This is a genomic window from Collimonas sp. NPDC087041 (assembly GCF_044745265.1).
Lineage (GTDB): Bacteria > Pseudomonadota > Gammaproteobacteria > Burkholderiales > Burkholderiaceae_D > Collimonas.
In genome coordinates, this window is record NZ_JBIUZX010000005.1 from 169,323 (window position 1) to 226,993 (window position 57,671).

Here is a 57,671-nt window from a genome sequence, read left to right on the forward strand (position 1 = left end):
AGGCCAGCCGCAAATCGGTAACTTCGTCTTCATCGACAAACAGGTCGCTGTTACGCGTCACGCGGAACTGGTAGCAGCCGCCGATCGACAAACCCGGAAACAGTTCGCCGACAAAGCGCTGCATGAAACTGCTCAGCAAGACAAAACCGTAAGCGTGCTTCGACAGATGCTCAGGCATCCGCACCAGCCGCGGCAACACGCGCGGCGCCTGGACAATCGCCAGCTCGGTCTCGCGGCCAAAGGCATCCTTGCCGCTCAGCTTGACCGCGAAATTCAAGCTCTTGTTAAGCACGCGCGGAAACGGATGTGCCGGATCCAGGCCGATCGGCGTCAGCACCGGCAACAGCTCTGTCTTGAAAAATTCATGCGCCCAGGCGGTCTGCTGATCGTCCCATTCCGACTCTTGATAGAAGGCGATGCCTTCGGTATTCAAGGCCGGCAAGAGCACCTCGTTGAACAGGGCATACTGCCGCGCCACCAGTTTCTGGGCGCGGTCGCTGATGGTGCTGTAGGCATGCTGCAGCGACATCCCATCCGGCGTCACGCCATCCACCGCAACCCGGATCTGCTCTTGCAGGCCGGACATGCGAATCTCTGAAAACTCATCCAGGTTGCTGCTGGTGATACAGACAAACCGCAGCCGCTCGAGCAACGGTACCGTAGGGTCTTCGGCTTGCGCCAGGACGCGTTCATTGAAGGCGAGTACGCCGAGTTCGCGATTGAGCAATGGAAAGGTCATGATCCGGTCGGGAAAGTGAGGAAAATTACAATGAACAAGCTTTGGCGCTTACCAATATGTCATTATTCATTGTAGAGACGCAATGTGACGCGAGAGTGACAAGCTGCAGGAAGGGGAAATTTCAAATCGGGAGTACCGTCACTGCAACACGCCACCGCATTGGTCGGGCGGCGTGTGCAGACGGCGAAGACGCTAGAGCAAACCGTTATGAACCGGCGCCAGCATGTCATGCACGCCATGCGTCATCATCACCAGGAACGCCAGCAACGCCAGGTAATAAAACGCGTAGGTCGCCTTTATCGACGGCTCGATGCCGTAATAGCGCTGGTTTTCGGGGCTGGAAGCGTCGTAATTCCAGGCCTTCTTGAGTTGCGGCAGCGCCAGGATCACGACTATGATCAGCAGCGGGGTCGGACGATACACAAACAAGGCGATCAGCACCGGAACACCGGCAAACCATATGCGCGGAGAAAGCACGGCGGTGATGCGGCCACCATCAAAGGGCGAGATCGGAATCATGTTGAACAGATTCAGGAAGAATCCCGCATACGACAAAGCCAGCAGCAGATTGCTGTCATACCAGCGCGCGACAAAATAGCAGGCCAGCGCCCCCGCCGTTCCAACCAGCGGGCCAGCCAGGCCGACATAGGCTTCCGTTTCCGCATCGTGCGGCATCTCTTTCATCTGGATCCAGGCGCCGACGAACGGGATGAAGGTCGGCGCGCCGACCGCCAGGCCGCGTCGCTGGGCCGCCAGATAATGCCCGGCTTCATGTACGAACAACAGCAGCACAAAACCGACCGCAAAGGGCCAGCCATAGAACATGGCATAGACCGCTATCGACAGCAGCATGGTGCCGGACGTCGTCAGTATCTTGCCGAGCTTCAGGCCGCCCAGTAGAAGGAATAGCAGTTTGGTCATAAAACGCTACTTTACGTATGATTGGCCGGATCTTTGACGTCCGCCGGACGATCGGCTTTCAGGTCAGGCGCGGAATGCGTAAACTGCGGCGGCGCAAACGGCGACTCGTCAGTTTGATCCATCGTCGCCACGGGCGCTGCCGGCTTCGGTTCACGCTTGAAGAAACGCTTGATTGCAGCGCCGAACGCCACCACTGCCAGCAAACCGATCTTGAAGAATTTCGCCGCGAATGCAGCAATCACCGCAATCAGGCCGATTTTCTTGGCGGCGACACCAACCACCAAGGCGGCCAGGCCGTATTCGGCGACATGGTCGGTTGAAGCGCTGAAATCGGCATAGCGCTTGCCGTCGTGATAGTCGATGGCAGCCAGCAGGTTGTCGGCAATCGGCTTGTCCGCCGCCAGCGCCGACAGGTCGGTGATCATCGTCAGGGTGAGGTAGCCATCGCGGCCCAATGCCAGGGTGCGATAATTCACGCCGGTCTGCGCGCTGTTGGCAGCCTCGCCCTTGCCCCGCACGATCACCGACCAGACCAGATGGTGCGTTGTCGAATCATAGGTTGGCGCTTCGGCCCATCCACCAACCTCGATCTCTGGAATACCGCGCTCCTTGCGCGCCGCATTCGCCTGCTCTGTGCCATCGCGCAAGCTTTTCAGCATATCGTCGGCCTTCCAGTCGCGGGCATCGTCGTCACGTACATAGCCGTCCTTCTGGAAAGCGACGACGACGAGCCAATTTGCCTTCTCGGCAGTCGGCACAATCACGCCAACCAGCGATTTATCATCCACCACATCGCCAACCGCGCGCAAGTAACGCGCCGCGGCGGCAGCCGGCACGAAGCCGTTACCCTGCGGTAGCGAGAAAGTAGCCTGATCCTTGAATTCGATTTTCGCAGGGCCCTGCACCATGGCTTTGTTGGCCTCATCGGCCGCAGCTTTGATTTCGGCCTGGGTTTGCGCAGTTTGCGCGGCGCACGTCGCAGCAATAAAAGTCGCGGCCAGCGCGAACAAAAATTTTCTCAGAATTTTCATGGCTTGATTGGTAATTGGCATTGTGGTTTTAGGATTTTTTGCTTACCTGCAGTCCTGCTTTATTTATCCGCACTCCCAAATAACGACGGATAGTCTGGTATTTCGCAAAACTGCAGCCGCTTTAATACCATGAATATCGCCGTTTGTTGCCACCACGCACTTAATAAATAGGTAAATTTACAATTTTTATCGATTTCGATGCACGCTACGCTGCCCTAAAAGCAAAACGGCTCGCAGAACCAAAGTTCTGCGAGCCGTTTTCAAGATACCGGCTTAAAACGCCAATAAATCAGACTACCGTCGCCAAGCCCAGCGTCAGCAACAAGGCCACCACCGAAATGATGGTTTCGCACACAGTCCAGGTCTTGAAGGTTTCTGCCACGGTCATGTTGAAGTACTCCTTGACCAGCCAGAAACCGCCGTCATTAACGTGCGACAGGATCAGCGAACCGGCGCCGGTAGCCAGCACCATCAGTTCCGGCCGGACTGCAACGCCGCCAGCCGTGACGATCGGGGCGACAATGCCGCAGGCTGTCGTCATCGCGACGGTAGCGGAGCCGGTAGCAACCCGGATCAGCGCGGCGACGAACCAGCCCAGCAGCAATGGCGACAAATGCGCATTGTTGGCCAGTTCGACGATAGCCTTGGAGACGCCGCCGTCGATCAGGATGCGGCCGAAACCGGCGCCGGCGCCCACGATCAGGGTGATGCCGGCGATCGGCGCCAAACACTCGGTAGTGAATTTCAGGATCGATTCACGATCAAAGCCGCGCGCCTTGCCGAAGGTATAAAAGCTGACCAGCGTTGCAATCAACAGCGCGATCACCGAATTGCCCATCAGGCGCAGGAAATCGTTGGCGAAGGTTTTCGGAGTAAAGAACAAGTCAGCCCAGCTACCGATCAGCATCAGCGCCACCGGCAGCAGGATAGTGAAGATGGTGATGCCGAAACCTGGCAGTTCACGCTTCTTGTTTTCTTCGACGAATTGTGCAATGAGTGGATTGTCAGGATTAGGTACAACGAAGCGGCTAATCAACTTGGCAAACAACGGACCGGCGATGATGGCGGTTGGTATGCCGACGATCAATGCGTACATGATGGTGCGGCCGATGTCGGCGTTGTAGGCGGTCACCGCGAACAGCGCTGCCGGATGCGGTGGAATCAGGCCGTGCACCACGGACAGGCCAGCAACCATTGGGATACCGACCATGATCATGTTGGTGCCGGTACGCTTGGCGACGTTGAAAGCGATCGGGATCAGCAACACGAAACCGACTTCGAAGAACACAGGTAAACCGACGATCAGCGCCACCACCATCATGGCCCAATGTACCCGCTTGGGGCCGAATGCACCGATCAGCGTGTTGGCGATGCGCTCGGCGCCGCCAGATTCGGCCATCATCTTGCCGAACATCGTGCCCAGACCGACCACCAGCGCAATATGCCCCAGCGCACCACCAACTCCGGTCTCATACGATTTGACGATATTGGCCATCGGCATGCCGACCACCAGACCCAAGATCACCGATACCACGATCAACACGATGAACGGATTCATCTTGAATTTGGCGATCAGCACCACCAGCGCGATCACCGCGATCACTGCATAGAGCAGCAACATGTTTCCCTGAACCATCTCCATCAAACCCTCCTTTAATCCGGTTTATTTTCTGACGCCGCAAAAACCGCTGCCGGCCCGAACTTCCCGCTTCTCCTATCGTCGCACGCAAAATAACTTGTCGTGAAACGGTTGAGAAACGAGGAAAATCGATCCGGCACTATCCACATCAATTCAAAAGGGCGTCATTCTGCAACTATTTTCGATTAGTTGTCATGCATTTCCGCCGATACCACACTTATTTTTTATAAGCGATGCAGTCCACTTCAACCTTGCAATCGACCACCATGCTCGATTGCACGCAAGCGCGGGCCGGTGGATTGGCGCCGAAGTATTCCTTGAAAACACGATTGAACGACTGGAAATCGCGCGTGTCGTCGAGCCAGACGCCGCAACGCACCACGTGTTCCGGACCATAACCGGCTTCCTTCAAGATCGCCAGCACATTCTGGATGGTCTGATGCGATTGCGCGACGATGCCGCCATCGATCACCTCACCGTTCACCATCGCCACCTGGCCGGACACATACAGCCAGCCGTCGGCTTCCACCGCACGTGCGAACGGCAAATGCTGGCCACCGGTTCCGGAACCACCTTCAACACCATATCGTTTGATTGTCATCACTACCCCCAATAAAAAAACACAACAAAAATTTAAACTGTCCTATTTAAGCGACCACTGCGGGCGCCGCTGCCTGCCTTGCCAGGAAACGCCCGGCACGCAATGCGGTGGCGGCCTTTTCAACACCGCCCAGATAGGACAAGGCGCCGTTCACCCATACCGCCTCGATACCCTCAGCCGGCTGCATCGGATCGGAAAAAGTCGCCGCATCGCGCACAGTGTCAGGATCAAATAACACCAAATCAGCCCAATAGCCCTCGCGCACCAGCCCCCGCCCCGTCAGTCCGAAGCGTTCGGCAGACAAACCCGTCATCTTGCGGATCGCCACCGTCAGCGGGAAAAGTTTTTGTTCGCGGCTGTAATAGCCGAGCACGCGCGGAAAGGCGCCCCACAGGCGCGGATGCGGCAACGGATCGTTGGGCAAACCGTCGGAGCCGACCACGCTGGCCGGATGGCTCAGGATGCGATTGACGTCGTCATCCTGCATGCAGTGATAGACGGCGCCGGCCGGTTGCAGGCGGCGCGCCGCTTCCATCAGGTCGACCTGCCATTCGGCAGCGATCTCAGCCAGCAGCTTGCCACCCATCGCCGGATGCGGTTCCGACCAGGTCACCATGATGTCGATAGTGTCGGTCACCTGCTTCAGGTCGAGCGTCGACGAGCTGGCGGTATAGGGATAGCAGTCGCAGCCGACCGGCTGATAGCGTTGCGCCTGCTCCAGGGCTTCCAGCACTTCGGCGCTACGGCCCCAGTTTTCGACGCCGGCGCACTTCAGGTGCGAAATCACGACTGGCACGCGGGCATGCTTGCCGATGCGGAAGGCCTCGTCCATTGCTTCCAGGATGTCGGCAAATTCGCTGCGCAAATGGGTCGCGTAGATGCCGCCGGCGTTGGCCAGCGGCTCCGCCAAGGCCAGCACTTCGGCAGTCGGCGCGTTGATTGCATTGCCATAGGCCAGGCCGGTGCTAAGGCCTAGCGCGCCATGCGCCAACGCTTCGCTCAACTGGGCGCACATGGCGGCGATTTCGGATTCGGTAGCGGCACGGTCGAGGCGATCCATCTGGTTGCTGCGCAAGGCCGTGTGGCCGACCAGCGCCGCCACATTGATCGATGGCTGGGCACGGTTGACGGCTTCGACGTAACTGGCGAAAGTCGGATAGCTGAACGCGCCGGCTTCGCCCAGCAAGTTCATCGGATCCGGCGGTTCCGCCTTGAGGCTGACCGGCGCCGCGCTGATGCCGCAATTACCAACCACCACGGTGGTCACGCCTTGCGACAACTTGGGCAGCATGCTGGGCGTGCGGATGACGTTGGTGTCGTCATGGGTGTGGACGTCGATGAAACCGGGGCTAAGCACCTTGCCAGCGCCGTCTATCACCTGCAGCGCATGCCAGCTGCGCAAGGAGCCATCGGTGGCGATGCGCGCGATGCGCCCTCCATCGACTGCGACATCGGCGGCAAACGGCGCACTGCCACTGCCGTCAATCACCGACGCATTGATGATCAACGTGTCGCAACGGTGTACTTCCGTGTTGTTCGAATCCATATTGGTTTCACTACTCATCTCAATCTCCCAACGGCTCGCGATTACTGCCACCGCGATGCGCATCCAGCGTGAATTTCAGGCGCCGCAGCAACTCCTGGCTATGATCCTTCTGTAGCAGCGCCAACTCTGCCATCAGCACATCCAGCGCCATCATCATGGCGTAGCGCGACGACGACGGCTTGAAAATAAAATCGGTTTCCAGCGACTTCAGCGGCAACAGCACATCGGCCATCGCCGCCAGCGGCGAGCCAAGCGCAGTGATCGCCACCAACCGCACGCCGTATTCCTTGGCGACCGCGCAGTTGGCATTAAGCTCAGGCACGTTGCCAGTGGTCGACAGGACCAGCACCACGTCGTTCTTGTCGAGTGTCGCGGCTACCATTCTTTGCAACATGGCATCGTGATAGGTCGCTACCGGACGCCCCAAACGCACCAAGCGATAACGTGCCTCATCGGACAGCATAGTCGAGCCGCCGCCCATACCAAAGGCGTAAATCATGCGCGCCTGCAGCAAGGCTTGCGCCGCTTGCTGCAACGCCTCCTGGCTCAGCAAAGCGCGGTTCACTTCCAGCACTTTGTGGATATCGGCATAAATGGTGTCGACGATCTGCGGCAACTGGTTTTCGGCAACCGGACTGTCGGCGCGCAAGAAACGCTGACCAATGGCCGCCGCCTGCGCCAGATTCATCTTCAGTTCGCGCACGTCGCGGCAACCGATGGCTTTGGCGAAACGCGTAACGCTGGCTTCGCTGACGCCGGCCTGCTTGGCCAGCGTCTGGATGCTGGCGCTGGCGGCGAACGGCAAGTCGCCCAGGATCGCCTGCGCCACCTTTTGCTCAGCCAGGCGCAATTGCCCGCTGCGTTCGGCGATGCGCGACACGATATCGAATGAATGAGACATGTGCTCCAATGTCAGTCCAAGGTGCTTGGCGGGCGATCGAGTCGTATCAACGTACCTTGCTCAATTTCCCCGCAGAAACAAACTATATTTGATGCAATTGCTGCCCCAAAGAACCTTGCATAAGAATCATCAAGGTCTTGGAAAATTTCGCCATGATACTTTGTAACATGCTTTTAATATAGTAAATTCAAGGATATGATTACGTCAAACGAATTCTGACAGAGGGCCTTCAACATGAATGTTACAAACTATCACGCCGATCCAGCCAACCCGATCATCGATCCACTGAACAAGGGACTGGGCGCGTTTCAACAAGCCCTGCCCGCCGCCGAGGTCAAGGCCCTGAACTGGAATTTGCTGCGCGAAGACTTGAGCTTGCCGACCGCAGTGCTGTACGAAGAGCGCATGGCGCACAACCTGCAATGGATGCAGCAGTTCGTCACCGAATACGGCGTCAAGCTGGCCCCGCACGGCAAAACCACGATGGCGCCGAAACTGTTCGCACGCCAGCTGGCCGGCGGCGCGTGGGGCATCACACTGGCTACCGCCCATCAAACCCGGGTCGCCTACCAGCACGGCGTGCGACGCGTGATCATGGCCAACCAGTTGGTCGGCAAACAAAACATGGCGATCATTTCCGATTTGATGGCCGACCTGTCCTTTGAATTTTGCTGCCTGGTTGACTCAGCCGATGGCGTCGATCAACTCGGCGCATTCTTCAAGGGCCGCCAACAGAAACTGAACGTGCTGCTGGAACTGGGCGCCGATGGCGGCCGCACCGGCGTGCGCAACGCCGAGCAGCAAACTGCCGTGCTGGATGCCATCGCGCGCTGGCCGGATCACATCGTGCTGGCCGGGGTCGAGCTCTATGAAGGCGTGCTGAAGGAAGAAGCCGATATCCGCAGCTTCCTGCAACATGCGGTGGCATGCACCAAACAACTGGCCAAGGATGGCCGCTTTGCCGAGCGCGCCGCGCGCCAGCCGGTGATCCTGACCGGCGCCGGCTCTGCCTGGTACGACGTGGTTGCCGACGAATTCGCCAAGACCGACATCGGCCTGCCGCTGGATGTGGTGTTGCGTCCCGGTTGCTACCTGACCCACGATGTCGGTATCTACCGCGCGGCGCAGGCACAGATCCAGACCCGCAATCCGATCGCCCGCAAGATGCGCACCGAATTGCTGCCGGCATTGCAACTGTGGGCTTATGTGCAATCGATTCCCGAAACCGGCAAAGCCATCATCGCCCTCGGCAAGCGCGACGCTGCATTTGACGCCGGCCTGCCACTGCCTGCCGCCCACTATCGTCCTGGCAGCACCGCGCCAACAGCGACGCCGGCACATTGGCAACTGACCGGCATGATGGACCAGCACGCTTACCTGCAAATCAACGCGGGCGACGACATCAAGGTCGGCGACATGATCGGCTTCGATATTTCGCATCCTTGCCTGACCTTCGACAAATGGCGCCAGATTGCCGTGCTCAATCCACAGCACGAAGTGATCGACGTGATCCAGACATTCTTTTAATTTCGGCGGCGACAGAGCAATGACGATAGATATCCTGGCCTATGGCGAAGCAATGGTGGAGTTCAACCAGCGCGCCGACGATGCACGCATGTATTTGCAGGGTTTCGGCGGCGACACCTCCAACTTTTGTATCGCGGCGGCGCGCCAAGGCGCACGAACCGGCTATATCAGCGCGCTTGGCAACGATCATTTCGGGCAGCAGCTGCGCAATCTGTGGCAGGCTGAACAAGTCGACGCCACGCATGTGCTCCACGATCAGCAAGCGGCCAGCGGCGTCTATTTCGTTTCGCACGACAAGGACGGCCATCACTTCGACTACCTGCGCGCAGGTTCCGCCGCCAGCCGTTACACCAGTGCGCAACTGCCGTTGCAGGCCATCGCCGACGCCAAGCTGTTGCATCTGTCCGGCATCAGCCTGGCGATCAGTGCATCGGCTTGCGATGCCGGCCTGGCCGCAATGGCACATGCACGCAAACATGGCGTGCGTACTTCGCTCGACACCAACCTGCGACTGAAATTATGGCCACTGGAACGTGCCCGAGAAAAAATGCGTGAAGCGTTCGCGCTGTGCGATATCTGCTTGCCAAGCTGGGACGATGTCAGCATCCTCACCGGACTCGACGACCGCGATGCGATTGTCGATGCACTGCAGGCGTACGGCGTCGGCTTGATCGCTTTCAAGCTGGGCGCCGAAGGCTGCTACGTCGCCACTCGCGAAGAACGCCGCCTGGTGCCGGCCTACACAGTTGATGCGCTCGACGCCACCGGCGCCGGCGATTGCTTTGGCGGCGCCTTCATTGCGCGCCTGGTAGCTGGCGACGATCCATTCGCAGCCGCCCGCTATGCCAATGTATGTGCCGCCTTGTCGACTACCGGCTATGGTGCGGTAGCGCCGATTCCGCTGGCTGCGCAAGTGGAAAAGATAGTGGACTCGAAGTAGTTGCATCGCATGCAGCAGAACGTAGGGTGGGCAGATTTTCTGCCCACCCTGAGCTCATTCATTGATTAAGCGATCTTCCGCGTGGGCACAAGTGCCCACCCTACCAACGGCATTGGCGCCTACTTGATTATCTGGATACGACCAACTGCTCGGTTGCGGTTGCGCTGACATCACCGCGCTTGTGCAGCAGCTCGCTGACAATCTCGCCAAGCCGCTTTATCCCCTGTTCAATATGCGGTGAAAACGGCTGGCCGCAGCAAAGCCGCAGGAAGTGGTCGAAGCGATGCGAGTTGGAAAAAATCAAGCCGGGAGCGACCTTGATCCCTTCCTGCAACGCCGCCTCGAACAAGGCTTTCGACGACAACTGCTGCGGCAATTCCACCCACAATAGCGTGCCACCCTGCGGCATGCTGACCCGCGTACCGACCGGAAAATACGTAGCGATCGCTTCGGCGGTTCGTTCGCACTGCCCTCGCAGTGTTTCGCGCAAACGCCGCAAATGACGATCGTAGGCTGGCGAGCCCATGAAATCGGCGGCGGCAATCTGCGCCCACTCCTCGTTGGCGCGGGTATGCGCGAACTTGAGCATTTCAAGCCGCGCCTGCCAGCGGCCGCCAATCATCCAGCCCAGCCGCATGCCCGGCGCCAGCACCTTGTTGAGCGAGGCACAGTAAATCACATTGCCGCTGCGGTCCCAGGCTTTTAATGCAGTTGCCGATGTCGTATCGGCAACCAGGTCGCCATACGAATCGTCTTCGATCACAGCCATTCCATGCTGCTCGCACAGCTCGGCCAAACGCGCCTTGTGTGCATCCGGCATGATGCTGCCGAGAGGATTCTGCAAATGCGGCACCACCACCACCGCCTTGATATCGGGATATGTCTCAATCGCCAGTTGCAACGCCTCTATCGAGATGCCGGTGCGCGGACTGGTGGGAATTTCGAGAGCGCGCATGCCCAGGCTTTCCAGCACTTGCAGCAGACCGTAATAAGTCGGCGACTCAACCGCGATCATGTCGCCTGCCTGCGCCACGGCACGCAACGCCAGGTTGATCGCCTCAATGCAGCCGTGGGTGACAATGATTTCTTCCGGCACGACCTTGATGCCGATACCCAGGCTGCGCTTGGCAAGCACTTGCCGAAAAGCCTGGTTGCCGTTATGCGACATCATGCTGGTCAGCACGGTCGGATGGCGCCGCAAGGCACGGATGGAAGCATTTTTCAACGCTTCTACCGCATACAGTTCCGGCGCGCAGGTGGCGCTGCTGAAATCGAACGTGACCGGATGCTTGCGCCCTTGCGCAATGACTTCCGATACCCGCTCGTGAATGCCGACATATTGAGCCGGCATCAGTGCCGTCGGCTCCAAAAGACTTGACTCATCGTTCAACGGCAACACCTGCCGCCGCGCCTGACGCACAAAATAACCAGAGCGCGGACGCGCCTCCAGCCAGCCGCCCTGCTCCAGATGGCGCAAGGCTTGCAATGCGGTCGACAGGCTGACCTGGTGCTGCCGCATCAGGTCGCGCACCGATGGCATGCGGTTGCCCGGCGCCAGCGCCTTGGATTGGATCGCCGCCAGATAATGTTCAGCCAGGCGCCGGTACAGTAGCGACGATGCGGGAGATGGAGACATCGAGAAAGGTGTTCGGTCCATGAAGATAGTGATTGCTTGAATAGTGGAGCATCTCGGCAAAACAGAACAGATACAGAAACAGCCTAATCGGACGATAACAGATAAGGCCCGCATCTATCTGTTGCGCAACAGATAGCGCTCCGCTGTGCCTGTTCCGGCGCGTCCACGACGGCTACGCTGGAGACCTGTTCTTCATCAAGGAAATGGCCATGCAAACCACCGCCAGCGACGACCGCTACACCACATCCCGCATCCGGCTCGGTCGCGATCAAGCCACCATGTTCTATGCCACGCGCGGTACCGTGATTGTTGCGGAACAAGGCAATATCCTGATCGGCGAAAGCGCCAATCAATGGCTCGGCCTGACGACTGCCGTACAGTCGCTGATTGGCGCCGGGGAATGCCACGCGCTGCAGCGCGACGGCTGGCTGCGCTTACAGGCCGTCGGCCAGGAAAGCGCTGATGGCTTGGTGATTGCCGAGATGCCATCGACTGCTATTCCCATCTGGCTGCGTTGCTGGCATTGGTTAAACGCAACGCCACCATTAAAAGAATGACAAACAACGGCAAAGCACTTGTTGCAAGGCCGCGATCTGGCTTATTCTGTAGCCATGAGCATCACGCGTGAAGATCTGGAACAGGACCGCCTGCGGACGATCCTTGACAACACCCCGATAGCCCCCTCTCTGCTGTCCGAAGCAGCGCTGGAGGCGTCCTGGCGGGCTGCACTGGCATCGCTGCCGGATCCCGGCGGCGACGTCTGGCTGTTCGGCTACGGCTCGCTGATCTGGAATCCGATGGTGGAACATACCGAGCGAATACCCGCGATGCTGTACGGCTATCATCGCGGCTTCTACCTGTATTCGCGCATCAACCGCGGCACCTACGATAATCCAGGTTTAGTGTTAGGCCTGGATCGCGGCGGCTGCTGTAGCGGCATCGCATTCCGAATTCCAGCAGTCAGCATCGAAACCGAATTAAAAATGCTATGGCGCCGCGAAATGCTGACCGGCGCCTACCTGCCGCGCTGGCTGCCGATGCAACTAAAAGGCCAGAACAACCAGCGCATCAAAGCCCTGGCTTTCGTCATGAACCGCCAACACGAAGCCTACGCCGGCCGCCTACCCGACCTGACAGTCATCTCCCACCTACGCGACGCCTGCGGCCTATACGGCCCAGCGAGAGACTACCTGCGCCACACCCTGGAAGGCCTCCTAAAAGAAGGCTTCCAAGACCCCTACCTGGCGCGCCTGTGGGCGCAGCTGGAGTCGAGTGAGAACCTGATTAGCGGCAAAAAATAGCAAGGCTGCGGAGGCTTTTGACGTTGACGTTGACGTTGACGTTGACGTTGACGTTGACGTTGACGTTGCCTTTGACTTTTCGCATGCTGACGTTGCCAAATGGGACGGGTGACAGTCGGAAATAATGGGACACATGTTTGAGCGCAGCGAGTTTGTGTCCCATCCGACTGGCGCACGCCTCATTTGGGGACCCGCCAACGGCGGGCAACGGCTGTGCGATCGCCTTTCTTTGCTTACTTTCTTTGGCGAAGCAAAGAAAGTGAGTAGCTGCCGGGCTACCCCCGGCTAGTGTCCACGAAGTGGTAACCGTTTTAAGTAGCACCGGACGAACACGACTGATGCGCCACCGCACCTACTCCGTGGTCCGTTAAATGGGGTCAGAGTAATTTTCGCAAAAAGCCGCGAAAAAAAACTCCGACCCCATTTAACTGCGCGGGGGTTGGTTTTGACGTTGTTGTTGGTTTCGATGTTGCTTTTGAACTGGCTTTTGACGTTGCCGCTGCTTTTGACTTTTCGCATGCTGACGTTGCCAAATGAGACGGGTGACAGTCGGGAATTATGGGACACATGTTTGAGCGCAGCGAGTTTGTGTCCCATCCGACTGGCGCACGGCGCATTTGGGGACCCGCCAACGGCGGGCAACGGCTGTGCGACCGCCTTTTTGCTTACTTTTTGGCGGAGCAAAAAGTGAGCGGCTGCCGGGCCGCTCCCGGCAAGCTTCTGCGGAGTAGTAACCGCATTAGATAACGACGCGTGTTCATTGCCGATGCACCGTCGCACTCACTCCGTGGTCCGTTAAAAGGGGTCAGAGTAATTTTCGCAAAAGGCCGCGAAAAAAAACTCCGACCCCATTTAACTACGGCGGGTTGGTTTTGACGTTGCCGTTGATGTTCCTTTTGACTTTTCGCATGCTGACGTTGCCAAATGGGGCGGGTGACAGTCGGGAATTATGGGACACATGTTTGAGCGCAGCGAGTTTGTGTCCCATCCGACTGGCGCGCGGCTCATTTGGGAACCCGCCTACGGCGGGCAACGGCTGTGCGATCGCCTTTTTGCTTACTTTTTGGCGAAGCAAAAAGTGAGCGGCTGCCGGGCCGCTCCCGGCAAGCTTCTGCGGAGTAGTAACCGCATTAGATAACGACGCGTGTTCATTGCCGATGCACCGCCGCACTCACTCCGTGGTCCGTTAAAAGGGGTCAGAGTAATTTTCGCAAAAGGCCGCGAAAAAAAACTCCGACCCCATTTAACTGCTCGGGGTTGGTTTTGATGTTGCTGTTGGTTTTGATGTTGCTGTTGGTTTTGATGTTGCTGTTGGTTTTGATGTTGCTTTTGAATTGGCTTTTGCTTTTGCCGTTGCTTTTGACTTCTCGCATGCTGACGTTGCCAAATGGGACGGGCGACAGTCGGGAATTATGGGACACATGTTTGAGCGCAGCGAGTTTGTGTCCCATCCGACTGGCGCACGCCTCATTTGGGAACCCGCCAGCGGCGGGCAACGGCTGTGCGACCGCCTTTTTGCTTACTTTTTGGCGGAGCAAAAAGTGAGCGGCTGCCGGGCCGCTCCCGGCAAGCCTCCACGGAGTAGCAACCGTTTTAAGTAGCACCGAATGAACACAGCTGGTGCACCGCCGCACTCACTCCGTGGCCCGTTAAAAGGGGTCAGAGTAATTTTCGGCAAAACCCCCGCCGAAAAAAAACTCCGACCCCATTTAACTATGCCTCAAGTGGTATCAAATACCGACGGCCGGTTGCCTCGTATCAAACCCCATCACAACTGCGGATTCAGCTTCTCCGATTTCGAGTGCAATTTATTCAGTGCCGACAAATACGCCTTGGCCGAAGCCACCACGATATCCAGGTCCGCCCCAACGCCATTAACGATCCGCCCAGACTTCGACAAACGCATCGTCACCTCACCCTGCGACTGCGTCCCGGTAGTAATCGCATTCACCGAAAACAGCAACAACTCAGCACCACTCGCCACCTTGGTTTCAATCGCATTCACGATCGCATCCACCGGCCCATTCCCCTCGCCCTCGCAATTGGACTCCTTACCATCAATCGAAAACACCACCTTGGCACGAGGCTTCTCGCCGGTTTCCGAATGCTGCGACAACGAGACAAAACGATAATGTTCCTTATCGTGCGACTGCTGTTCGTCCGACACCAACGCAATGATGTCTTCATCAAAGATTTCCGACTTGCGATCCGCCAGTTCCTTGAAGCGGGCAAAAGCCGCGTTGACCTCGGTCTCGGAATCCAGCGCAATGCCAAGCTCCTCCAGGCGCTGCTTGAACGCATTGCGTCCCGACAGCTTGCCCAGCACGATCTTGTTGGCGCTCCAGCCGACATCCTCGGCGCGCATGATTTCATAGGTATCGCGCGCCTTCAGCACGCCGTCCTGATGAATACCGGATGCATGTGCGAAAGCGTTGGCGCCAACCACCGACTTGTTCGGCTGCACCGCAAAACCGGTGATCTGCGACACCAGCTTGGAAGCCGGCACGATCTGCGTGGTATCGATGCCGATATCGAGATTGAAGTAATCGCGCCGCGTACGCACCGCCATCACGATTTCTTCCAGCGCCGTATTGCCGGCACGTTCGCCCAAGCCATTGATGGTGCACTCGACCTGGCGCGCGCCGCCGATCATCACGCCAGCCAGCGAATTGGCAACCGCCATGCCAAGGTCGTTATGGCAATGCACCGACCAGATCGCCTTGTCGGAATTCGGAATCCGTTCGCGCAGCGTCTTCAACATGTGGCCATACAACTCCGGCACGCCATAACCGACGGTATCGGCAAAGTTGATGGTGGTCGCGCCTTCGGCAATCACCGCTTCCAAGACGCGGCACAGAAAATCCATGTCGGAACGGCTGCCGTCTTCCGGACTGAATTCAACGTCATCGGTAAACTTGCGGGCAAAGCGCACCGCCTGCTTGGCTTGCTCAAACACCTGGTCCGGCGTCATGCGCAGCTTCTTTTCCATGTGCAGCGGCGAGGTCGCCAGGAAAGTATGAATCCGCTTGCGCTCGGCCGGCTGCAATGCCTCGGCAGCACGCGCGATATCGCGATCGTTGGCGCGCGACAGCGAACAGACGGTGGAGTCCTTAACGATGCCGGCGATCGCCTTGATCGCTTCAAAGTCGCCCGGCGAAGCGGCGGCAAACCCGGCCTCGATCACGTCGACTTTCATCCGCTCCAATTGCTTGGCGATACGGATTTTTTCATCCTTGGTCATCGAAGCACCGGGCGATTGCTCGCCATCGCGCAAGGTGGTGTCGAATATGATCAGTTTTTCGGGTGAGTTGGCTGCCATGCTGTGCTCCTGATTGGTCTACTAAACCATCAATTTTAATGACTTTGCCCGATCCCGGTATAAAAATAACAAAATTCCGGGCGTAAAAAAACCGCCCGGCGAAAACCGGGCGGCTGGTGTCGTTATTACTGTTGCTGCAGGAAAATCAGCTCAGCGGCGGAATACGCAGCTTTTGGCCTGGATAAATCAGATCCACGCTCTTCAACATCGGCTTGTTAGCTTCAAAAATGGCGTTGTATTTATTCGGGTCGCCGTAGAACTGTTTGGAAATCTTCGACAGGTTGTCGCCGCTGACCACGTCATACCATTGCGACTCGTCTGCAGCTTCTGCGACGGTCAGGTTGTCGACCACATCCTTGACGTCCTTGACGTTACCGCAGCACAAAATGATTTTTTCGCGCGTCTGCTGATCCGGCGCTTCGCCGCCGGCAGTGACAGTTGATGAAACAGCAGCAAAGGCTATCGTCAGGCCGCTGGTATCAATTCCTTGAGTGCCGACGTAGGTTTTAATCGCATCTGCCGCTGCATTCTGCAACTCTTCGACATTCGGCGCTGCCGCGACTTCTTCCGGTTTATGTCCCAGCAGCTTTTCACCTGCGTCTTTGATAAAAGAAAGTAAACCCATTTTTTTCTCCAGTAGAAGTTGAAAAAGGATGATGCCACTTGCCTTGCTACCGTGCTGCTTGAAGCGTAAGGTTTAACAACATTTAACCTTACCAATATGTCACAAGCATGACTTCAGAGGTTTGAGAGGTCTTTTCTTAGTCTTTATCGTCGTGCTCAAGTTCCGTCTGTACGATGCTGACCGGCTTGCCCTTGAACCAGCGCCAGAAATAGACGCCGAATCCCGACAGGCCGTACAGCACGAACAAGCCGAACAACACCTTCGACGGATCGCTGAAGATCGCCACCAGCGCCAGCACCACCAGGAAGGCGGCGATGAACGGCATCGGCTTGCGCAGGTTGATATCCTTGAAACTGTAAAACGGCACGTTGCTGACCATGGTCAGGCCGGCATACAAGGTGATGGCCCAGGCGGCCCAGCTCAACGACGTGCCGCGGAAACCGAGATCATCCATCAGCCAGACAAAACCGGCCACCAGCGCTGCGGCAGCGGGACTTGGCAAGCCCTGGAAATAGCGCTTGTCGACCACCGTGATATTGGTATTGAAGCGCGCCAGGCGCAACGCACCGCCGGCGCAATAAACAAAAGCCGCCAACCAGCCAAGCTTGCCCATGCCGCGCAATGACCACTCGTACACTACCAACGCTGGTGCAGCGCCGAACGACACCATGTCCGACAAACTGTCATATTGCGCGCCGAACTCGCTCTGTGTATTGGTCAGGCGTGCAACACGCCCATCCAGACTGTCCAGCACCATTGCCACGAAAATGGCGATCGAAGCCTGGTCAAAACGCAGGTTCATCGCCATCACGATCGCATAAAAGCCACAAAACAGCGCCGCTGTCGTGAACGCATTCGGCAACAGATAGATGCCGCGCCGGCGTCGGACTTGCGCCATCGGCACTTCATCGTCTGCATACCCGCCGCGCTCGACATTTTTGTTCAGGCGCAGCGCCTTAGGGAACTGTGCGGCACTGCTTTTCGCTTTACGGCGCTTGAATGTGGCCATGTAAGTTCCGTTTCAATCAACTCAAAATGCAAACAACGCAAACAACGTATTCTTAGAATTCGGCCAGGATGGTTTCAGTAGCTGACACCTTGTCGCCGACAGCCACCTTCGGTGTCGCCGTCAGCGGCAGATAAACGTCAACGCGCGAGCCGAAGCGGATAAACCCATAGCGCTGGCCACGCGCCAGCACGTCTGCGACTTTGACGTAGCACAGGATGCGGCGAGCGATCAGGCCGGCAACCTGGACGCAGGTTACGGTCTGGCCGTTGGCGGCAGTGATGACCAAGGCGTTGCGTTCATTTTCAATCGATGCCTTGTCGAGATCGGCATTCACGAATTTGCCCGGGAAATACTGGACCTTCTCGATCTTGCCGTCGACCGGAGCGCGGTTCGAATGCACATTGAACACATTCATGAAAACGCTGATCTTCAGTGCTTCACGATTGGCATACGGATCCATGGTTTTCTCGACCACCACGATACGGCCATCGGCTGGCGACAGCACGGCGCCGGGCTGTTGTGGGATCACACGGGCAGGATCACGGAAAAATTGCAATACGAATAGCGCAATAATCCAGAATGGCAGCGACCAGGCCGGCGAAAACAGCGTGATCAGCAATGCGACCGCAAATGCGATGCCAAGGAACGGCCAGCCTTCGCGGGCAATAATAGGATGGGGATAATTATTCAACTGCACTCCGGATTATCTTGATAAATGTTGGAAATTTGAAAGCGTGGCTATTTTAGTTCTAGTCGAGCCGGAAAGAAATCTAAGCTTCTGCATTTCGGCAGCAATCGCCCGTCAAAAAGCGGCTGCTGGCCAAATTAAAGCCAATTGACGGCAAAACCCAAAGGTAAAGCCGGACTCGCTGCCCAACGCTGCATTATTTGCTGATTAGTCAATGACTGGATCGTCGATGAAACAGATCGTCTGCATGATACTAGAGGAAACTAACGTTCATCGAAAGAAACATTGCCCTGGCATTGTATAAAAAGGCCGGGCATTTCGCTCGATTTTATTGACGTGGGAAATAATGGCAAATTAATTTTCAATTAGACAATATACCAGTCATTTCCCAGCTGAGGGGCCGCGACGGATAAACGCCGCAGCCCTTTATCACTTCGTCACTTTTTCACTTCGTCACTTTTGCTGCTCTTCTTCTGCCGCCCGCCGGCTCTCCTCGGCTTGCTGCAACTGTTTCTCAACGCCCTTGGCCTTTTCGAGCGCGTCGGTTTGCGTCTTGAATATTTCCGGAGACGGCGCAGACGGCTTGCAGGCGCTCAATGCGAGCGTTGCCGCAAACACCGTGCAGAAGATGGCGCCGGGCTTCATTTGAAACGGACTTTACCCACCACGCGCATGTTCAACGTGGTTTCACCCGGCTCGAAGCTAGGCTCTTCCACCGGCGCCGCATCACTCATCGAAGCGGCGCGCATCATCATGGCCTTGGGCGCAGCGGCTTCCTGAGCGTAGTTGCCAGAGCCTTCAAAATCGACCGTATCGATGACCGCATCCGATACATTGCGGCCCATCGCATGCGCGATCGAGGTAATCCGCTCCGTCAGGTTCTGGTAAGTTGCAGCGATGCGCTGGTCATCCAGCTTCTTGCTGGTGGCGTCGCTCAAGCCGAAATACAGGCCGTTCAATCCCAGGACGCTTTGTACTGCTGCCACCGTCTTTGGCAGGTTGTTCAAATTGGTCGTGGTCGCATCGAGGTATTGCCCGACTCGCCAACCAGTCGGCTGGCGCGGCTTGTTGGCGTTGCCGCGCGGTTGCGGCTGATCTTCTGGATAAACCGGATAGGTGTAGTAGCCGCGTGTCTGCAGGATCGCCTGCGGATCCTGGCGCTTCAGGATATCGGTACCCTGTTTCATCTTCAGGTTGACGCGTGAAGCGGCAGCTGCCTTGTCCTTATCCTGCTCTTCGACATTGAAAGTAATCCGCACCTGGTCGTTGGCGTGCTTGACTTCGCCGTAGGCCGGCACGATGACCAGCGTGCCGCTGGACAGCGCTGGCGCGGGGGCCTGGGCATGGGCGGCGAAACCGGTGGCAGCCAGTAGGGACGACAACATCAATTTGCGTGATCGCGACATATCATTCTCCAGGAAAAAGTGAAGCAGGACCGGAAATCCGCCTCAAAGAGTGCACAACAATAAGGTTGCAATAAATTTGCAAAGCACTCTTCGAGTGCATTCCGTCGAATTAGTTCGATGGCAATATTGCCTGCAGTCAGCAGCTAATGCAAGACTGCCCGATGGCCCTGGGGAATGGCCACTTGAGCGCGGCTAGTTCATTTCTTGCGAGGATCGGCACGCAAGCTACGCTCCATGCGCTCTCGCATGCCCGCCATATCAGGCGGCTCCGTCCCGGCCGCTGCCGCGTCGTATTGATAGGGCTCCAGCTTCTCTCCGCAATGTTTGCAAAACAGCGAATCCGCTTCGTGCCCTTCTGTCAGGCAATTGGTGCAGGTGCGCGTGGTCGGTGTTCCTTTCATCATCGTCATCGCCAGCTCGACCCCGACAATCCCGGTGGGCAAGGCAATGATGCCGTAGCCCAGCAACATCGCACAGGAAGTAATCAGCTGCCCCAACGGAGTTTTCGGATGAATGTCGCCGTAACCGGTGGTCGTCAGGGTAACAATCGACCAGTACATGCCGACCGGAATACTGGTGAAGCCATTCTCCGGCCCTTCGATGACATACATGATGGTGCCCAGGATCACACTCATGATCAGCACCACGCCTAGGAACACCATGATCTTGTGGCGGCTGTTGCGCAATGCCTGAAGCAGCACCTGCGACTCATCGAAATAGCGCGGCAGCTTGAGTACGCGAAATACCCGCAGCATGCGCAACAGGCGCACATCAATCAGGAAATGGAACTCCGGCAGCAGGATCGCCAGGTAAGTCGGCAAGATAGACAGCAGATCGATAATGCCGAACAAACTCAGCGCATAGCGTAACGGCCGCTTGACGCACATCAGGCGCACCACATACTCGACAGTAAACAGTATCGTGAATAGCCACTCCAGTATGTTGAGCACCACGAAATCGCGCGAACGCACTGCGCCGACACTGTCGATGATCACGGTTGCCACGCTCAGCACGATGACCAGCAGCAAGGCAGTATCGAAACGCCGCCCGGCTTCGGTATCGGCTTCGAAAATAATCGTGTACAGACGCTCGCGCCAGCCGCGATCAGGCTTGCCGAACCTGCTTCCGATAGTGTTGGTTGCCATGTTGCCTATTAAATAAAAACGTTACGATTAATCATATGACAATCTAATCAATGTGAGGTTGCCGGTCAATCGCTTCCATTTTCACATTTAAAAAGAGCAATAAAAAAGGGACGGCATTGCCGTCCCTTTTTGTCATCAAAGTTAATCTAATCGATTTTGATTAGTTCTTCGATTGATCGACCATCTTGTTCTTTTTGATCCAAGGCATCATACCGCGCAGCTGCTCACCAACCTGCTCGATCTGGTGTTCTGCAGTGATACGACGACGGGAGATCAAGGTTGGTGCGCCGGCCTTGTTTTCCAGGATGAAGCTCTTCGCGTATTCGCCGGTCTGGATGTCTTTCAGGCACTGACGCATGGCGTTCTTGGTGTCTTCAGTAACGATCCGTGGGCCGGTGACGTACTCGCCGTATTCAGCGTTGTTGGAGATCGAGTAGTTCATGTTGGCGATGCCGCCTTCATAGATCAGGTCAACGATCAGCTTCAGTTCGTGCAAGCATTCGAAGTACGCCATTTCAGGGGCATAACCGGCTTCAACCAGGGTTTCGAAACCAGCCTTGATCAGTTCAACTGCGCCACCGCACAGAACGGCTTGTTCGCCGAACAGGTCGGTTTCGGTTTCTTCGCGGAAGTTGGTTTCGATGATGCCGGCACGGCCACCGCCGTTGGCGGTTGCGTACGACAAGGCGATGTCACGGGCGCTGCCGGACTTGTCTTGATAAACGGCGATCAGGTGCGGCACACCGCCACCTTGGGTGTAAGTCGCACGAACAGTGTGGCCTGGCGCCTTTGGCGCGATCATGATGACGTCGAGGTCGGCACGTGGCACGACTTGGCCGTAATGTACGTTGAAACCGTGGGCGAATGCCAGCGTTGCGCCTTGCTTGGCGTACGGTGCGACGTTTTCCGAGTAAACCTGGGCGATGTTTTCGTCCGGCAGCAAGATCATGATGACGTCGGCTGCCTTGACTGCGTCGTTGACTTCAGCAACGTTCAGACCGGCGTTCTTTGCCTTGTCCCACGATGCGCCGCCCTTGCGCAGGCCGACGGTAACTTTCACGCCGGAGTCGTTCAGGTTTTGAGCGTGGGCGTGGCCTTGTGAACCGTAACCGATGATGGCAACGTTCTTGCCTTTGATCAGGGAGAGGTCGCTGTCTTTGTCGTAGAAAACTTTCATTTTTAATCCTATGTATATATGTGATTCAGTGATGGGAATACGTTGAGCGACAACTCTTCTTGCGTCGTCTCAACGCGATGTTCTTTGCTTGCTTAAACCTTGAGAATGCGCTCGCCGCGACCGATGCCTGAACCGCCGGTACGGACGGTTTCCAGGATCGCTGCGCGATCGATCGAATCGATGAACGCGTCCAGCTTACCCTTGTTGCCTGTCAATTCCAGGGTATAGGACTTGTCTGTCACGTCGATGATGCGGCCACGGAAAATATCGGCGGTACGCTTCATTTCCTCGCGTTCCTTGCCGACCGCACGCACCTTGATCAACATCAGCTCGCGTTCGATGTGCGCGCCTTCGGTCAGATCGACCACCTTGACGACCTCGATCAGACGATTCAGATGCTTGGTGATCTGTTCGATCACGTCATCCGAACCACTTGTCACGATGGTCATGCGTGACAAGGTGGCGTCTTCGGTCGGTGCGACCGTCAATGTCTCAATGTTGTAACCACGGGCGGAAAACAGGCCGACCACGCGCGACAAGGCGCCTGGTTCATTTTCCAGCAATACAGAAACGATATGGCGCATGATTACAGATCCTCCGAACCGAGCAACATTTCAGTCAAGCCCTTGCCCGCCTTGACCATCGGCCAGACGTTTTCGGTTTGATCCGTAATGAAATTCATGAATACCAGACGATCCTTCATGCCAAATGCCTCTTTCAGTGCGCCGTCGACGTCGCCCGGCTTCTCGATCTTCATGCCGACATGGCCGAACGACTCAGCCAGCTTGGTGAAGTCCGGCAGCGAATCCATGTACGACTCGGAATAGCGCGAACCGTAATCGATCTGCTGCCATTGGCGGACCATGCCGAGGAAACGGTTGTTCAACAGGATGATCTTCGGTGTCAGGTGATACTGCTTGCAGGTAGCCAGTTCCTGGATGCACATCTGGATCGACGCTTCGCCGGTGATGCAAGCCACGGTCGAACCAGGGTTCGCCATCTGCACGCCCATCGCGTACGGTAAGCCGACACCCATGGTGCCCAGGCCACCGGAATTGATCCAGCGCCGCGGCTTGTCGAAACCGTAGTACTGCGCGGCCCACATTTGATGCTGGCCGACATCCGAGGTGATGAACGCGTCGCCGTCGGTAATCTGCCATACCTTCTGGATCACGGACTGCGGCTTGATCACTTCGCTCGAATCGGCAAACTTCAGGCAATCGCGGGAGCGCCATTCATTGATCTGCTTCCACCAGTTGGACAAGGCCGGCGCATTCTGCTTGGTTTCAGCTGCATCGAGTTGTGCCAGCAGTTCCTGCAGCACATCCTTGACGTTGCCGACAATCGGAATGTCTACCTTGACGCGCTTGGAAATCGACGATGGATCGATATCGATGTGGATGATCTTGCGGGTGGCCGACGTAAAGTGTTTTGGATTGCCGATCACGCGGTCATCGAAACGAGCGCCGATCGCAATCAGCACATCGCTGTTCTGCATCGCCATGTTGGCTTCGTAAGTGCCGTGCATGCCGGGCATGCCAACGTACTTGTCGCTCGACGACCGGTAGCCGCCAAGACCCATCAAGGTGTTGGTGCACGGATAGCCGAGGCGATCGACCAGCTTGTTCAGCTCAGGCGCAGCATTGGCCAGGATCACGCCGCCGCCGGCGTAAATCATCGGCCGCTCGGCAGTCAGCAGCAATTGCACTGCCTTGCGGATCTGGCCTGCGTGACCTTTGTCGACCGGCTTGTACGAGCGCATTTCGATTTCCTTCGGATACTCGAAAACGTGCCGGTGCATGGTGATGTCTTTTGGAATATCAACCAGCACAGGGCCGGGACGGCCGGTGCTGGCGATATAGAACGCCTTCTTCATGGTCGATGCCAAATCCTTGACATCCTTGACCAGGAAGTTGTGCTTGACGCACGGGCGTGTAATACCGACTGTGTCGCACTCCTGGAAAGCATCCTCGCCAATCGCGTAAGACGGCACCTGACCCGAAATCACCACCATCGGGATCGAGTCCATATAGGCCGTGGCCAGGCCGGTCACCGCATTGGTGACGCCAGGACCGGACGTGACGATAGCCACGCCAACCTTCTGCGAACTGCGGGAATAGGCATCGGCTGCGTGAATCGCAGCTTGCTCATGACGAACCAGGATGTGCTGGAATTTTTCTTGCTGGAAAATGGCGTCGTAGATGTACAACACAGCGCCACCGGGATAACCGAACACGTGTTCGACTCCCTCTTCCGCCAGGCAGCGCACGAGAATTTCCGCGCCGGTGACAGGCAAGTTTGTGTCTTTGCTCATTTACTAGATCCTTTCAAGGTCCATTGGAAATTGATCGGATGCTCTTTCCTGACGAAATGGCGGAGCGTACCAGTGCGACGGCGTCCCTTCTTTGTGCGATCACGTCATTCCGTTGCGTAGCCGTAGATACGATTCAAAATGGCGCTAAACGCTACTCGTTCGGCCGAAATTCCTGTTTACGCCGTAGCTTATTTCTCGCGCTTGTGGCACGGGTTAGAGCAAACAGCTTACAAATGTGAAGCATGCCTGTCCGTTGAGCAACATCTTGGGCTGTCAGCGAACAGACTGGGGTCCATTTCAGGGTTCTGAAGTGGATTGATACCATAATCCGTAGTTTCATTTCGGTCAAGCCAATTTACATGAAATCGACGTTAAATCATGCGTTTTGCTGCAGATTTGCACACAAACATCCCACAAACAACGTCTTTTTTGCTAGCATTCGGCCAGCCCGGAAATTAAAGTAAATTATCGTTACTTTAGGTTACGAACCACTTAACTGGCTTTCCCGGCAGGCCAACGGCAGCAGGCATCAGCCAGCCAATATCGGGGTCCGACCAACGCTTAACCGCTTCTGCGGGTAAGCTGTAGAATTTTGAACAAGCAGTAGGTAGCTCATGACCCAATCCGCCCCGAAGCATGGCCACAGATAAAGAACTTTCAGATTTCCTTGAAAACGTCGAGCGCCGCGCTTTCAAGCAGGCCGCTTACGCTGTCCGCAAGGACGAATCTGCCCTGGATATAGTCCAGGACGCCATGATCAAACTGGCAGAAAAATACGGCGACAAACCCGCGGCAGAACTGCCGATGCTGTTCCAGCGCATCCTGCAGAACACTATCCATGATTATTTCCGTCGAGAAAAAGTCCGAAATACCTGGGTCAGCCTGTTCTCCAGCATGGGACGCAACAATGCCAGCGATGAAGACTACGATGTGCTGGAAACCTTCGAATCAGAAGAGGATTCGCAAGCCACGGAGTCCAGCGCAAACAAGCTGGAACGTGAGCAAATTCTTAATATGATCGATCAGGAGATACAGAAGCTGCCGGCGCGTCAACGAGAAGCCTTCCTTATGCGTTATTGGGAGGACATGGATGTTGCCGAGACCGCGGCCGCAATGGGATGCTCGGAAGGCAGCGTGAAGACGCACTGCTCTCGTGCAACGCACACTCTGGCTCAGTCGCTGAAGGCCAAAGGAATCAGTTTATGAACAGCAAAGAAATCAACTACGCTTTCAAAGTGCGCCACGCACTCAATGAAAACCTCGACAATTTGCCCGCCCCGACCGTCGATCGCCTGGCTGCAGCGCGAAAGGCTGCCTTGGCACGCAAGAAAAAAGACGCGCCGACCCGGGTTCTCGCACGCCAAGGCGTGCTGGCAGGGCATGCCGGCAATTTTTTCAGCGATCCGCTGTCGTGGCTGGTGCGCTTTGGCGTTGCCGCGCCGATCGTAGCCGGCATGGTGTTGCTGTCCGGACTGTATCAATTTGAACAACAACATCGGATTGCTGCTGCCGCCGACATCGACGCCGCGGTACTCTCGGACGAGTTGCCGCCTTCGGCCTATCTGGATCGCGGCTTTAGCGCTTACCTCGCTCAGCAGCAAGACCAATGACGGCAACCTCCCCATCCAACCAGGGTGACCGGCGAGTACTCAGCAGCCGCACCAAACGCCTGATCGGCGCAGCCTTCGCCCTGCTCGTTACCGGTGCTGCGCTGGCAGTGCTCGGCCCGGTGATTCCGACTCACGCAGCAGGAAGGCCGGTCGCCGCCGAAATCGCATCGCCAGTCGTCGCCAATACGCCACCCAAGATGACCAAGGTGGTCGGCAACGCTACGCCGTCCTGGAAGGAATTGACGGCAGTCCAGCAACACATACTGGCGCCGCTGGCATCCGATTGGGACAAACTGAAGCCGACGACCCGCAAGAAGTGGCTGGAAATCAGCGGCCGCTACGCCAGCATGACGCCTGCCGAGCAGGAAAGATTGCAAGCCAGGATGCGCGGCTGGGTAACGCTGACGCCGGAGCAGCGCCGCATTGCGCGCGAGAACTATGCACGCGCCAACAAACTCGATACCGAACAGCGCGCACTACGCTGGCAGCAGTACCAGCAATTATCGGAAGAGCAAAAGAAAGAGCTGGCCGAACAGGCAACGCCACGCCACAAGCGCGTAACGACAATGCCGCCGGCGACGCTCAATAAAAACAAACCGGCGATGCCGGCCCAACTGGCGCCACCAGCATTGGCACCGGCACCAGCAGCTGCGCCTGCGGAACAAGCCACCGCCGCCACCGTGCCGCCATCGGCGCCGGCGCCAAGCCTTGCTCCGGCAGTTAAATAATTACCTTGGATCGCTCCGCGCCATCCACCGCCAACAAGGCAGCGACGATGCCGCAGACACCGTCGCTAAAACGCCGCTTCGGCAGCATCCTGTATGAGTCGATGCTGCTGTTCGGCATCTTGTTCATTTCAGGCTGGATCTTCTCCACATTGCTGCAACAACGCAACGCGCTCTACCTGCGCCACGCCCAGCAAGCATGGCTGTTCATCGTACTGACGCTGTATTTCGTCTGGTGCTGGAGCCACGGTGGGCAGACGCTGGCCATGAAAACCTGGCGTATCCAACTGGTCAACCAGGACGGCAGCCCGGTGAGGGCCGCGCGCGCCGCCATTCGTTTCCTGTTGAGCTGGTGCTGGTTCCTGCCCGGCCTGGCGCTGGCTTGGGCGCTCGATGCGCACACCTGGATGCTGATATTGATACCGACGGCGAACTTCATTCTCTGGGCCTCGGCCATTTACCTCGATCCGCAGAGGCAGTTCCTGCATGACCGCATCGCCGGCACCAAACTGGTCGATATGGCCGAAATCGCCAAGCCGGCAGGCAAGCGAAAGTGGTATCACTAAATTCAAAGACATCTCCAAAACACGCTTCTTGCGTGTTTTTTTATGGAGTATCTTTAGGTCTGCTGCTGTAATGCCTGCAATTCCTGCTCGGAAAACCCGGCGGCCCTCCTCGCTTCGAGGTTGAACGGGCCGCGCAATACTGGCGCCCGATGCTGCGCCGCCAACGCGGCGAATGTCTCCAGCGGCTCCAGTTGGCGCGCCCGGCATAACCAGCCGTACCAGCGATTGCCAATTGCCACGTGGCCAATCTCGTCGCGCAAGATGATGTCGATGATGGCCGCAGCCTCGTGGTCACCGGCTTGCGCCAGCTTGGCGCTGGTGCGCGGCGATGCATCCAGGCCGCGTGCCTCCATCATGCGCGGCACCAGCGCCATCCTGGCCAGGATGTCATGGCTGGTTTTCTCGGTCAGCTCCCATAAGCTGTCGTGCGCGGAAAAATCGCCGTATGCAAACCCCAGCGTCTGCAAATGACTGGCCAGCAAACTGAAGTGATAAGCTTCTTCCTTAGCCACCTGCAGCCAGTCGGCGTAGTAGTCCTCGGGCATTCCCGGAAAGCGCGAGATGGCATCCAGCGCCAGGTTGATTGCGTTGAACTCGATGTGCGCCAGCGCATGAATCATGGCGGCGCGCCCCTCGACAGAAGCCATCGAACGATGCTTGACCTCGCGCGGCGGCACCAGTTGCGGCCTGGCCGGGCGTCCCGGTATGGTCAAACCGGCAACCAGCAAGCGCTCGCTCTCCAAAGTCAGGCTGCGGTCACGCCAGGCAAGCGCGAGTGCCTCGACGCCGACCACCTTGGCCTGCACATCGGCCTCGCACAGCCAGCGCAAGGCGCCGGTACGCAGTTCCGTGGCATGCGGCGGCACTGGATTTGAGGAAACAAGGAAAGAATCGACGGAATTGTTCATGGCGACAGCGGTAAAATGATGGCAAGGTTGAAAAATCCAACAATGGACGCAAATACTGACATTCAATAACCGCGCCCACCTGCCTCGAAACCAGCATTCTACGGAAACTTATGGCCATCTACCAATTGGGTGAACACGCACCCGACATCGATCCATCTGCCTACATCGCCCCAACCGCCAATCTGATCGGCAAGGTGAAGGTCGAAGCCAATGCCAGCGTCTGGTTCGGCGTCACGATTCGCGGCGACAACGAATTGATTACCATCGGGCAAGGCAGCAATGTGCAGGAAAGCAGCACGCTGCACACCGATATGGGATTTCCTTTGACGCTGGGTAAAAATGTGACTGTTGGCCATCAGGCAATGTTGCATGGCTGCACAATCGGCGATGGCGCCCTGATCGGCATCCAGGCTGTCGTGCTGAATGGCGCAAAAATCGGCAAGAACTGCCTGGTTGGCGCCGGCGCGCTGGTTACCGAGGGCAAGGAATTCCCGGACAACTCGCTCATCATCGGCTCGCCGGCAAAGGTAGTTCGGACTCTCAGCGAGCAAGACATTGCGGGACTCGCCGGCAACGCCCAGCACTATATCGAGCGCGGAGCGGAATACAAGACCGGCTTAAAAATCATCAGCGAATAAATAAAGAAGTGGAAAAGAATATGGACGTAACGAAAATGACGGATATCGACAGCCAACATGGCGACTCCCTGCAGAAATTCATGGTGGAAAATGCTGCGGTGCGCGGCGAACTGGTAGAGCTGTCGACAACCTGGCAGCAGGTGCTGACCCATCATCACTATCCGCAGCCGGTGACGACGCTGCTGGGAGAGATGATGGCAGCCGCGGCCTTGATGTCCGCCAACCTCAAATTCAATGGCGTCATCGTCATGCAGATTCACGGCGACGGCCCGGTCCGCCTGCTGGTCGCCGAGTGCGATTCGCAGTTGCACATGCGCGCCACCGCCAAACTGGCGCCGGATGCCGTGATCGACGACGACGCCGACATGTCGCAGCTGGTCAACCTGAACGGCCAGGGACGTTTCGTTATTACGCTCGACCCGCAAGACAAGATGCCTGGCCAGAAACCTTATCAGGGCATCGTCCCGCTAGACGGCGACAGCATTGCCACTGTCATCGAGAACTACATGCTGCGCTCGGAACAGCTGGACACCAAACTGTGGCTGGCGGCTGACGATAAAGTGGCGCGCGGCCTGCTGCTGCAGAAATTGCCGAACCACGGCGGCATCGATGCACCGATCAACGACGACCTGGAAACATGGAACCGCTTCATGGCGCTGGGCGGCACCCTGCAACCGAAAGAGATGCTGACGACGGATATCCAGACCCTGATGCGGCGTCTGTTCTGGGAAGAAAATATCCGCGTGTTCGAGCCGCAACTACCTAGCTTCCAATGCAACTGCTCGCGTGAAAAAGTGGGCAACATGCTGAAAATGCTGGGCAAACCTGAAATCGAAGAAGCCCTGGCGGATTCGGGCAAGCTGGCAGTGGATTGCGACTTTTGCGGCCAGCACTATGAATTCGACAAAGTAGACTGCGCCCACCTGTTCGCCACGGAAGCACCGGTCGAGGCGCTACTGCCGACCGGCAGCAGCAAGCACTAAAACAAAACGGGGGCTGCACGATGATCGTGCAGCCCCCGTTTTACAGACAGCTCATGCAAGCAGCCTGTCAACTATCAGGTCAATCGGTCTGGTTCAAGGACGCGGTTTTTTTGCCCGCTCATCGGGCACAGCAACCGCCACCGTCTTTTCCACCGCAGTCAATTCCGCATTGGGCGGCGCCGGAGCATCCGCCGGATTGCCGTTCGGATCGAGGATCTGCACAAAAATCTCGTCTTGCTTGATCATCCCGAGTTCACTGCGAGCCCGTTCTTCAACGGCCCCCGTGCCTTCTTTCAAATCATGCACTTCCGAATCCAGCTTGGCATTACGGGCTTTTAATTCGTCGATCTTGTCATGCGCGGCATGCACCTGCTGATCCATATCCCAGACGCGCAGCCAGCCGCCCTTGCCTAGCCACAGTGGGTACTGGACCAGTATCAGCAGAGCGGTCAGGAAAATGGCAATCAGGCGCATCGGTATAAACAGTCTTCGTTAGTTCAAACTTCTCGCCTAGTCAGTTGGGGACAGAGTCGCACAGATCGTGTAATTCGGCGCACGGCGGCGCCTCATAAACTCTGTCCCGCAATCACTATTAATTACTTAAGATTGTAAAACGCATCACGACCAGGATAGCTGGCGATATCGCCCAGGTCTTCTTCGATACGCAGCAACTGGTTGTACTTGGCCATGCGGTCCGAACGCGACATCGAGCCGGTCTTGATCTGCAAGGCGTTCATGCCAACTGCGATATCTGCAATGGTCGAATCTTCAGTCTCGCCCGAACGGTGCGAGATCACTGCGGTGTAGCCGGCGCGCTTGGCCATTTCAATCGCAGCGAAAGTTTCAGTCAGGGTGCCGATCTGATTGATCTTGATCAGGATCGAATTGGCGATGTCCTTGTCGATGCCTTCTTTCAGGATCTTGGTGTTGGTGACGAACAGGTCGTCGCCTACCAGCTGGATCTTCTTGCCGAGGGTTTCGGTCAACAGCTTCCAGCCGTCCCAATCGTTTTCCGCCATGCCGTCTTCGATGCTGATGATCGGGTACTTGTCGCACCACGATGCCAGCAGGCCGGTGAATTGCGCACCGGTCAGAGTCATGTTTTCGCCAGCCAGAACATAGCTGCCGTCTTTGTAGAATTCGCTTGCAGCGCAATCCAGGCCGAGCGCGATTTGCGTGCCTGGCTCGTAGCCGGCAGCTTCGATTGCCTGGATGATCAGCTTCAGCGCTTCTTCGTGGCTGGACAGGTTAGGTGCAAAACCGCCTTCGTCGCCAACTGAAGTCGACAAACCCTTGTCGTGCAGGATTTTCTTCAGCGCGTGGAATACTTCAGCGCCGTAACGCACCGCTTCACGGAAGCTCGGTGCGCCGACCGGGATGATCATGAATTCCTGGATGTCCAGGTTGTTGTCGGCATGCTCGCCGCCGTTGATGACGTTCATCATCGGTACTGGCATTTGCATCGCGCCGCTACCGCCGAAATAACGATACAGCGGCAAACCGGCTTCTTCAGCTGCGGCCTTGGCCACTGCCATCGATACCGCCAGCATGGCGTTGGCGCCGAGGCGGCCCTTGTTTTCAGTGCCGTCGAGATCGATCAGGGTGCGATCCAGGAACGCTTGTTCGCTGGCATCGAGTCCCATGATGGCTTCGGAAATTTCAGTATTGATATGCTCGCAGGCTTTCAGGACGCCCTTGCCGCCGTAACGGCTCTTGTCGCCGTCGCGCAGTTCGATCGCTTCGCGCGAACCGGTGGAGGCGCCGGACGGTACCGCTGCGCGGCCCATGACGCCGGATTCCAGCAGGACGTCGCACTCTACAGTCGGATTACCGCGCGAATCAATAATTTCGCGGCCAATGATGTCAACGATTGCACTCATGTATTTCCCTATCAAATAAAAATATTCGCGATATTAAAACCATTTGCGGGGACAAGGTTCAAGCTTCACCACTTACTTGTATAGCGGCTGCTATATAGTCCCTCATCGTCCCCGCAAGCAATCAACCGAAATTGCTTTCGATAAAGCCATTCTTTTTGACGACCCGATCCAGGTCTATCATGGTCGACAACAATTCTTTCATACGTCCCAGCGGCACCGCATTCGGGCCGTCCGATTTGGCTTCGGCAGGATTCGGGTGGGTTTCCATGAACACGCCGGAAACACCTACTGCAATCGCCGCACGCGCCAGCACCGGCACGAATTCGCGCTGGCCGCCCGAAGTGCTGCCCTGGCCGCCCGGCAACTGTACCGAGTGGGTGGCGTCAAACACGACCGGGCAACCGGTTTCGCGCATGATCGCCAGCGAGCGCATGTCGGATACCAGGTTGTTGTAACCGAACGAAGCACCACGCTCGCAAGCCATGAAGTTATCTTCCGGCAGGCCGGCTTCGCGTGCTGCGGCACGGGCCTTGGCGATGACATTGATCATGTCGTGCGGCGCCAGGAACTGGCCTTTCTTGATATTCACGGGCTTGCCGGACTGCGCGCAAGCGTTGATGAAATCGGTCTGGCGGCACAGGAAAGCCGGCGTCTGCAAGACGTCGACCACTGCTGCCACCGGCTTGATTTCATCGATCTCATGGATATCAGTCAGCACCGGCACGCCGATTTGCGCTTTGACTTCGGCCAGGATCTCCAGCCCTTTTTCCATGCCGAGGCCACGGAACGACGAGCCGGACGAGCGGTTGGCCTTGTCGAACGACGATTTGTAAATGAAATTGATGCCCAGCGCGCTGGTGATCTCTTTCAATTGTCCGGCGGTATCGAGAGCCATCTGGCGCGACTCGATCACGCAAGGGCCGGCGATCAGGAAAAACGGCTGATCCAGACCGACGTCAAAGCCACAAAGTTTCATATCAATTCCTTATGCTGCGGTGTTGGCTTGCTTGTGCGCCAACGCAGCCTTGATGAACGAAATAAACAACGGATGACCATCGCGCGGAGTCGACTTGAATTCCGGGTGATACTGGACGCCGACATACCAAGGATGGGCGTTGTCGCCAGTGCGTGGCAATTCCATGATTTCACACAGATCTTCGGTCGGCGTACGGGCCGAGACCACCAGGCCGGCCGCTTCGATGCGGTCCAGGTAATGGTTGTTGGCTTCGTAGCGATGACGATGACGCTCGGTCACGGTCGGACCGTAGATTTCCGAGGCCAGGGTATCCGGCTTGACGTCGCAGGTCTGCGCGCCCAGGCGCATGGTGCCGCCGAGGTCGGAATTGACGTCCCGCAGTTCTACCTTGCCGTCATGATTCTGCCATTCGGTGATCAGCGCCACCACCGGTTGATCGGTTTGCGCATCGAACTCGGTCGAATTAGCGTGCGACAGGCCAGCCTTGTTACGGGCATATTCGAGCAGCGCGACTTGCATGCCGAGGCAGATGCCGAGGTATGGAATCTTGTTTTCGCGCGCGAAACGCGCCGCCGCGATCTTGCCTTCGACGCCGCGCTTGCCGAAGCCGCCCGGCACCAGAATTGCATCGTACTTGGCCAGTGCGCCAGTACCGTTGACTTCGATTTCTTCCGAATCCAGGTATTCGATGTTGACCCGGCTGCCGGTATGGATGCCGGCGTGACGCAAGGCTTCCGTCAGCGACTTGTACGATTCGGTCAGGTCGACATATTTGCCAACCATGCCGATGGTGACTTCGTAGGTTGGATTTTCCAGCGCATGCACCAGCTTGGTCCAGACCGACAGATCGGCCGGCTTCGGCGACAAGCCAAGCTTTTCGCAAACGATCGCGTCCAGGCCCTGGTCATGCAGCATTTGTGGAATCTTGTAGATGGTGTCGGCATCCCATACCGAGATCACGGCATCGCCCTGGACATTCGAGAACAGGGAAATCTTGGCGCGTTCGTCGTCAGGAATTGGACGGTCGGCACGGCACAGCAACGCATCCGGCGAAATACCGATTTCGCGCAGTTTTTGCACGCTATGCTGGGTCGGCTTGGTTTTCAGTTCGCCAGCGGAAACCAGGTAAGGCACCAATGTCAGATGGACAAAGGCAGCCGCGTTGCGGCCTGCGCGCAGGCTCAGCTGACGTGCGGCTTCCAGGAAAGGCAGGGATTCGATATCGCCGACAGTGCCGCCGATTTCCACCAGCGCCACGTCGAAACCTTCGGCGCCGCGGTAGATGTAATCCTGGATTTCATTGGTGATGTGAGGAATAACCTGCACCGTCTTGCCGAGATACTCGCCGCGGCGCTCCTTGCGGATAACCGATTCGTAGATCTGGCCAGTGGTGAAGTTATTGACCTTCTTCATCTTCGCCGTAATGAAGCGCTCATAGTGACCGAGATCGAGATCGGTCTCTGCGCCGTCATCGGTCACAAACACTTCGCCGTGCTGGAACGGGCTCATGGTGCCTGGATCGACGTTGATGTACGGATCGAGTTTAAGAAGGGTGACTTTAAGGCCGCGCGATTCCAAGATCGCTGCGAGAGAGGCTGCTGCAATCCCTTTGCCAAGGGATGAGACAACGCCGCCGGTAACAAATACAAACTTAGTCATTACAGAAGGTGCCGAACGGCACATGCGGGAAATTCGAATTATACATCAAACAGCCGCTGCGGCTGCCTCCGATGATCCGAAAAATAGTATCGATTGTTGGTTTGTCGCCGCAACCGGCAATCCGTCCGCCTGCGAAAAATTGCGCTTCATGTAATAATTCCCGGCTGCCACCCCGGCCCATCAACGCTTTCTCTATCGCCCTCCTGAACGTGCCTATCTCGCCATCGCTCCGATCATCTGTTGTACCAAAGCCTCAGTCCCTGACAACCCGGGACCTGGCTTCATGAGCCGCCTGTTCGGCGACCTCGAAGGCGATGACGGCCTGCCCGGAGCAGTCCGGCGGGTAGCGATTATTGTCATGATCCTTGGCACCAGCATGACCGTGCTGGACGGCTCCATCGTCAATGTTGCGCTGCCGATGATCGCGCGCAGCCTGAATGTCGATCCGGCCGCTGCGGTCTGGATCGCCAATGCCTATATTCTTGCCGGCGCCATGACCATGGTCGCTTTCGCCTCGATCGGCGAGGTGTTCGGGTTTCGCCGACTATATATGAGCGGCATCCTGGTATTCACCCTGGCGTCGCTGGGCTGCGCATTGTCGCCATCGCTGCCGGTTCTCAACGCCATGCGATTTTTACAAGGCCTTGGCGGCGCTGCCGCCATGAGCATCGGGCCGGCGCTGTATCGCTATATTTTCCCGACCCGCCTGTTGGGCACGGCGCTCGGCATCAACGCGCTGGTAGTGGCGTCATCCACGGCCGCCGGGCCGGCGATCGGCGGCCTGATGCTGTCGGTGCTCAGTTGGCCATGGCTGTTCGCCGTTAACGTGCCGATCGGCATCGTGACCTTGCTGCTGGCGCGGCGCGTGTTGCCGCGCAATCCTGGCCGCGGCGGTAAATTCGATGCTACCGGCGCCCTGCTGTCAGCAATTGCCCTGGGCACCTTCGTGATGGCGGTGGATGGCTTGTCACGCCACGATAGCTGGGTCCAGGAATTAATGTTAGGCGGCATCGCACTGATTTCGACCGCCTTATTTATTATTCGACAACGAAAATATTCGGCACCGCTGCTGCCGCTTGATATTTTTGCATCACAACGCTTTTCGATGGCGGTCGCGACCTCGCTCTGCTCATTCGTCGGCCAGGGGATCGCCTTTATTGCGTTGCCATTCCTGTTCCAGGGCGCTTACGGTTTCAGCCCTCTGCTGTCCGCCGCCCTGTTCACGCCGTGGCCGGTGGCGATTGCCCTGACCGCGCCGATTGCCGGCCGCCTGGCCGACCGCTACCCGGCGGCATTGCTGTCGACCTGCGGCCTGCTGGTGCTGACGCTTGGCCTGGTATTGCTGGCCTGCCTCGGCGACCACGCTTCGGTGCCGGATATCCTGTGGCGTGCCTTCATTTGCGGCCTCGGCTTCGGCTTCTTCCAAAGCCCGAACAATCGTGAAATGCTGAGCAACGCACCACGCTCCCGCAGCGGCACCGCCTCCGGCGTGCTAGCGATTGCCCGCACCTTCGGTCAATCCTTGGGCGCGGCGCTGGTTGCAGTGGTGCTTGCCGCCACCAGCGTTGCCCAGGCCAGCGCCAACACTGCCCAACTCGACGCCAGCGCAGTACATATGTCGCTTTGGCTTGCCGCCAGTGCAACCTTGCTGGCGACCATCATTAGCGCGCTGCGCATTCGCCATGGCCGTGTGCCCGACGCATCCGCATAAGGCAGTTTCGCAACACAGCCGGCGAAACTGACAGAATTGTCATATTAGCGACAGCATCCGGTCCCCCAGTACAACTTAAAGTATCTGCAAGTACTGTCCGATGCTGCGCGTAGCGCGAATGGCCATTCGCGCCGCTTGCCGTCCGGACATTTCCATTCGATGCTCCGAACGTCAGCCCAATCAGACTCATGAATTTTTCCTCTCCCCCAAGACATCTATCCAAGACAGCGGTCGTTGCTGCGATCGCATTTGCGCTGGCCGGATGTGCAGTCGGTCCCGATTATGTGCGTCCCTCGATGGACGTTCCTGCCAGCTATAAAGAGAGCGGTCCGTGGAAACAGGCGGAACCGAAGCAGATCGACAGCAACCATGACTGGTGGCAAGTGTATGGCGACAGCACGCTCAACACACTGGTGCAACAAGCCAACCAAGCCAACCAGAATATTGCCCAGGCGGAAGCCCAATATCGCCAGGCACGCGCAGCAGCCGATGCCGCGCGCTCCGGCTTCTGGCCGACGGCCGGCATCGATGCCGGAGTTGGCCGCTCGCTGACCAACAGCAATGGCATCCGGCTTGGCAACAACTACACGGCCGGTGTCCAAGGCAGCTGGGAACCGGATGTCTGGGGTAGCGTGCGACGTGCCGTGGAAGCCGGCGATGCCGGCACCCAGGCCAGCATCGCTAGCCTGGCCGCCGCCCGCCTCAGTATCCAGGCGACGCTGGCGCAAGACTATCTGCAATTGCGAATCACTGATTTGCTGATCGATCTGTATGCACGCACCACCACTGCCTATGCCCGTTCGCTGAAACTGACGCAGAGCCAGTACGCAGTCGGCGTCGCCCTGCGTTCCGATGTGGCGCTGGCGGAAAGTCAGTTGAAAACCGCAGAAGCGCAAGCCATCGACCTGCAGGCGCAACGCAGCCAACTGGAACATGCCATCGCCATCCTGATCGGCAAGGCGCCTTCACAATTCACGCTGACCGCATTGCCTGCCGATTCGGAAATGCTGGCAAAAATGCAGGCCAACCTGCCGCCTATCCCTGCCGGCCTGCCTTCCGACCTGCTGGAACGCCGGCCCGATATCTCCACCGCCGAACGTAATGTCGCCGTTGCCAACGCCAACATCGGCGTCGCCAAGGCTGCCTATTTCCCGGCACTGACGCTAAGCGCAAGCGGCGGCTTCAACGCCGGTAGCCTGGCGCAATGGTTCGATACCCCAAGCCGGGTCTGGTCGCTCGGCGCGGCGCTGGCCGAGACGATATTCGATGGTGGCCTGCGGCGCGCCCACACCGCGCAAGCGATTGCCGTCTACGACGGCGCGGTTGCGCAATACAAGCAAACCGTACTTGGCGGCTTCCAGGAAGTGGAAGACAACCTGGCTACGCTGAACGTGCTCGACCGCGAAACGGTGGCCCAGACTCAAGCCGTGAAGGCTTCGCAACTGGCGGAACAACTGGCGTTGAGCCAATACCGCGCCGGTACCGCAACCTACCTGACAGTGGTCACCGCGCAAACGCTTTCATTGAGTAATGAACGCACCTTGGTGCAATTGCTGGGTCGCCAGCTGATTGCCAGCGTGGCGCTGATCAAGGCTGTCGGCGGCGGCTGGGATGCCTCCCAGTTGAACACTGCCGACGTTGCCCAAGCAAAAAACAACAGTACTGCCAATTAATTCTGCGAGCCGATAACATGACCACCACACTCTCCAAACCACGTTCGACGCTGCTGATCAGCGCCGCGATACTGGTCCTGATCGGCGCTGCCGGCTGGGCCCTGACCAACCACAAGGCCGGTGCTGCGGCACCGCCGAGCACCGTTGGCAATGCCATCTCGGTGAGCACGGCAACCGTCAAGCAGGAAGACGTTCCGATGTATCTGTCCGGCGTCGGCACCGTCACCTCGAATGCCAGCGTCACGGTCAAGGCGCGTATCGACGGCCAGCTCGACAAGGTCGGCTTTGTCGAAGGACAGGATGTCAAAGCCGGACAACTGCTGGCGCAACTCGATCCGCGTACCTTGCAGGCGCAGCTGGAGCAAGCCATCGCGCAAAAGGCGAAAGACGCCGCGCAATTGGCCAACGCCAAGCTCGATCTGCAACGCTACACCACGCTGGTGCAGCAAGATGCAGCGACCCAACAAACGCTGGATGCACAACGGGCGCAAGTCACCCAATTGCAAGCTGCGGTGCAATCCGATGACGCCCAGATCAACTACGCCAAGGTGCAGCTCAGCTTCACCAGCATCTTGGCGCCGATCAGCGGCCGTGTCGGCGCACGCCTGGTCGATCCGGGCAATATCGTCCACGCGGCTGACACCAACGGCTTGGTGGTCATCAATCAGATCGATCCGATCGCCGTGGTGTTCACACTGCCGGAAGAAAGCTTCCAGAGCATCAACACCGCTTTGCACAGCAGCCAGAAGCCGCTCAGCGTGCACGCCTATGCGCGCAACAGCAGCACCATGCTGTCCCAGGGTAATCTGACTCTGCTCAACAACCAGATCGACACGACCTCCGGCACGGTGCAACTGAAAGGGATGTTCCAGAACTCATCGCATGTGCTGTGGCCGGGCCAATACGTCAATGTCAGGCTGGTGCTGGGTGATCGCAAGCAGGCGCTGACAGTGCCGGCGGCAGTGGTACAGCGCAGCCAGGACGGCACCTATGCCTACGTGGTCAACGCCGACAGTACCGTGCAGATCCAGCCGATCCAGGTCGCCAATATCCAGGACGGCATTGCCGTCATCGACAAGGGCTTGAATGCGGGACAACGAGTCGTGGTTGACGGCCAATACAAACTGAAACCAGGCATCAAAGTTGTAGAAGATGCGGCGGCGATCGGTACCGGCAACGCTTCCAGCGCAGCCGCTAAAGGAACAACCGCGGGGGCCAGCAAGTGAGCATTTCCGCCGCATTCATCAAACGCCCTATCGGCACCACGCTGCTCGCCATCGCGATTTTCCTGGTGGGCGCCGCAGTGTGGCCCTTGCTGCCGGTTGCACCGCTGCCGCAAGTGGATTTCCCTACCATCCAGGTCTCGGCCAACCTACCGGGCGGTAGCCCGGAAACCATGGCATCGAGCGTTGCGCAACCGTTGGAACGGCAGTTTTCACTGATTGCAGGTTTGTCGCAGATGACCTCAAGCAGCTCGCTCGGCTCTTCGCAAATTACGCTGCAGTTTGACCTCAACCGCAACATCGACGCCGCCGCGCTCGACGTGCAGGCGGCGATCACCGCCGCCAGCGGCCAGTTGCCGGCTAACCTGCCGAGCCCGCCGACCTTCCGCAAGGTCAATCCGGCCGACTCCCCTATCATGGTGATGTCGGTACAGTCGGACGCCTTGCCGCTGATCCAGGTGAATGACTTCGCCGACAATATTCTGGCGCAGCAGATTTCGCAGATTCCTGGCGTTGGCCTGGTCAATATCGGCGGCGTGCAAAAGCCGTCGGTACGGATCCAGGTCGATCCGACCAAACTGACTGCGGTCGGCATGAGCCTTGAAGATATCCGCGGCGTCATCGCGAATACCACGGTCAATCAGCCGAAGGGAACCATCGACGGCCAGAAGCAAAGCTTCACCGTCTACACCAATGACCAGTTGCTAAGCGCAGAACCATGGAACGATATGGTGCTGGCGTACAAGAATGGCGCCCCGATCCGCGTGCGCGACATCGGCGTTGCAGTCGATGCGCCGGAAAACGTCAAGGTCGCCGGTTGGGCGTTTGCCGGCGCCGCAGCGCCAGCCGACAACACGATCATCAACGGCCGTTCAATCGTGCTGGCCATCACCAAGCAGCCTGGCGCCAACGTGATCGAAACCGTGGACCGCATCAAGGCCGCATTGCCGCGCCTGCAGGCAGCGATTCCACCTACCGTGCACATCAACACCCTGATCGACCGTACCCAGACGATTCGTGCTTCGGTGTCCGACGTCGAATTCACGCTGGTGCTGACCATCGCTTTGGTGGTCATGGTGATTTTCCTGTTCCTGCGTAACGTCGCTGCAACATTGATTCCGAGCGTCACCGTGCCGCTGGCGCTGCTCGGCACTGCCGGTGTCATGTACCTGCTGGGATTCAGTCTCGACAACCTGTCGCTGATGGCGCTCACCATCGCGGTCGGCTTCGTGGTCGACGATGCGATCGTGATGCTGGAAAATATCTATCGCTATGTCGAAGAAGGCATGACGCCGATGGAGGCGGCCTACAAGGGCGCTGGAGAAATCGGCTTTACGATCATCTCGATTTCGGTCTCGCTGGTGGCGGTATTTATTCCGTTGCTGCTGATGGGCGGCATCGTCGGTCGCCTGTTCCGCGAATTTGCCATTACTGTCACGCTGACGATTGCTGTCTCGGTCGTGATTTCACTGACGCTGACGCCGATGCTCTGCTCGCGCTTCCTGAAACCGCACTCGGCTGAATCCCATGGCCGCATGTATCAAATGTTCGAACGCGGCTTCGATGCGATGTTGAATGCCTACAAGCGTGGCTTGCATGTCGTACTGCGCCATCAATTCATCACCTTGATGGTGTTCTTCGCGACCATGGCGGCAACAGTCATTCTGTTCATGATTATTCCGAAGGGCTTTTTCCCGCAACAAGATACCGGTTTCGTTTTCGGCTTTGCCGAATCGGCACAGGACTCCTCGTTCGGTTCGATGAACAAACGCATGCTGCAACTGGCCGATATCGTCCGCAAGGATCCGGACGTCACCGGCTTCGGCATGAGCGGCGGCCAGAACACCTTCAATACCGGCAATTTCTATATCAGCCTGAAGCCGAAGGATGAGGGACGCACCGCCAGCGCCGACGAGGTCATCACCCGCCTGCGGCCGCAATTGGCCAAGGTGCAAGGGGTCAACCTGTTTCTGCAGGCTGGCCAGGACATCAACGTCGGCGGCCGTCTGTCGCGGACCCAGTATCAGTACACCCTGACCGACTCCAACCTGGATGAGCTGAACGTCTGGGCGCCGAAGCTGGTCAATCGTTTCCGCCAGTTGCCGCAATTGACCGACGTTGCCTCCGACCAGCAGAACGCCGCAGCATCCGCCAACCTGACCATCGACCGCGCCCGCGCCTCCAGCTTCGGCATTACGCCGGCATTGATCGACGCGACGATTTACGATGCCATCGGCCAGCGTCAGGTCACCCAGTATTTTACGCAAATCAATAGCTACCACGTGATCCTGGAAGTCACACCGAAGCTGCAGGAAGATCCAGACCTGTTCCATAAACTGTACGTGACGTCCCCCGTCACCGGGCAGCAAGTGCCGCTGTCGACGTTCGTCAGCATCGACACCAGCAAGACTTCGTACCTGTCGATCAGCCATCAGGGCCAATTTCCAGCAGTGACGATTTCGTTCAACCTGGCGCCGAATGTCGCACTTGGCCAGGCGGTCGAAGCCATCCAGAAAGCACAGCAGGAGATGGGCATTCCGCCAACCCTGACCGGCGCCTTCCAAGGTACCGCCAAGGCGTTTGGCGATTCGTTGTCGTCGCAGCCGTATTTGATTGCAGCCGCACTGGTTGCCGTCTACATCGTGCTCGGCCTGCTGTATGAAAGTTATATCCATCCGCTGACAATCTTGTCGACCTTGCCGTCGGCCGGCGTCGGTGCGCTGCTGATCCTGATGGCGGGTGGTTATGACCTGTCCGTGATTGCCCTGATCGGCATCATCCTGCTGATCGGCATCGTCAAGAAAAACGGCATCATGATGATCGACTTTGCGCTAACGGCGGAGCGAGAGCATGGCATGAAGCCGGAAGAAGCGATTTATCAGGCCTGCTTGTTGCGCTTCCGTCCGATCATGATGACCACCATGTGCGCACTGTTGAGCGGCCTGCCGCTGATGTTGGGCCATGGCGCCGGTTCCGAGCTACGCCGTCCGCTGGGTTATGCAATGGTCGGCGGCCTGATCCTGTCGCAGGCGCTGACCTTGTTCACCACGCCGGTTGTGTATCTCTATCTGGATCGCGCACACTATTGGTACATGCGCCGTAAGGAAGCACGTCAGGCACGCAAGGCGGCTCGCAAAGCCGGCCCAGGCATTGCGACGACAAAGTCAGCTGCAAACGCACCGGTCATGATAGATTCGGAATAATAAATTAGTCACTGCGCAGTCCTGCATGCTTGCGTATCGCCGGCATGCAGGACCGCACATCAGCTCAGGAGACAGGCAACACATGAAAATCCTGATCGTCGAAGATGAATTGAAGACGGCAGACTACCTTTGCAAAGGCTTGACCGAGCAAGGTTGCGTGGTCGATGTCGCGCATGACGGCATCGATGGCCAGCACCTGGCGTTGCAACACGATTACGATGTCATCGTGCTCGACGTCATGCTGCCCGGCATGGACGGCTTTTCCGTCTTGCACGGACTGCGCGCCATCAAACAAACCCCGGTCATCATGCTGACCGCACGCGACCGCGTCGAAGACCGGATCAAGGGCTTGCAAGGCGGCGCCGACGATTACCTGGTCAAGCCGTTTTCTTTCCTCGAATTGCTGGCGCGCCTGCAGGCGCTGACGCGACGCGGCCGGGCGATGGAGCCGGCACAGTTGCGCATCGCCGATTTGCAGATCGACCTGATCAGCCGCAAGGCCTATCGCGCCAATGTCCGCATCGACCTGACCGCCAAGGAATTTTCACTTCTGGCGGTACTGGCTCGCCGGCAAGGTGAAATCCTGTCGAAAACGGCGATCGCCGAACTGGTCTGGGATATGAATTTCGACAGCAACACCAACGTCGTTGAAGTTGCCATCAAGCGCTTGCGCGCCAAGATCGACACGCCGTTCAGCCCCAAGCTGCTGCATACGATCCGCGGCATGGGCTACGTGCTGGAACCGCGCAGTTTGGAGACGCACGAATGAAACGCTCGATCACGGTACGCCTGGTCGCCATGTTTGCGCTGGCGGCACTGCTGATCTTTTCCCTGATCGGCAGTGCGCTGTACGGCGTGCTGCGACGCGAGCTGGCGCGCCATCAGCAGGACGAACTGAATACCCGCTTCCAGGACACTCAATACATGATCGGCCACAACGGCGACCCCAGCCGCTGGCCGCGTGTACAGGCCAAGCTGGATACCCTGAGTCCAGCCGACGGCAGCATCCGCTACTGGGTATTGGGCGACGATCCGCGTTTCACGTACGGCAAAGGATTGGCTGAAATCGATCAGCTGGACCGCAATCCAAACGGCATGAGCTCCATGCAGTTGCGTGGTCGCGAATACCCGCTGCATGCGATGACCGGCACCATCCCGCCATTTATGGATCGACCTGCGGTGCGCCTGATCGTGGCCGTCGATGCCGCGCCCTACATGCATACCATGCATGCTTTCCTGTTGGCGCTGGTCGGCCTGTCGCTGGTCGGCGTGCTGCTGGTGATGCTGCTAGGTTACTGGATCGCCCAGGTCGGCTTGCGGCCGCTCAAGCAACTGTCCAGCGAAGCACAGGCGCTCGGTCCGCGCAACTTGTCGCAGCGCCTGAAGATTTCGCCGTTGCCGGACGAACTGTCGGACCTGACGATTGCCTTCAACGGCGCGCTGGAACGCATGGAAGGCGCATACAACCAGTTGGAAGCCTTCAATGCCGATGTCGCTCATGAATTGCGCACGCCGCTGGCCAACCTGATCGGCGAAACCCAGGTAGCGTTGTCGCGCCAACGCACCGCGCCGCAATTCGAAGAGGTGCTGCAATCGAACCTGGAAGAGTTGGAGCGCCTGCGTTCGATCATCAACGACATGCTGTTCCTGGCCCGTGCCGATCAAGGTGAAGCCGCCACCAGCCTGGTGCACGCGTCGATTGCGCAAGAGATCAACAAGACAGTGGAATTCTTTGAATTTTTGCTGGACGATTCGAAAATGACGGTCAATGTCGACGGCGACACCAGCGCGGAAGCATCGATCGAAACCTCGCTGTTCCGGCGCGCGATGAGCAACCTGTTGCACAATGCCATCCAGCACTCCAAGCCCGGCGCCGGCATCGTCGTGAATATCACGCAACAGCCGACGGCAATCCGGGTTGCGGTATCGAATCCCGGCCAGCCGATTGCCGAAAACCATTTGCCACGCCTGTTCGATCGTTTTTATCGGGTCGACGCCGCCCGCAACGACCGTGACCCAAGCCAGTTGCACGGCCACGGACTTGGCCTGGCGATCGTCAAGGCGATCGCCAAGATGCATGGCGGCAGCGTGTTTGCGGATAGCGTCGCCGGAATGACGACGATCGGCTTCAGCATCCCTGCCGGCGACGAAATGGCGCACCAGAAAAACTGACTGGCAATAGAGAAAATGGGAAATATGTTGTCGACAACCATTGCCAGACACTAACGGCAGGTCAAATGACTTGGGAATAATGAGAATTGGGTGTTCGATGAACATCGACACCAAGGAAAGAGGCGAGCCTTGTCTGCGGCACTTGCAGGAAATGGCTGTGGCTGCTTCGTTCCCGACCTGACCAGGTTGACCACGCCACAATGCGCAGGGGCCCGCCAGGGTGAATTGTACCGCATCGCGTCATAACTGGCAGCGCTTTTTTCAACTACGCCGCCATTTTCCGCATAATTTCCGCTCCCGGCAGCGCCAGGAGCGGCTCAGGCGCTTCTCATCCGCCTATAAGCCCAACTCTTGCCAGATTTGATCAACCCGCGCCTTGACATCGTCCGACATTCTGATGGTGCGCCCCCACTCGCGACTGGTTTCACCCGGCCACTTGTTGGTGGCATCGATGCCCATCTTGCTGCCCAGGCCGCTGACCGGTGAGGCGAAGTCGAGATAATCGATCGGCGTGTTGTCCACCAGTGTTGTGTCGCGGATCGGATCGACGCGCGTGGTGATGGCCCAGATCACTTCATTCCAGTCGCGGATGTTGACATCCTCATCGACCACGACGATGAACTTGGTATACATGAACTGGCGCAGGAAACTCCAAACCCCGAACATCACCCGTTTGGCATGGCCGGCGTAAGCCTTCTTTATCTGCACCACCGCCATGCGGTAGCTGCAACCTTCCGGTGGCAGGTAAAAATCGATGATCTCGGAAAACTGCTTTTGCAGCAAGGGGATAAACACTTCGTTCAGCGCCACGCCAAGCACAGCCGGTTCATCCGGCGGCTTACCTGTATACGTAGAGTGATAGATCGGCGACTCGCGCATCGTGATGCGGTCGATAGTAAACACCGGGAACCAGTCCTGTTCATTGTAATAGCCGGTGTGGTCGCCGTACGGCCCTTCCAGCGCCATCTCATAACCGGACGGATGCGACGGGTCGGGATTGATGTGCCCTTCCAGCACAATCTCGGCCGAAGCCGGCACCCGCAACTCGCTGCCGATGGCCTTGACCAGCTCGGTGCGACTACCGCGCAGCAGGCCCGCGAACTGGTATTCCGACAGGCTGTCCGGCACCGGCGTCACTGCACCTAATATAGTAGCGGGATCGGCGCCCAATGCTACCGCCACCGGATAAGGCTTGCCGCCGGTTGCGATCGCATGCTCACGGAAATCCAGTGCGCCGCCGCGATGCGCCAGCCAGCGCATGATCACCTTGTTGCGGCCCAGGACCTGCTGGCGGTAAATGCCCAAGTTCTGACGCTTCTTGTGCGGTCCCTTGGTGATCACCAGCCCCCAGGTAATCAGCGGCGCGACATCGCCCGGCCAGCAATGCTGGATCGGCAGCTTGGCCAGGTCAACGTCATTGCCCTCCCAGACGATGTCCTGACAAGGCGCCGAGCGATGCTCTTTCGGCGCCATGTCCCACAACGATTTCACCAAGGTGCCGAGACCAAGAATATCCTTAAATCCCTTCGGCGGTTCCGGCTCTTTCAGCATCGCCAGCACATGGCCGATGCGACGCAATTCGCTGACGTCGTCGGTGCCCATGCCAAGCGCAACGCGACGCGGCGTCCCGAATAAATTTCCTAAGACAGGTATTGAATGACCTACGGGATTTTCAAAAAGGAGTGCCGGACCGGCCGCCCGCAAAGTGCGATCGCAGACCTCCGTCATCTCCAAATAAGGTGAAATCGGGGTCGAAATGCGTTTTAGCTCGCCGATTCGTTCCAATTTAATAATAAAATCACGCAAATCTGAATATTTCATAGGTTTTACATTGTTTCCGAATGTGAAATCAAAATTTGAAGCTTTTGGGCGAAGTGCTTGATTTTATTGGCTTACAGCCCGAATAGACCAAAATCATTAGACACAAAAGTTATTGAATTTTGTTTCTATAGTATTGACTTGATATAAACACCCCCCTACAATGCGCCCAGCTTGATGAAGTCGCATCGCCCAAAAAGCGCATTTTAAGTCGACTCTCAATACTCACGGGATCGGGGTCCCACATGACATTTTAAGGAGTGTTTTCAAAAGGCGTCAGCCTTCTCCCCCGAACAAGTTGTTTGCCTCTGGCACGGCGCTATACACAGCGGCCGGTAGCAGCCATATAAGCGCAAACAACAACGACGTTTGGCATCACGCACATGCAACAGGCATGCGGTGCCGAACGATATTGATTACGGTGCACGCAGCATATTTCGTTTTTCGCTCCCGCATTTCCTGGAGCCTGCATGCGCCGCGACGATTCAGGAGGTTCAATTGTTAGCAAGATCTACCAGAGCACTATCAAGCTTGGCTGTGCTCGACCGTATCAAGAGTTTCAGCAGTCCCGTCGCCAATGGCGTAACTTACGCCCGCGACACCATCGGCGGCGTCATCGCCACCACACGCATCACAGTACTGTTTAGTGGCTTGCTGGCCGTTATCGCAGCAACCACCCTGATGATCAAGCCGGAACTGGCCTACACGATTCAGAGCCTGCCTTTGTTTGCAGACCAGTCGCAACAGAAAAGTGTTCCGCAAGCAGAAGCCGCGCCACAAGTTGCCATTCAGCAAAACACCGATGTCAAGACTTCGGCGAACCTGACTGCGCCAGCTCCAGTCGCTGCCAACACCAATCATCTGGTGCATATGGACAGCCTGATCAACAAATCGATCAAGCCGGTCGACAGTTCGCGCCAGCAGCAATGGGTAACCAACTGGCTGTCCAAGCGCTATCGCGTGGCTGGCGACGCCACCAACATGTTTGTGACGACCGCCTACAAGACAGCGCGTGAAACCAAGCTGGACCCACTGCTGATCCTGGCAGTGATGGCGATCGAGTCTGGCTTGAATCCGTTTGCCGAAAGCCCGGTCGGTGCACAAGGCCTGATGCAAGTCATGTCGAAAGTACATGAAGACAAGTTCGAAAGCCTGGGCGGCATCAAGGCAGCACTGAACCCAACCGCCAATATCAAGGTTGGTTCGATGATCCTGAGGGATTATGTGGTTCAGGGCGGCTCGGTTGAAGCAGGCCTGAAACGCTATGTCGGCGCCGCTGCATTCGCCAATGACGGCGGCTACGGCTACAAGGTATTGGCTGAGTATCGCCGCCTGCAAGACGTCGCTACCGGCAAGAACGTGCCGTCATCCGGTTCCTCGGCACCGATCGCCACACCAAAGCCACGTCCGATCCAGGCCGTAGCCCCAGTCGACACCGCTACGACACCGCCTGAAGCAGCGCTCAGCGTACCAGACGCGATCGACCATTCGATCCAGCAGTCGAGCAACAACCAATTCAACTCGCAACCGATGACCTGAATTGAATGACAGTAAAGAAAAAAGAGCCTACGGGCTCTTTTTTTTCGACCACCTTGCAAGCGCTGTCGCACTCAACCATAGCGCAACGCAAGCAACATCCACATTCATCAAGAAACCACACCTCAACGTAATAACAGGAGCCCGAGGCTCCTGTTACATTGCAACGTTAAGGCACGGCAGCCGCTGGTTACTCGCCCAGGTAAGCCGCCTTCACCTTCGGATCGTTCAGCATGTCCTTGGCGTTACCGCTCATCGTCAACAGGCCGGAATCCATCACGTAGGCACGGTGCGCAGCTTCCAACGCCAACTTGGCGTTCTGCTCGACCAGCAGGATCGTGATGCCCTGGGCCGACACACTACGGATTACCTCGAAGATCTTTTCCACCATGATCGGCGACAAGCCCATCGACGGCTCATCCAACAGCAGCAGCTTTGGATGACTCATCAAGGCCCGAGCCATGGCCAGCATCTGCTGCTCACCGCCTGACAAGGTACCAGCCATTTGCGCGGCACGTTCCTTCAGGCGCGGGAAAACGCCAAACCACTTGTCGACATCGGCCGCGATGCCAGCCTTGTCATTACGTGTATAGGCTCCCATCAGCAGGTTTTCCATGATGCTCATGCGCGTAAACACACCGCGCCCTTCCGGCACCATGGCCAGCTTTTGCTTGACCAGGCTGAACGAGGTGTGGCCCTTGGTGTGTTCACCCATGTAGTGCATCTCGCCCTCGACCTTGCATTGCGGCAAAGTACCGGTGATGGCTTTCAACGTAGTGGTCTTGCCGGCGCCGTTGGCGCCGATCAGCGTGACCAGCTCGCCGTCATTGACTTCCAGGCTGACGCCTTTGACCGCCTGGATGCCGCCGTAAGCGACTTTCAGGTTGTTGATTTTCAGGATATTGGTTGCCATCAGTGACCACCTCCCAGATAGGCTTCAATCACAGCCGGATTCTTCTGGATTTCGGCAGGCAGCCCTTCCGCAATCGGCTTGCCATAATCAAGTACGGTCAGGCGATCGCACAAGCCCATCATCAGCTTGACATCGTGTTCGATCAGCAAAATGGTTTTTCCTTCATTCTTGATTTTGACCAGCAGCTCGCGCAGGGCCAGTTTTTCGGTTGCATTCATGCCAGCCGCAGGTTCGTCCAGCGCCAGCAATTGCGGATCGGTCGCCAGCGCGCGCGCGATTTCCAGACGCCGCTGATCGCCGTACGACAGATGACGTGCAGTACGGTCGCCAAAGCGGCCGATGCCGACGAAATCCAGCAGTTCCTGCGAACGCTTGCGAATCGCCAGTTCCTCCGTACGCGCCGCCTTGTGGCGGAACACCGCGCCGAACACGCCCTGGTGGGTACGCACGTGGCAACCGACCATGACGTTTTCCAGCACGGTCATCTCGCCGAACAAGCGGATGTTCTGGAATGTGCGGGCGATCCCGGCTTTCGCCACTTCATGCGGCGCCGAAGGCGAATAAGGCTTGCCGGCCAGTTCGAAAGTGCCGGTGTCGGCCTGGTACAGACCGGTAATGACGTTGAAAAAAGTCGTCTTGCCGGCGCCATTCGGCCCGATCAGGCCGTAGATCTGCCCTTTCAGGATATGGATATTGACTTCCGACAGGGCTTGCAAGCCGCCGAACCGCTTGTTGACGCCGGAGATATTTAAAATTGTAGGTGCGCTCATATGATCTCCTTAAGCCTCTACCACGCCACTTGCGCGCGCAGGTTTATCGACATCGGCATCCGGCCGATCTTCGTGCTTGGGCGCAGGCCACAAGCCAGCAGGACGAGTCAACATGATGACCACCATCGCCAGGCCGTACAGCAACTGGCGCAACACTTCCGCATCGATCAGCACCTTGCCGAACATCGCCATCTGCATCGGCTCGACGGTATGGCGCAACACTTCAGGCAAGGCCGCCAGCAGGATGCCGCCCAGCACGACGCCAGGGATATGGCCCATGCCGCCCAGCACCACCATCGCCAACACCGCGATCGATTCGGTCAGCGAGAACGATTCCGGCGACACAAAACCCTGGAACGAGGCAAACATCGCGCCAGCCACGCCGCCGAACGAAGCGCCCATGGAGAATGCCAACAGCTTCATGTTGCGAGTATTGATGCCCATCGCCTTGGCAGCGATTTCATCTTCGCGGATCGCCACCCAGGCACGGCCCAGGCGCGAATTCTGCAAACGGATCGAAACGAAGATGATCGCAATGCACAGAATCAGGAACAAGAAGTAGTAGGCATTCACCGAAGGCATGCCGAAGCCGCCGAAATACACGGTGGCATTGGAACCGCGCTCACCGGCCAGCGAGACGCCAAAGATGCGGATCGGATCGATCAGGTTGATCCCTTGCGGGCCGTTGGTGATGTTCACCGGCGCGTTCAGGTTGTTCATGAAGATCCGGATGATTTCACCGAAGCCCAGCGTCACGATAGCCAGGTAGTCGCCACGCAGTTTCAGCGTAGGAGCACCAAGGATGGCGCCGAACATGCCTGCCAAAGCGGCACCCAGCGGCACGATCACCCACAACGACAGATGGATGCCGTTCTGGACAATTTCCGGGCCGCAGATCATGACCAGGAAATTACCGATGGCCGGGTAGGTATTGACGAAGGATTCCAGCACCGAAGCAAACTGCGGCGATGCCAGCAAACCGGTCATGTAAGCGCCGATCGCATAGAAAGCGATGTAGCCCAGATCCAGCAGGCCGGCGAAGCCGACCACGATGTTGAGGCCCAGCGCCAGCATGATGTAGAGCAGCGCAAAGTCCATGATGCGCACCCACGAATTGCCGAAATTGGAAGCAATGAACGGGAAGATCACAAACAGGATACCCAGGGCGACCAGGCTGGTGTAAGCCTTGGTCGGATTCTTTTTGGTGTCGAAGAAATTAGCAGCCATATATCCTCCCCCGATCAAGCACGGTCAGCCACACGCTCGCCCATGATGCCGGACGGACGCAAGGTCAAGACGATAATCAGGACGATGAAAGCAAAGATATCCTGATAGTTGCTGCCAAAGAAATTGCCAGTCAGGTCGCCGATATAGCCAGCGCCCAGGCTTTCAATCAGGCCCAGCAGGATGCCGCCCAGCATGGCGCCGTAGATATTGCCGATACCGCCCAGGACCGCGGCCGAGAAGGCCTTCAGGCCGGGCACAAAGCCCATCGCGAATTGCGCCGACGAATAGTTGGCGCCCCACATTACCCCGGCGACTGCGGCCAGCGCTGCGCCGATGGCGAAGGTCACCACGATGACGCGGTTCGAATCGACGCCCATCAAACCGGCGACCCGCGGATTTTCAGCGGTGGCGCGCATCGCGCGTCCCATCTTGGTCTTTTCCACCAGCAGCACCAGGCCAAACATCGACGCAGCAGCCAGCACCAGCAGCATGATCTGTGTCGGCGAAATCAGGGCGCCGAAGATATGTACGGGATCAGAAGGCATGACCTGCGGCACTGGCAGCGGGCTGCGGCCCCAGATCATCATGGCAAACGTCTGCAGCAGGATGGAAACGCCGATCGCAGTGATCAGCGGCGCCAGCCGCGGCGCATTGCGCAAGGGTCGATAAGCGACCCGCTCAATGATCAGGCTGACGATAACGCAGACTGGAATCGCGCCAATGATAGCGATAACCAGCTGGACAATCCCGGGCAGGCCGGGAGCAACATGCTGCAACAGCTTGAGGATCGACAAGCCGACCATCGCCCCGATCATCAAGATGTCGCCATGGGCGAAGTTAATCAGGTTCAACACGCCATATACCATCGTATAACCGAGGGCAATCAACGCGTACATGCTTCCCAGCACCAAGCCGTTGATAACTTGTTGGATAAAGATATCCATAATTTCCTTGTTCTATATGTGGTTCGGTTCAAATCGGTCAGAACACTATTGCGACCATATCAGAGGCAGCACAGCAAAAATCATTCCCGATACAAAAACGGCACCATGGATCTTGTCCTAGTGCCGTTGGGAGACGCCCCTCCGCTTAGCTGGAAAGGTAGTTTGGCAATGCGCGAATAGCCGGGATGAGAGGTATGAACTGGGTACACATATTTTTTGTCTCCTATACGTCTTATACGTCTTTCTGGAAAAACGTTTTTATCTTAAAGCACATTGCCTTATAGGCAATGCACCATGACTGTGCAGATTATAGCTAGCGTTGAGCAATAAGTAACCCTGACAGCACTGCAATATTACCCTTCCGATCAGGGTTCGCACAGGGTTTTACAATCAAACGACAGCGCCGCAATAATAGCTAGGAAAACAAAAAACTATCGATGGAAAAGTCGAGATTCTTCTGAATATAATTTCGCCCCAAGATGAGGCAGCACGCTGCCATCCTGACGAAATCCAATAAACAAGAACCCACATCAATTAGGTGTTAACTTATGGCAATCTGCCAGCCAATGCCTAAACTACGGCATTGTCGGCAAATTGCCACGCCATTCCGCCATCCGGGAGATCAAGCGCGCGCCAAGCCTTTTGGCATTGGGAAAGTGACGTTTTCTTCAGCGCCGTCGAGAGTGCGCACGCTTTTGGCGCCACACTCCTTCAAACGGTCGATGACAGCCTGCACCAGGATCTCCGGTGCGGAAGCACCGGCGGTGACGCCGATGCGGTTTTTTCCTTGCAGCCACGCAGGGTCGATCTGCGCGGCATTGTCCACCATATGGGCTGCGGTGCCCATCTTTTCCGCCACTTCGCGCAAACGGTTGGAATTTGAGCTGTTCGGGCTGCCGACCACGATCACCATTTCGACCTGCGGCGCCATGAATTTGACAGCCTGCTGGCGATTGGTGGTGGCGTAGCAGATATCGCCCTTTTTCGGCTCGGTAATGGCCGGAAATTTATTCTTCAGCGCAGCGATCACATCCGCCGTATCGTCGACCGACAAGGTGGTTTGCGATACATAAGAGAGCAACTCCGGATTGGCAACCTGCAATTGCTCGACATCGGCTACCGTCTCGACCAGATGCATGCCGCCCTCGGTCTGTCCCATGGTGCCCTCCACTTCCGGATGGCCCTGGTGCCCGATCATGATGATTTCGCGTCCCTCGCGGCGCATCTTGGCGACTTCCATGTGCACCTTGGTGACCAGCGGGCAAGTGGCGTCGAACACCTTCAGACCGCGCACTTCAGCCTCTTCCTGCACTGCCTTGGAGACGCCGTGTGCCGAAAAAATGACGGTATTCCCAGCCGGGACGTCCGCCAGTTCCTCGATGAAAATCGCGCCCTTGTCGCGCAGGTCGGCCACCACGTAAGCATTGTGGACAATCTCGTGACGCACATAAATCGGCGCGCCGAACTGCTCCAGTGCACGCTCGACGATTTCAATCGCGCGATCGACTCCGGCACAGAAACCACGGGGTTGCGCCAGCAGTATCTCTTTTTCCATATCCATATTCCTTTGCTGCAAACTGGGATGCAAATTACAAAATGCCGATGATCTTCACTTCAAACTGCACCGATTGGCCAGCCAGCGGATGATTGAAATCGAACAAGGCGCCCTGCTCGTCAATCTCGCGTAACACGCCGGCAAACTGACCGCCGCCCGGCGCTGCAAACTCCACCAGATCACCAACACGATACTCTTCTCCCAGCTGGGAGTTCTGACGCAAAGTGGTGCGCGATACGCGCTGGATCAATTCAGGATTGCGCGGGCCGAATGCCTGCTCCGGCGGCAGCTCGAAGGTGCGATGCGTGCCTTCCGGCAGACCCAGCAAGCAGGCTTCCAGAAACGGCGCCAGTTGCCCCATGCCGAACTGCAGCGTCGCCGGCGATTCCTTGAAGGTGCTGACAATGTCTTCGCCATCCTGCGATGCCAGACGGTAGTGCAAGGTTAAGTAAGATGCTTCGGTAACGACTGGGAGGGATGAATTAGGCATAAACACTATTAGCAAAAAGTCAATTGTAGATCTGAAGGTGTTATTGTAAGCCACCTTCGGTCATATGACGTGACCGCCGAGACCATAAGCTTGCGATCACATCATGGCAATCACCGACTGGCCCACCGATCAACGTCCCCGCGAACGCCTGCTCAAGCATGGTCCACAGGCCCTGTCAGACGCAGAACTACTGGCGGTTTTTCTGCGCGTCGGCGTCGCCGGCAAAAGCGCGGTCGACCTGGGACGCGAGATGACGCAGCACTTCGGTTCACTGAATGCCCTGTTTGCGGCCTCGCTCAACGATTTCTCGGCCATCCACGGCCTCGGCCCGGCCAAATTTGCCCAATTGCAAGCCGTGCTTGAGCTGGGCAGGCGCTCACTGGCGGAAGAACTGGAAAGCGGCAACAGTTTCAACTCGCCTGCTGCAGTGAAGCAATACCTGCAACTGCTGCTGATGAACAAGCCGCATGAGTCTTTTCTTGTTTTATTCCTGGACGTCAAGAATCGCCTGATCTGTGCAGATGAATTGTTTCGCGGCACTCTGTCGCATACCAGCGTCTATCCACGCGAAGTGGTCAAGGCGGCCCTCTCGCACAATGCCGCCAGCGTGATGCTGGCCCACAACCACCCTTCCGGCACCATGGAACCCAGTAGCGCCGACCTCAACCTGACGCATACGCTGAAACAGGCGCTGGACCTGGTTGGCGTTCGTGTACTCGACCATTTCATCGTGGCGGGAACGCGGGTTTATTCATTCGCCGAGCACGGCCAGCTATGAGATACGCACACACTTCAAATTGTTAAATACAACAAAACGCAAAAGACACAATTGTTTTTCGCAAGTCATTGAAAAATCTCATTTTTTTATATATACTCTCCTTTTTTCCAGTTTCGGAAATCTTTTAGGAGTAAAAACATGGCACGTGTCTGCCAAGTCACCGGGAAGGGGCCGATGGTCGGCAACAACGTTTCCCATGCAAACAACAAGACGAAACGTCGCTTTTTGCCTAACTTGCAAAATCGCCGCATTTTCGTTGAGTCTGAAAATCGCTGGGTCTCCCTGCGCTTGTCCAACGCCGGTCTGCGCGTAATCGACAAAATCGGCATCGATGCCGTGTTGACCGATTTGCGCGCTCGTGGCGAAAAAGTCTAACTAGCAGAATAAAGGAAGAATCATGGCGAAATCAGGCCGCGACAAAATCAAGCTGGAATCGACCGCAGGTACTGGTCATTTCTACACAACGACAAAGAACAAGCGTACAACACCGGAAAAAATGTCGATCATGAAATTTGATCCGAAGGTACGTAAGCACGTCGAATACAAAGAGACCAAGATCAAGTAATTGATCTCTCGCTAAAAAGCCCCGCACGACAATCGTCCTGCGGGGCTTTTTTACGCCTGCCGTTTCTGCTACCCGTCACAACTCTCGAACAAGCGCAAACAAGAAAGCCTGCTGCGGTACGTGCACATCAACTCGTCACCACGTCACGTGCGGCTATGTGAAGCGCCACACCAATCGTGCCAGCGGGATTTAACTCAAGGCGAAAAAAAACGACCTCGATATTATCGGAGGCCGTTTCATTGAAGAGCAAGCTCTATCAGGAGTAACTACGCAGGCGCAGCGAGAAATCCTGCAGTGACTTGATGCCAGACGCTTCAGCGCGTGCGCACCAGTCTTGCAATTGATGCAGCAACTGGTCGCGCGTGAAGTGCGAACGCTCCCAGATTGCACCCAACTCAACCCGCATTTCATGCATGGTTTGCAGTGCTTTGCTGTGCAAGAACAATTCTGTCAGCTGCTGCTTCTGCGGCGCTTCCAGCTTGGTCGGCTCACGCTGCAAGAGTTTCTTCGACGACTTCAGGAAACCGGCTCCCAGCTTGGCTTTGTCGGTCAGATGACCGCGCTCTTCCTGCCATGCATTCTTCAGCGATTTCGCATACTTGGCCATCACGTCGTAGCGATTGGCGATCACCGATTGCAGCGTATCCAGGTCCGGCACCAGTTTGGCGTGGTTGAACTTGGGGGCCGGCGCAATCTTCTTGACCTTGGCCAGGCCACAAATTTCCAGAATACGGATATACATCCAGCCGATATCGAACTCATACCACTTCGACGACAGCTTGGCTGAGGTACCGAAAGTGTGGTGGTTGTTGTGCAGCTCTTCGCCGCCGATGATGATACCGAACGGAATGATGTTGGTTGCAGCGTCGTTGCAATCGTAATTGCGGTAGCCCCAATAGTGGCCGATACCGTTGATGATGCCGGCAGCAGTGATCGGGATCCAAACCATTTGCACGGCCCAGACGGTGATACCGACAACGCCGAACAGCATGATGTCAATAATCATCATCGCCACGATGCCCCAGGCACTGTGCTTGGTGTAGAGATTTTTTTCGATCCAGTCATCAGGCGTGCCATGGCCAAATTTTTCCATGGTTTCCAGGTTCTTCGACTCTGCGCGATACAGCTCAGCACCTTCCCAGAATACTTTCTTGATGCCGCGCGTGACCGGGCTGTGCGGATCTTCCTCGGTGTCGCACTTGGCGTGGTGCTTGCGATGGATGGATGCCCACTCCTTGGTCACCATACCGGTCGTCAGCCACAGCCAGAATCGGAAGAAATGGCTAGGAATCGGGTGCAGATCGAGGGCGCGGTGCGCCTGGCAGCGATGCAGGTAAATAGTCACCGCGGCGATCGTGATGTGTGTCACGACGAGCGTGAACACCACGACCTGCCAAGCGCTGGCACCTGTTACGCCATTCGACAGAAAATCGAGAATTGCATTGAACACTAGTAGTACTCCATGTGTAGAGATTACGTCACTGCCTTATTTTGCAGTGCAATACGGGTAAGTTGACGGGTAGTTACCGAACATTTACCCGAATTTCGCCTGCAATTGTACCCTCTTTATTGGCTGTTTTTAGGATTAGGCCGATCTTGCGAACTATCTATAGCCAAATCCTGTTGCGAATCAGCCCCAAAATTACCTTCATGCAACACTTTAATATCGCGTTTCACTTGAGCAATCTTGATCTGCTTGTCTTGCAGCACTCGCCAGATGGCGCGGTTAACATCAGACAACACATTCAAGCGACCGTTCTCAGGATCGGTAATCCAGAAACCGACCTCTAGCTCTAACCCATCAGGGCCTATCTTCAGTAGCAGGGCCTGCGGCAATATTTCATGCGTGACGCGATTGACAGCACGCGTTGCTTGCTCCAGAAGCAACAAAATGCTTTCGATGTCATCCTGATAAATAATAGTCACCTGGGTCGACAGCCGCAAGACGCGATTGGTCAGCGAGTAATTCTGGACCGAATTGATCATGAAAATTTCATTCGGTACGACCGTATCGATGCCGTCGAGGCCTTGCAACACGGTGTAACGGCTATTGATCTGTGTCACTTTGCCGTAAAACGTACCGACTGCAACCATATCGCCGATGGCCAGGCTGCGTTCAAGCAGGATGACGAAGCCGGAAACATAGCTGCTGGCGATCTTTTGCAGACCCAGACCGATCGCCACACCCAAGGCGCCACCAAACACCGACAACACCGTCAGGTCAATCCCGACCAGCGACAGGCTCAGCAGGACCGCCACCAGGATCAGAAATGCGCGCGCCATGCGCGCCACTACAGTCCTGATCGACGAATGCATGGTATTCATGCGCATCAGGCGCTCTTCGATGGTCGCTCCGGCCCACAACGCAATCACCAAGGTCACCAATACCGACACCAGCGCCTGCATGATCGCCAGCAGCGACACCTTGTAGCGGCCAATCGGCAACACCGTGCTATCGAGATAGTCGACCAGATCCGGCCACATGCCGCTGATATACAGCAGCAGGCCGATCCAGACCAGTACGCCAAAGGTTTTTTCAAACAGCAGCAGGAATGTGCCGACACCGGTATTGCGCGCAAAAATCCGGCGCAGTACGTAAAACACGAAGCGCATCAGCGCCAGCGACGCCACCAGCGGGATCGCCAGGCGCAGCAGATTGACCGGCTGATGCAGCTTTTGCATC

53 protein-coding genes and 1 other RNA gene (2 of these 54 cut by a window edge) are annotated in these 57,671 nt (G+C 57.1%); 20 read left to right on the top strand and 34 right to left on the bottom strand.

Translation table 11 applies throughout. The features are described from left to right. The 7 genes from ppk1 to ACIPF8_RS11335 all read right to left on the bottom strand — a co-directional run. Positions 1-739, bottom strand: the 5' portion of a protein-coding gene (gene ppk1, locus ACIPF8_RS11305; RefSeq protein WP_400420941.1) for a polyphosphate kinase 1. The gene continues 1,316 nt to the left of window position 1, outside the view; only the first 739 of its 2,055 coding nucleotides appear in the window; the start codon lies at positions 737-739; its stop codon lies off the left edge, out of view. 192 nt (positions 740-931) lie between these two features. Further along, positions 932-1,660, bottom strand: a complete 729-nt coding sequence (locus tag ACIPF8_RS11310) for a site-2 protease family protein (protein WP_400420943.1) — start codon at positions 1,658-1,660, stop codon at positions 932-934. Positions 1,661-1,671: 11 nt separating this feature from the next. After that, entirely contained in the window at positions 1,672-2,691 is a 1,020-nt protein-coding gene (locus ACIPF8_RS11315; RefSeq protein ID WP_400420944.1) for a DUF2167 domain-containing protein, read from the bottom strand. Between the two features lie 289 nt (positions 2,692-2,980). Further along, positions 2,981-4,333 carry a GntP family permease gene (locus ACIPF8_RS11320; RefSeq protein ID WP_400420945.1) on the bottom strand — a complete coding sequence of 451 codons (1,353 nt, stop codon included), beginning with the start codon at positions 4,331-4,333 and terminating at the stop codon, positions 2,981-2,983. A 214-nt stretch (positions 4,334-4,547) separates the two neighbouring features. Then, positions 4,548-4,931: a RidA family protein gene (locus tag ACIPF8_RS11325; protein WP_061535381.1), complete on the bottom strand. Its 384-nt coding sequence runs from the start codon at positions 4,929-4,931 to the stop codon at positions 4,548-4,550. A gap of 46 nt (positions 4,932-4,977) precedes the next feature. Beyond that, positions 4,978-6,477 (bottom strand): amidohydrolase family protein, encoded by a 1,500-nt coding sequence (locus ACIPF8_RS11330; RefSeq protein ID WP_400421304.1) that lies wholly within the window; start codon positions 6,475-6,477, stop codon positions 4,978-4,980. 19 nt (positions 6,478-6,496) lie between these two features. Beyond that, a complete protein-coding gene (locus ACIPF8_RS11335; RefSeq protein WP_400420947.1) occupies positions 6,497-7,378 on the bottom strand; it encodes a MurR/RpiR family transcriptional regulator in 882 nt (293 codons plus the stop codon). Between the two features lie 234 nt (positions 7,379-7,612). Here ACIPF8_RS11335 and ACIPF8_RS11340 point away from each other — a divergent pair, with 234 nt between their 5' ends. Together ACIPF8_RS11340 and ACIPF8_RS11345 are read left to right on the top strand one after the other, a co-directional pair. Continuing rightward, complete coding sequence (locus tag ACIPF8_RS11340; protein ID WP_400420948.1) at positions 7,613-8,905, top strand: amino acid deaminase; 1,293 nt, start codon at positions 7,613-7,615, stop codon at positions 8,903-8,905. A gap of 19 nt (positions 8,906-8,924) precedes the next feature. Beyond that, a complete protein-coding gene (locus tag ACIPF8_RS11345) occupies positions 8,925-9,845 on the top strand; it encodes a sugar kinase (protein ID WP_400420950.1) in 921 nt (306 codons plus the stop codon). Positions 9,846-9,972: 127 nt separating this feature from the next. Here the strand turns inward: ACIPF8_RS11345 and ACIPF8_RS11350 are convergent, their stop codons facing one another. Continuing rightward, the gene (locus ACIPF8_RS11350) at positions 9,973-11,481 is read right to left on the bottom strand and encodes a PLP-dependent aminotransferase family protein (RefSeq protein ID WP_400420952.1); all 1,509 of its coding nucleotides are present in this window, start codon (positions 11,479-11,481) and stop codon (positions 9,973-9,975) included. Positions 11,482-11,690: 209 nt separating this feature from the next. Between ACIPF8_RS11350 and ACIPF8_RS11355 the strand changes: the two genes are divergently transcribed. Together ACIPF8_RS11355 and ACIPF8_RS11360 are read left to right on the top strand one after the other, a co-directional pair. Then, the gene (locus ACIPF8_RS11355) at positions 11,691-12,038 is read left to right on the top strand and encodes a hypothetical protein (RefSeq protein ID WP_400420954.1); all 348 of its coding nucleotides are present in this window, start codon (positions 11,691-11,693) and stop codon (positions 12,036-12,038) included. A 54-nt stretch (positions 12,039-12,092) separates the two neighbouring features. After that, positions 12,093-12,782 (top strand): gamma-glutamylcyclotransferase, encoded by a 690-nt coding sequence (locus tag ACIPF8_RS11360; protein WP_400421306.1) that lies wholly within the window; start codon positions 12,093-12,095, stop codon positions 12,780-12,782. A 1,196-nt stretch (positions 12,783-13,978) separates the two neighbouring features. Here the strand turns inward: ACIPF8_RS11360 and ACIPF8_RS11365 are convergent. The 11 genes from ACIPF8_RS11365 to ACIPF8_RS11415 form a co-directional block, all read right to left on the bottom strand. Next, on the bottom strand, positions 13,979-14,320 hold the full coding sequence (locus ACIPF8_RS11365) for a hypothetical protein (RefSeq protein WP_400420956.1): 342 nt from the start codon (positions 14,318-14,320) through the stop codon (positions 13,979-13,981). A 230-nt stretch (positions 14,321-14,550) separates the two neighbouring features. After that, positions 14,551-16,101: a 2-isopropylmalate synthase gene (locus ACIPF8_RS11370; RefSeq protein ID WP_400420957.1), complete on the bottom strand. Its 1,551-nt coding sequence runs from the start codon at positions 16,099-16,101 to the stop codon at positions 14,551-14,553. Between the two features lie 145 nt (positions 16,102-16,246). Beyond that, positions 16,247-16,726, bottom strand: a complete 480-nt coding sequence (lysM, locus tag ACIPF8_RS11375; protein WP_400420959.1) for a peptidoglycan-binding protein LysM — start codon at positions 16,724-16,726, stop codon at positions 16,247-16,249. 136 nt (positions 16,727-16,862) lie between these two features. Further along, positions 16,863-17,735: a CDP-diacylglycerol--serine O-phosphatidyltransferase gene (gene pssA, locus ACIPF8_RS11380; RefSeq protein ID WP_400420961.1), complete on the bottom strand. Its 873-nt coding sequence runs from the start codon at positions 17,733-17,735 to the stop codon at positions 16,863-16,865. A 52-nt stretch (positions 17,736-17,787) separates the two neighbouring features. Then, positions 17,788-18,432 carry a phosphatidylserine decarboxylase gene (locus ACIPF8_RS11385; RefSeq protein ID WP_400420963.1) on the bottom strand — a complete coding sequence of 215 codons (645 nt, stop codon included), beginning with the start codon at positions 18,430-18,432 and terminating at the stop codon, positions 17,788-17,790. Between the two features lie 444 nt (positions 18,433-18,876). Continuing rightward, a complete protein-coding gene (locus ACIPF8_RS11390; RefSeq protein ID WP_400420965.1) occupies positions 18,877-19,068 on the bottom strand; it encodes a hypothetical protein in 192 nt (63 codons plus the stop codon). Further along, on the bottom strand, positions 19,065-19,829 hold the full coding sequence (locus ACIPF8_RS11395) for an SIMPL domain-containing protein (RefSeq protein ID WP_400420967.1): 765 nt from the start codon (positions 19,827-19,829) through the stop codon (positions 19,065-19,067). Before ACIPF8_RS11395 ends, ACIPF8_RS11390 begins: the two co-directional genes overlap by 4 nt. A 197-nt stretch (positions 19,830-20,026) precedes the next feature. After that, positions 20,027-20,974, bottom strand: coding sequence for an ion transporter (locus tag ACIPF8_RS11400; protein WP_400420969.1), 948 nt, complete (start codon positions 20,972-20,974; stop codon positions 20,027-20,029). 160 nt (positions 20,975-21,134) lie between these two features. Further along, positions 21,135-22,151 carry a ketol-acid reductoisomerase gene (ilvC, locus tag ACIPF8_RS11405; protein WP_400420971.1) on the bottom strand — a complete coding sequence of 339 codons (1,017 nt, stop codon included), beginning with the start codon at positions 22,149-22,151 and terminating at the stop codon, positions 21,135-21,137. A 92-nt stretch (positions 22,152-22,243) separates the two neighbouring features. Further along, positions 22,244-22,735 carry an acetolactate synthase small subunit gene (gene ilvN, locus ACIPF8_RS11410; RefSeq protein ID WP_061534038.1) on the bottom strand — a complete coding sequence of 164 codons (492 nt, stop codon included), beginning with the start codon at positions 22,733-22,735 and terminating at the stop codon, positions 22,244-22,246. A 2-nt stretch (positions 22,736-22,737) separates the two neighbouring features. Continuing rightward, positions 22,738-24,465: an acetolactate synthase 3 catalytic subunit gene (locus ACIPF8_RS11415; protein WP_400420973.1), complete on the bottom strand. Its 1,728-nt coding sequence runs from the start codon at positions 24,463-24,465 to the stop codon at positions 22,738-22,740. A gap of 636 nt (positions 24,466-25,101) precedes the next feature. Here ACIPF8_RS11415 and ACIPF8_RS11420 point away from each other — a divergent pair. The 4 genes from ACIPF8_RS11420 to ACIPF8_RS11435 are packed head-to-tail and all read left to right on the top strand — an operon-like array spanning position 25,102 to position 27,366. Then, on the top strand, positions 25,102-25,671 hold the full coding sequence (locus ACIPF8_RS11420) for an RNA polymerase sigma factor (protein WP_061534040.1): 570 nt from the start codon (positions 25,102-25,104) through the stop codon (positions 25,669-25,671). Then, on the top strand, positions 25,668-26,075 hold the full coding sequence (locus tag ACIPF8_RS11425) for a DUF3619 family protein (RefSeq protein WP_400420975.1): 408 nt from the start codon (positions 25,668-25,670) through the stop codon (positions 26,073-26,075). Before ACIPF8_RS11420 ends, ACIPF8_RS11425 begins: the two co-directional genes overlap by 4 nt. Further along, positions 26,072-26,803, top strand: a complete 732-nt coding sequence (locus ACIPF8_RS11430) for a DUF3106 domain-containing protein (protein WP_400420977.1) — start codon at positions 26,072-26,074, stop codon at positions 26,801-26,803. Before ACIPF8_RS11425 ends, ACIPF8_RS11430 begins: the two co-directional genes overlap by 4 nt. A gap of 47 nt (positions 26,804-26,850) precedes the next feature. Then, a complete protein-coding gene (locus tag ACIPF8_RS11435; protein WP_400421308.1) occupies positions 26,851-27,366 on the top strand; it encodes an RDD family protein in 516 nt (171 codons plus the stop codon). A 53-nt stretch (positions 27,367-27,419) separates the two neighbouring features. Here the strand turns inward: ACIPF8_RS11435 and ACIPF8_RS11440 are convergent, their stop codons facing one another. Next, positions 27,420-28,274, bottom strand: coding sequence for a ferritin-like domain-containing protein (locus ACIPF8_RS11440; protein ID WP_400420979.1), 855 nt, complete (start codon positions 28,272-28,274; stop codon positions 27,420-27,422). Between the two features lie 110 nt (positions 28,275-28,384). Between ACIPF8_RS11440 and ACIPF8_RS11445 the strand changes: the two genes are divergently transcribed. Both ACIPF8_RS11445 and hslO read left to right on the top strand, forming a co-directional pair. Then, on the top strand, positions 28,385-28,912 hold the full coding sequence (locus ACIPF8_RS11445; protein ID WP_400420981.1) for a gamma carbonic anhydrase family protein: 528 nt from the start codon (positions 28,385-28,387) through the stop codon (positions 28,910-28,912). A 20-nt stretch (positions 28,913-28,932) separates the two neighbouring features. Beyond that, positions 28,933-29,895 carry an Hsp33 family molecular chaperone HslO gene (gene hslO / locus ACIPF8_RS11450; RefSeq protein ID WP_400420983.1) on the top strand — a complete coding sequence of 321 codons (963 nt, stop codon included), beginning with the start codon at positions 28,933-28,935 and terminating at the stop codon, positions 29,893-29,895. A gap of 93 nt (positions 29,896-29,988) precedes the next feature. Here the strand turns inward: hslO and ftsB are convergent, their stop codons facing one another. The 4 genes from ftsB to ACIPF8_RS11470 all read right to left on the bottom strand — a co-directional run bounded on the left by ftsB (position 29,989) and on the right by ACIPF8_RS11470 (position 34,410). Further along, positions 29,989-30,369 carry a cell division protein FtsB gene (gene ftsB, locus ACIPF8_RS11455; protein WP_061534047.1) on the bottom strand — a complete coding sequence of 127 codons (381 nt, stop codon included), beginning with the start codon at positions 30,367-30,369 and terminating at the stop codon, positions 29,989-29,991. 122 nt (positions 30,370-30,491) lie between these two features. Next, positions 30,492-31,775, bottom strand: a complete 1,284-nt coding sequence (gene eno / locus ACIPF8_RS11460; RefSeq protein ID WP_400420985.1) for a phosphopyruvate hydratase — start codon at positions 31,773-31,775, stop codon at positions 30,492-30,494. A gap of 121 nt (positions 31,776-31,896) precedes the next feature. Continuing rightward, a complete protein-coding gene (gene kdsA, locus ACIPF8_RS11465; protein ID WP_400420987.1) occupies positions 31,897-32,751 on the bottom strand; it encodes a 3-deoxy-8-phosphooctulonate synthase in 855 nt (284 codons plus the stop codon). 9 nt (positions 32,752-32,760) lie between these two features. Next, positions 32,761-34,410, bottom strand: coding sequence for a CTP synthase (locus tag ACIPF8_RS11470; RefSeq protein WP_400420988.1), 1,650 nt, complete (start codon positions 34,408-34,410; stop codon positions 32,761-32,763). 283 nt (positions 34,411-34,693) lie between these two features. Between ACIPF8_RS11470 and ACIPF8_RS11475 the strand changes: the two genes are divergently transcribed. The 6 genes from ACIPF8_RS11475 to ACIPF8_RS11500 all read left to right on the top strand — a co-directional run bounded on the left by ACIPF8_RS11475 (position 34,694) and on the right by ACIPF8_RS11500 (position 44,392). Next, positions 34,694-36,121, top strand: coding sequence for an MFS transporter (locus ACIPF8_RS11475; RefSeq protein WP_400420990.1), 1,428 nt, complete (start codon positions 34,694-34,696; stop codon positions 36,119-36,121). Between the two features lie 188 nt (positions 36,122-36,309). Then, a complete protein-coding gene (locus ACIPF8_RS11480; protein ID WP_400420991.1) occupies positions 36,310-37,794 on the top strand; it encodes an efflux transporter outer membrane subunit in 1,485 nt (494 codons plus the stop codon). 17 nt (positions 37,795-37,811) lie between these two features. After that, a complete protein-coding gene (locus ACIPF8_RS11485; RefSeq protein ID WP_400420993.1) occupies positions 37,812-39,020 on the top strand; it encodes an efflux RND transporter periplasmic adaptor subunit in 1,209 nt (402 codons plus the stop codon). Next, a complete protein-coding gene (locus ACIPF8_RS11490; RefSeq protein WP_400420994.1) occupies positions 39,017-42,220 on the top strand; it encodes an efflux RND transporter permease subunit in 3,204 nt (1,067 codons plus the stop codon). The genes ACIPF8_RS11485 and ACIPF8_RS11490 overlap by 4 nt, the downstream gene beginning before the upstream one ends. 82 nt (positions 42,221-42,302) lie before the next feature. Beyond that, positions 42,303-42,989 (top strand): heavy metal response regulator transcription factor, encoded by a 687-nt coding sequence (locus ACIPF8_RS11495; RefSeq protein ID WP_061534053.1) that lies wholly within the window; start codon positions 42,303-42,305, stop codon positions 42,987-42,989. Next, positions 42,986-44,392 (top strand): heavy metal sensor histidine kinase, encoded by a 1,407-nt coding sequence (locus tag ACIPF8_RS11500; RefSeq protein WP_400420996.1) that lies wholly within the window; start codon positions 42,986-42,988, stop codon positions 44,390-44,392. Before ACIPF8_RS11495 ends, ACIPF8_RS11500 begins: the two co-directional genes overlap by 4 nt. 118 nt (positions 44,393-44,510) lie before the next feature. Here the strand turns inward: ACIPF8_RS11500 and ffs are convergent. Beyond that, positions 44,511-44,609, bottom strand: an RNA gene (ffs, locus tag ACIPF8_RS11505) — signal recognition particle sRNA small type. Positions 44,610-44,728: 119 nt separating this feature from the next. Continuing rightward, the gene (gene ubiD, locus ACIPF8_RS11510) at positions 44,729-46,213 is read right to left on the bottom strand and encodes a 4-hydroxy-3-polyprenylbenzoate decarboxylase (protein ID WP_400420998.1); all 1,485 of its coding nucleotides are present in this window, start codon (positions 46,211-46,213) and stop codon (positions 44,729-44,731) included. Positions 46,214-46,708: 495 nt separating this feature from the next. Here ubiD and ACIPF8_RS11515 point away from each other — a divergent pair, with 495 nt between their 5' ends. Next, positions 46,709-47,749 (top strand): transglycosylase SLT domain-containing protein, encoded by a 1,041-nt coding sequence (locus ACIPF8_RS11515; protein WP_400421000.1) that lies wholly within the window; start codon positions 46,709-46,711, stop codon positions 47,747-47,749. Between the two features lie 187 nt (positions 47,750-47,936). On the opposite strand, the gene ACIPF8_RS11520 is transcribed toward ACIPF8_RS11515, so the two are convergent. From ACIPF8_RS11520 to ACIPF8_RS11545, 6 genes are all read right to left on the bottom strand, one after another. Beyond that, positions 47,937-48,659, bottom strand: a complete 723-nt coding sequence (locus ACIPF8_RS11520) for an ABC transporter ATP-binding protein (RefSeq protein ID WP_400421002.1) — start codon at positions 48,657-48,659, stop codon at positions 47,937-47,939. Continuing rightward, positions 48,659-49,429 (bottom strand): ABC transporter ATP-binding protein, encoded by a 771-nt coding sequence (locus ACIPF8_RS11525; RefSeq protein WP_400421004.1) that lies wholly within the window; start codon positions 49,427-49,429, stop codon positions 48,659-48,661. The genes ACIPF8_RS11520 and ACIPF8_RS11525 overlap by 1 nt, the downstream gene beginning before the upstream one ends. A gap of 9 nt (positions 49,430-49,438) precedes the next feature. Next, positions 49,439-50,656, bottom strand: a complete 1,218-nt coding sequence (locus ACIPF8_RS11530) for an ABC transporter ATP-binding protein (protein WP_400421006.1) — start codon at positions 50,654-50,656, stop codon at positions 49,439-49,441. 14 nt (positions 50,657-50,670) lie between these two features. Beyond that, positions 50,671-51,600, bottom strand: a complete 930-nt coding sequence (locus ACIPF8_RS11535; RefSeq protein ID WP_400421008.1) for a branched-chain amino acid ABC transporter permease — start codon at positions 51,598-51,600, stop codon at positions 50,671-50,673. Positions 51,601-52,222: 622 nt separating this feature from the next. Then, the gene (gene ispH / locus ACIPF8_RS11540; RefSeq protein WP_400421009.1) at positions 52,223-53,155 is read right to left on the bottom strand and encodes a 4-hydroxy-3-methylbut-2-enyl diphosphate reductase; all 933 of its coding nucleotides are present in this window, start codon (positions 53,153-53,155) and stop codon (positions 52,223-52,225) included. 34 nt (positions 53,156-53,189) lie between these two features. Beyond that, positions 53,190-53,645, bottom strand: a complete 456-nt coding sequence (locus ACIPF8_RS11545) for a peptidylprolyl isomerase (protein ID WP_400421011.1) — start codon at positions 53,643-53,645, stop codon at positions 53,190-53,192. Positions 53,646-53,748: 103 nt separating this feature from the next. Between ACIPF8_RS11545 and radC the strand changes: the two genes are divergently transcribed. From radC to rpmG, 3 genes are all read left to right on the top strand, one after another. After that, positions 53,749-54,423 carry a DNA repair protein RadC gene (gene radC / locus ACIPF8_RS11550; RefSeq protein WP_400421013.1) on the top strand — a complete coding sequence of 225 codons (675 nt, stop codon included), beginning with the start codon at positions 53,749-53,751 and terminating at the stop codon, positions 54,421-54,423. 138 nt (positions 54,424-54,561) lie between these two features. Continuing rightward, positions 54,562-54,798, top strand: a complete 237-nt coding sequence (gene rpmB, locus ACIPF8_RS11555; protein WP_014005219.1) for a 50S ribosomal protein L28 — start codon at positions 54,562-54,564, stop codon at positions 54,796-54,798. Between the two features lie 22 nt (positions 54,799-54,820). Further along, the gene (rpmG, locus tag ACIPF8_RS11560) at positions 54,821-54,988 is read left to right on the top strand and encodes a 50S ribosomal protein L33 (RefSeq protein WP_009667251.1); all 168 of its coding nucleotides are present in this window, start codon (positions 54,821-54,823) and stop codon (positions 54,986-54,988) included. Positions 54,989-55,244: 256 nt separating this feature from the next. Here rpmG and ACIPF8_RS11565 read toward each other — a convergent pair whose 3' ends face one another. Both ACIPF8_RS11565 and ACIPF8_RS11570 read right to left on the bottom strand, forming a co-directional pair. Further along, the gene (locus ACIPF8_RS11565) at positions 55,245-56,438 is read right to left on the bottom strand and encodes a fatty acid desaturase (protein WP_400421016.1); all 1,194 of its coding nucleotides are present in this window, start codon (positions 56,436-56,438) and stop codon (positions 55,245-55,247) included. Between the two features lie 116 nt (positions 56,439-56,554). Next, positions 56,555-57,671, bottom strand: the 3' portion of a protein-coding gene (locus tag ACIPF8_RS11570) for a mechanosensitive ion channel family protein (protein ID WP_400421018.1). It continues 245 nt past the right edge of the window; 1,117 of the gene's 1,362 nt are visible here — the last part of the coding sequence; its start codon lies off the right edge, out of view — the gene reads right to left on this strand; its stop codon occupies positions 56,555-56,557.

What these genes read in the sequence shown, in the direction of transcription:
- ACIPF8_RS11315 (WP_400420944.1), bottom strand. Translation starts at nt 2,691, where the DNA reads ATGAAAATTCTGAGAAAATTTTTGTTCGCGCTGGCCGCGACTTTTATT.
- ACIPF8_RS11495 (WP_061534053.1), top strand. Translation starts at nt 42,303, where the DNA reads ATGAAAATCCTGATCGTCGAAGATGAATTGAAGACGGCAGACTACCTT.
- ACIPF8_RS11545 (WP_400421011.1), bottom strand. Translation starts at nt 53,645, where the DNA reads ATGCCTAATTCATCCCTCCCAGTCGTTACCGAAGCATCTTACTTAACC.
- ilvC (WP_400420971.1), bottom strand. Translation starts at nt 22,151, where the DNA reads ATGAAAGTTTTCTACGACAAAGACAGCGACCTCTCCCTGATCAAAGGC.
- ispH (WP_400421009.1), bottom strand. Translation starts at nt 53,155, where the DNA reads ATGGAAAAAGAGATACTGCTGGCGCAACCCCGTGGTTTCTGTGCCGGA.
- eno (WP_400420985.1), bottom strand. Translation starts at nt 31,775, where the DNA reads ATGAGTGCAATCGTTGACATCATTGGCCGCGAAATTATTGATTCGCGC.
- ACIPF8_RS11440 (WP_400420979.1), bottom strand. Translation starts at nt 28,274, where the DNA reads ATGAACAATTCCGTCGATTCTTTCCTTGTTTCCTCAAATCCAGTGCCG.
- hslO (WP_400420983.1), top strand. Translation starts at nt 28,933, where the DNA reads ATGGACGTAACGAAAATGACGGATATCGACAGCCAACATGGCGACTCC.
- ACIPF8_RS11370 (WP_400420957.1), bottom strand. Translation starts at nt 16,101, where the DNA reads ATGGCAGCCAACTCACCCGAAAAACTGATCATATTCGACACCACCTTG.
- ACIPF8_RS11475 (WP_400420990.1), top strand. Translation starts at nt 34,694, where the DNA reads ATGAGCCGCCTGTTCGGCGACCTCGAAGGCGATGACGGCCTGCCCGGA.
- ACIPF8_RS11445 (WP_400420981.1), top strand. Translation starts at nt 28,385, where the DNA reads ATGGCCATCTACCAATTGGGTGAACACGCACCCGACATCGATCCATCT.
- ACIPF8_RS11535 (WP_400421008.1), bottom strand. Translation starts at nt 51,600, where the DNA reads ATGGATATCTTTATCCAACAAGTTATCAACGGCTTGGTGCTGGGAAGC.
- ACIPF8_RS11325 (WP_061535381.1), bottom strand. Translation starts at nt 4,931, where the DNA reads ATGACAATCAAACGATATGGTGTTGAAGGTGGTTCCGGAACCGGTGGC.
- ACIPF8_RS11330 (WP_400421304.1), bottom strand. Translation starts at nt 6,477, where the DNA reads ATGGATTCGAACAACACGGAAGTACACCGTTGCGACACGTTGATCATC.
- ACIPF8_RS11400 (WP_400420969.1), bottom strand. Translation starts at nt 20,974, where the DNA reads ATGGCAACCAACACTATCGGAAGCAGGTTCGGCAAGCCTGATCGCGGC.
- ubiD (WP_400420998.1), bottom strand. Translation starts at nt 46,213, where the DNA reads ATGAAATATTCAGATTTGCGTGATTTTATTATTAAATTGGAACGAATC.
- ilvN (WP_061534038.1), bottom strand. Translation starts at nt 22,735, where the DNA reads ATGCGCCATATCGTTTCTGTATTGCTGGAAAATGAACCAGGCGCCTTG.
- ACIPF8_RS11415 (WP_400420973.1), bottom strand. Translation starts at nt 24,465, where the DNA reads ATGAGCAAAGACACAAACTTGCCTGTCACCGGCGCGGAAATTCTCGTG.
- kdsA (WP_400420987.1), bottom strand. Translation starts at nt 32,751, where the DNA reads ATGAAACTTTGTGGCTTTGACGTCGGTCTGGATCAGCCGTTTTTCCTG.
- radC (WP_400421013.1), top strand. Translation starts at nt 53,749, where the DNA reads ATGGCAATCACCGACTGGCCCACCGATCAACGTCCCCGCGAACGCCTG.
- ACIPF8_RS11355 (WP_400420954.1), top strand. Translation starts at nt 11,691, where the DNA reads ATGCAAACCACCGCCAGCGACGACCGCTACACCACATCCCGCATCCGG.
- ACIPF8_RS11420 (WP_061534040.1), top strand. Translation starts at nt 25,102, where the DNA reads ATGGCCACAGATAAAGAACTTTCAGATTTCCTTGAAAACGTCGAGCGC.
- pssA (WP_400420961.1), bottom strand. Translation starts at nt 17,735, where the DNA reads ATGGCCACATTCAAGCGCCGTAAAGCGAAAAGCAGTGCCGCACAGTTC.
- ACIPF8_RS11340 (WP_400420948.1), top strand. Translation starts at nt 7,613, where the DNA reads ATGAATGTTACAAACTATCACGCCGATCCAGCCAACCCGATCATCGAT.
- lysM (WP_400420959.1), bottom strand. Translation starts at nt 16,726, where the DNA reads ATGGGTTTACTTTCTTTTATCAAAGACGCAGGTGAAAAGCTGCTGGGA.
- ACIPF8_RS11520 (WP_400421002.1), bottom strand. Translation starts at nt 48,659, where the DNA reads ATGGCAACCAATATCCTGAAAATCAACAACCTGAAAGTCGCTTACGGC.
- ACIPF8_RS11395 (WP_400420967.1), bottom strand. Translation starts at nt 19,829, where the DNA reads ATGTCGCGATCACGCAAATTGATGTTGTCGTCCCTACTGGCTGCCACC.
- ACIPF8_RS11530 (WP_400421006.1), bottom strand. Translation starts at nt 50,656, where the DNA reads ATGGCTGCTAATTTCTTCGACACCAAAAAGAATCCGACCAAGGCTTAC.
- ftsB (WP_061534047.1), bottom strand. Translation starts at nt 30,369, where the DNA reads ATGCGCCTGATTGCCATTTTCCTGACCGCTCTGCTGATACTGGTCCAG.
- ACIPF8_RS11425 (WP_400420975.1), top strand. Translation starts at nt 25,668, where the DNA reads ATGAACAGCAAAGAAATCAACTACGCTTTCAAAGTGCGCCACGCACTC.
- ACIPF8_RS11320 (WP_400420945.1), bottom strand. Translation starts at nt 4,333, where the DNA reads ATGGAGATGGTTCAGGGAAACATGTTGCTGCTCTATGCAGTGATCGCG.
- ACIPF8_RS11430 (WP_400420977.1), top strand. Translation starts at nt 26,072, where the DNA reads ATGACGGCAACCTCCCCATCCAACCAGGGTGACCGGCGAGTACTCAGC.
- ACIPF8_RS11500 (WP_400420996.1), top strand. Translation starts at nt 42,986, where the DNA reads ATGAAACGCTCGATCACGGTACGCCTGGTCGCCATGTTTGCGCTGGCG.
- ACIPF8_RS11345 (WP_400420950.1), top strand. Translation starts at nt 8,925, where the DNA reads ATGACGATAGATATCCTGGCCTATGGCGAAGCAATGGTGGAGTTCAAC.
- rpmB (WP_014005219.1), top strand. Translation starts at nt 54,562, where the DNA reads ATGGCACGTGTCTGCCAAGTCACCGGGAAGGGGCCGATGGTCGGCAAC.
- ACIPF8_RS11435 (WP_400421308.1), top strand. Translation starts at nt 26,851, where the DNA reads ATGCCGCAGACACCGTCGCTAAAACGCCGCTTCGGCAGCATCCTGTAT.
- ACIPF8_RS11390 (WP_400420965.1), bottom strand. Translation starts at nt 19,068, where the DNA reads ATGAAGCCCGGCGCCATCTTCTGCACGGTGTTTGCGGCAACGCTCGCA.
- ACIPF8_RS11485 (WP_400420993.1), top strand. Translation starts at nt 37,812, where the DNA reads ATGACCACCACACTCTCCAAACCACGTTCGACGCTGCTGATCAGCGCC.
- ACIPF8_RS11480 (WP_400420991.1), top strand. Translation starts at nt 36,310, where the DNA reads ATGAATTTTTCCTCTCCCCCAAGACATCTATCCAAGACAGCGGTCGTT.
- ACIPF8_RS11350 (WP_400420952.1), bottom strand. Translation starts at nt 11,481, where the DNA reads ATGTCTCCATCTCCCGCATCGTCGCTACTGTACCGGCGCCTGGCTGAA.
- ACIPF8_RS11470 (WP_400420988.1), bottom strand. Translation starts at nt 34,410, where the DNA reads ATGACTAAGTTTGTATTTGTTACCGGCGGCGTTGTCTCATCCCTTGGC.
- ACIPF8_RS11310 (WP_400420943.1), bottom strand. Translation starts at nt 1,660, where the DNA reads ATGACCAAACTGCTATTCCTTCTACTGGGCGGCCTGAAGCTCGGCAAG.
- rpmG (WP_009667251.1), top strand. Translation starts at nt 54,821, where the DNA reads ATGGCGAAATCAGGCCGCGACAAAATCAAGCTGGAATCGACCGCAGGT.
- ACIPF8_RS11525 (WP_400421004.1), bottom strand. Translation starts at nt 49,429, where the DNA reads ATGAGCGCACCTACAATTTTAAATATCTCCGGCGTCAACAAGCGGTTC.
- ACIPF8_RS11360 (WP_400421306.1), top strand. Translation starts at nt 12,093, where the DNA reads ATGAGCATCACGCGTGAAGATCTGGAACAGGACCGCCTGCGGACGATC.
- ACIPF8_RS11335 (WP_400420947.1), bottom strand. Translation starts at nt 7,378, where the DNA reads ATGTCTCATTCATTCGATATCGTGTCGCGCATCGCCGAACGCAGCGGG.